This is a genomic window from Ramlibacter pinisoli (assembly GCF_009758015.1).
Classification (GTDB): domain Bacteria; phylum Pseudomonadota; class Gammaproteobacteria; order Burkholderiales; family Burkholderiaceae_C; genus Ramlibacter; species Ramlibacter pinisoli.
This window is the reverse complement of sequence record NZ_WSEL01000003.1, coordinates 1,832,323-1,887,885: the sequence shown is the minus strand read 5'-3', so window position 1 is coordinate 1,887,885 and position 55,563 is coordinate 1,832,323. Positions and strand designations below refer to the sequence as shown.

General features: G+C 67.8%; 54 protein-coding genes (1 of these 54 only partly in view). 31 read left to right on the top strand and 23 right to left on the bottom strand.

The features are described 5' to 3' along the window. The 3 genes in view from GON04_RS10300 to GON04_RS10290 are tightly spaced (at most 41 nt apart) and all read left to right on the top strand, a layout consistent with a single transcriptional unit that may run on beyond the window. Positions 1 to 209 carry the 3' portion of an ABC transporter permease gene (locus GON04_RS10300; protein ID WP_157397797.1) on the top strand. The gene continues 856 nt to the left of window position 1, outside the view, so the window shows 209 of its 1,065 coding nt (coding positions 857–1,065); its start codon lies off the left edge, out of view; its stop codon occupies positions 207 to 209. 41 nt (positions 210 to 250) lie between these two features. Next, a complete protein-coding gene (locus tag GON04_RS10295; protein ID WP_157397796.1) occupies positions 251 to 1,171 on the top strand; it encodes an ABC transporter permease in 921 nt (306 codons plus the stop codon). Positions 1,172 to 1,209: 38 nt separating this feature from the next. Continuing rightward, positions 1,210 to 2,367 (top strand): BMP family ABC transporter substrate-binding protein, encoded by a 1,158-nt coding sequence (locus GON04_RS10290; protein ID WP_157397795.1) that lies wholly within the window; start codon positions 1,210 to 1,212, stop codon positions 2,365 to 2,367. Between the two features lie 65 nt (positions 2,368 to 2,432). Here GON04_RS10290 and GON04_RS10285 read toward each other — a convergent pair whose 3' ends face one another. The 3 genes from GON04_RS10285 to GON04_RS10275 are packed head-to-tail and all read right to left on the bottom strand — an operon-like array spanning position 2,433 to position 5,464. Then, positions 2,433 to 3,152: a hypothetical protein gene (locus GON04_RS10285; protein ID WP_157397794.1), complete on the bottom strand. Its 720-nt coding sequence runs from the start codon at positions 3,150 to 3,152 to the stop codon at positions 2,433 to 2,435. Between the two features lie 22 nt (positions 3,153 to 3,174). Next, entirely contained in the window at positions 3,175 to 3,558 is a 384-nt protein-coding gene (locus tag GON04_RS10280; RefSeq protein WP_157397793.1) for a surface-adhesin E family protein, read from the bottom strand. 13 nt (positions 3,559 to 3,571) lie between these two features. After that, positions 3,572 to 5,464 carry a type IV pilus assembly protein FimV gene (locus tag GON04_RS10275; RefSeq protein WP_157397792.1) on the bottom strand — a complete coding sequence of 631 codons (1,893 nt, stop codon included), beginning with the start codon at positions 5,462 to 5,464 and terminating at the stop codon, positions 3,572 to 3,574. A gap of 212 nt (positions 5,465 to 5,676) precedes the next feature. Between GON04_RS10275 and GON04_RS10270 the strand changes: the two genes are divergently transcribed. After that, positions 5,677 to 6,717 (top strand): adenosine deaminase, encoded by a 1,041-nt coding sequence (locus GON04_RS10270; RefSeq protein ID WP_157397791.1) that lies wholly within the window; start codon positions 5,677 to 5,679, stop codon positions 6,715 to 6,717. A gap of 12 nt (positions 6,718 to 6,729) precedes the next feature. Here GON04_RS10270 and GON04_RS10265 read toward each other — a convergent pair whose 3' ends face one another. Further along, positions 6,730 to 7,821, bottom strand: a complete 1,092-nt coding sequence (locus GON04_RS10265; RefSeq protein ID WP_181653984.1) for a M14 family metallopeptidase — start codon at positions 7,819 to 7,821, stop codon at positions 6,730 to 6,732. Further along, positions 7,821 to 9,014 (bottom strand): M20 aminoacylase family protein, encoded by a 1,194-nt coding sequence (locus GON04_RS10260; protein ID WP_157397790.1) that lies wholly within the window; start codon positions 9,012 to 9,014, stop codon positions 7,821 to 7,823. Before GON04_RS10260 ends, GON04_RS10265 begins: the two co-directional genes overlap by 1 nt. A gap of 85 nt (positions 9,015 to 9,099) precedes the next feature. Between GON04_RS10260 and argE the strand changes: the two genes are divergently transcribed. Next, positions 9,100 to 10,275 carry an acetylornithine deacetylase gene (gene argE / locus GON04_RS10255; RefSeq protein ID WP_157397789.1) on the top strand — a complete coding sequence of 392 codons (1,176 nt, stop codon included), beginning with the start codon at positions 9,100 to 9,102 and terminating at the stop codon, positions 10,273 to 10,275. A 15-nt stretch (positions 10,276 to 10,290) separates the two neighbouring features. On the opposite strand, the gene GON04_RS10250 is transcribed toward argE, so the two are convergent. Continuing rightward, the gene (locus GON04_RS10250) at positions 10,291 to 11,379 is read right to left on the bottom strand and encodes an ABC transporter substrate-binding protein (protein WP_232532969.1); all 1,089 of its coding nucleotides are present in this window, start codon (positions 11,377 to 11,379) and stop codon (positions 10,291 to 10,293) included. Between the two features lie 106 nt (positions 11,380 to 11,485). Between GON04_RS10250 and GON04_RS10245 the strand changes: the two genes are divergently transcribed. From GON04_RS10245 to GON04_RS10210, 8 genes are read left to right on the top strand one after another with little or no spacing between them, the layout of a single operon-like run. Continuing rightward, positions 11,486 to 13,552: a molybdopterin-containing oxidoreductase family protein gene (locus tag GON04_RS10245; protein WP_338050960.1), complete on the top strand. Its 2,067-nt coding sequence runs from the start codon at positions 11,486 to 11,488 to the stop codon at positions 13,550 to 13,552. Then, positions 13,549 to 14,652: an aminopeptidase gene (locus tag GON04_RS10240; protein WP_338050928.1), complete on the top strand. Its 1,104-nt coding sequence runs from the start codon at positions 13,549 to 13,551 to the stop codon at positions 14,650 to 14,652. Before GON04_RS10245 ends, GON04_RS10240 begins: the two co-directional genes overlap by 4 nt. Beyond that, entirely contained in the window at positions 14,645 to 15,025 is a 381-nt protein-coding gene (locus GON04_RS10235; protein ID WP_181653982.1) for a polyhydroxyalkanoic acid system family protein, read from the top strand. Before GON04_RS10240 ends, GON04_RS10235 begins: the two co-directional genes overlap by 8 nt. 11 nt (positions 15,026 to 15,036) lie before the next feature. Continuing rightward, entirely contained in the window at positions 15,037 to 15,981 is a 945-nt protein-coding gene (locus GON04_RS10230) for a LysR substrate-binding domain-containing protein (RefSeq protein WP_181653981.1), read from the top strand. A gap of 33 nt (positions 15,982 to 16,014) precedes the next feature. Next, positions 16,015 to 17,229 carry a CaiB/BaiF CoA transferase family protein gene (locus tag GON04_RS10225; protein WP_157397787.1) on the top strand — a complete coding sequence of 405 codons (1,215 nt, stop codon included), beginning with the start codon at positions 16,015 to 16,017 and terminating at the stop codon, positions 17,227 to 17,229. Further along, the gene (locus GON04_RS10220; protein ID WP_157397786.1) at positions 17,226 to 18,164 is read left to right on the top strand and encodes a hydroxymethylglutaryl-CoA lyase; all 939 of its coding nucleotides are present in this window, start codon (positions 17,226 to 17,228) and stop codon (positions 18,162 to 18,164) included. Before GON04_RS10225 ends, GON04_RS10220 begins: the two co-directional genes overlap by 4 nt. Further along, a complete protein-coding gene (locus GON04_RS10215; protein ID WP_181653980.1) occupies positions 18,161 to 18,574 on the top strand; it encodes a VOC family protein in 414 nt (137 codons plus the stop codon). The genes GON04_RS10220 and GON04_RS10215 overlap by 4 nt, the downstream gene beginning before the upstream one ends. Before the next feature lie 36 nt (positions 18,575 to 18,610). After that, positions 18,611 to 19,582, top strand: coding sequence for a Bug family tripartite tricarboxylate transporter substrate binding protein (locus GON04_RS10210; protein ID WP_157397785.1), 972 nt, complete (start codon positions 18,611 to 18,613; stop codon positions 19,580 to 19,582). A gap of 15 nt (positions 19,583 to 19,597) precedes the next feature. Here the strand turns inward: GON04_RS10210 and GON04_RS10205 are convergent, their stop codons facing one another. The 13 genes from GON04_RS10205 to GON04_RS10145 form a co-directional block, all read right to left on the bottom strand. Then, positions 19,598 to 19,849, bottom strand: a complete 252-nt coding sequence (locus GON04_RS10205) for an acyl-CoA-binding protein (RefSeq protein WP_157397784.1) — start codon at positions 19,847 to 19,849, stop codon at positions 19,598 to 19,600. Between the two features lie 86 nt (positions 19,850 to 19,935). Next, positions 19,936 to 20,871 carry a M14 family metallopeptidase gene (locus GON04_RS10200; protein WP_157397783.1) on the bottom strand — a complete coding sequence of 312 codons (936 nt, stop codon included), beginning with the start codon at positions 20,869 to 20,871 and terminating at the stop codon, positions 19,936 to 19,938. A 31-nt stretch (positions 20,872 to 20,902) separates the two neighbouring features. Beyond that, positions 20,903 to 21,055 carry a hypothetical protein gene (locus GON04_RS10195; protein ID WP_157397782.1) on the bottom strand — a complete coding sequence of 51 codons (153 nt, stop codon included), beginning with the start codon at positions 21,053 to 21,055 and terminating at the stop codon, positions 20,903 to 20,905. 154 nt (positions 21,056 to 21,209) lie between these two features. After that, positions 21,210 to 21,665: a hemerythrin domain-containing protein gene (locus tag GON04_RS10190; RefSeq protein WP_157397781.1), complete on the bottom strand. Its 456-nt coding sequence runs from the start codon at positions 21,663 to 21,665 to the stop codon at positions 21,210 to 21,212. A 70-nt stretch (positions 21,666 to 21,735) separates the two neighbouring features. After that, entirely contained in the window at positions 21,736 to 22,509 is a 774-nt protein-coding gene (locus tag GON04_RS10185) for a tetratricopeptide repeat protein (RefSeq protein ID WP_181653979.1), read from the bottom strand. Positions 22,510 to 22,531: 22 nt separating this feature from the next. After that, positions 22,532 to 23,194 (bottom strand): TetR/AcrR family transcriptional regulator, encoded by a 663-nt coding sequence (locus GON04_RS10180; protein WP_157397780.1) that lies wholly within the window; start codon positions 23,192 to 23,194, stop codon positions 22,532 to 22,534. Between the two features lie 100 nt (positions 23,195 to 23,294). Beyond that, on the bottom strand, positions 23,295 to 23,810 hold the full coding sequence (locus tag GON04_RS10175; RefSeq protein ID WP_157397779.1) for a phasin family protein: 516 nt from the start codon (positions 23,808 to 23,810) through the stop codon (positions 23,295 to 23,297). Between the two features lie 193 nt (positions 23,811 to 24,003). Then, complete coding sequence (locus GON04_RS10170; protein ID WP_157397778.1) at positions 24,004 to 24,381, bottom strand: GtrA family protein; 378 nt, start codon at positions 24,379 to 24,381, stop codon at positions 24,004 to 24,006. Next, positions 24,374 to 25,276, bottom strand: coding sequence for a class I SAM-dependent methyltransferase (locus tag GON04_RS10165; protein WP_157397777.1), 903 nt, complete (start codon positions 25,274 to 25,276; stop codon positions 24,374 to 24,376). Before GON04_RS10165 ends, GON04_RS10170 begins: the two co-directional genes overlap by 8 nt. A gap of 26 nt (positions 25,277 to 25,302) precedes the next feature. Beyond that, positions 25,303 to 26,052 carry a class I SAM-dependent methyltransferase gene (locus GON04_RS10160; RefSeq protein ID WP_157397776.1) on the bottom strand — a complete coding sequence of 250 codons (750 nt, stop codon included), beginning with the start codon at positions 26,050 to 26,052 and terminating at the stop codon, positions 25,303 to 25,305. A 3-nt stretch (positions 26,053 to 26,055) separates the two neighbouring features. After that, positions 26,056 to 28,023 (bottom strand): NAD-dependent epimerase/dehydratase family protein, encoded by a 1,968-nt coding sequence (locus tag GON04_RS10155; protein ID WP_157397775.1) that lies wholly within the window; start codon positions 28,021 to 28,023, stop codon positions 26,056 to 26,058. Position 28,024: 1 nt separating this feature from the next. After that, positions 28,025 to 28,933, bottom strand: a complete 909-nt coding sequence (locus GON04_RS10150; RefSeq protein WP_157397774.1) for a transketolase family protein — start codon at positions 28,931 to 28,933, stop codon at positions 28,025 to 28,027. Then, the gene (locus GON04_RS10145; protein WP_157397773.1) at positions 28,930 to 29,712 is read right to left on the bottom strand and encodes a transketolase; all 783 of its coding nucleotides are present in this window, start codon (positions 29,710 to 29,712) and stop codon (positions 28,930 to 28,932) included. Before GON04_RS10145 ends, GON04_RS10150 begins: the two co-directional genes overlap by 4 nt. 266 nt (positions 29,713 to 29,978) lie before the next feature. Between GON04_RS10145 and rfbB the strand changes: the two genes are divergently transcribed. The 12 genes from rfbB (at position 29,979) to GON04_RS10085 (ending at position 44,150) form a co-directional block, all read left to right on the top strand. Further along, positions 29,979 to 31,034 (top strand): dTDP-glucose 4,6-dehydratase, encoded by a 1,056-nt coding sequence (rfbB, locus tag GON04_RS10140; RefSeq protein WP_157397772.1) that lies wholly within the window; start codon positions 29,979 to 29,981, stop codon positions 31,032 to 31,034. 10 nt (positions 31,035 to 31,044) lie between these two features. After that, positions 31,045 to 31,959, top strand: a complete 915-nt coding sequence (gene rfbD / locus GON04_RS10135) for a dTDP-4-dehydrorhamnose reductase (RefSeq protein ID WP_157397771.1) — start codon at positions 31,045 to 31,047, stop codon at positions 31,957 to 31,959. Then, positions 31,956 to 32,843, top strand: coding sequence for a glucose-1-phosphate thymidylyltransferase RfbA (rfbA, locus tag GON04_RS10130; protein ID WP_181653978.1), 888 nt, complete (start codon positions 31,956 to 31,958; stop codon positions 32,841 to 32,843). Before rfbD ends, rfbA begins: the two co-directional genes overlap by 4 nt. After that, complete coding sequence (gene rfbC, locus GON04_RS10125) at positions 32,840 to 33,385, top strand: dTDP-4-dehydrorhamnose 3,5-epimerase (RefSeq protein WP_157397770.1); 546 nt, start codon at positions 32,840 to 32,842, stop codon at positions 33,383 to 33,385. Before rfbA ends, rfbC begins: the two co-directional genes overlap by 4 nt. A 64-nt stretch (positions 33,386 to 33,449) precedes the next feature. Continuing rightward, complete coding sequence (locus tag GON04_RS10120; RefSeq protein ID WP_157397769.1) at positions 33,450 to 34,232, top strand: ABC transporter permease; 783 nt, start codon at positions 33,450 to 33,452, stop codon at positions 34,230 to 34,232. Then, on the top strand, positions 34,229 to 34,969 hold the full coding sequence (locus GON04_RS10115) for an ABC transporter ATP-binding protein (protein ID WP_157397768.1): 741 nt from the start codon (positions 34,229 to 34,231) through the stop codon (positions 34,967 to 34,969). The genes GON04_RS10120 and GON04_RS10115 overlap by 4 nt, the downstream gene beginning before the upstream one ends. Positions 34,970 to 34,982: 13 nt before the next feature. Further along, on the top strand, positions 34,983 to 36,116 hold the full coding sequence (locus GON04_RS10110) for a DegT/DnrJ/EryC1/StrS family aminotransferase (protein ID WP_157397767.1): 1,134 nt from the start codon (positions 34,983 to 34,985) through the stop codon (positions 36,114 to 36,116). Positions 36,117 to 36,170: 54 nt separating this feature from the next. Beyond that, positions 36,171 to 37,712, top strand: a complete 1,542-nt coding sequence (locus GON04_RS10105) for a glycosyltransferase (protein ID WP_157397766.1) — start codon at positions 36,171 to 36,173, stop codon at positions 37,710 to 37,712. 107 nt (positions 37,713 to 37,819) lie between these two features. Further along, on the top strand, positions 37,820 to 38,395 hold the full coding sequence (gene pseH, locus GON04_RS10100; protein WP_157397765.1) for a UDP-4-amino-4,6-dideoxy-N-acetyl-beta-L-altrosamine N-acetyltransferase: 576 nt from the start codon (positions 37,820 to 37,822) through the stop codon (positions 38,393 to 38,395). Positions 38,396 to 38,453: 58 nt separating this feature from the next. After that, on the top strand, positions 38,454 to 40,274 hold the full coding sequence (locus GON04_RS10095) for a glycosyltransferase family 2 protein (RefSeq protein WP_157397764.1): 1,821 nt from the start codon (positions 38,454 to 38,456) through the stop codon (positions 40,272 to 40,274). Continuing rightward, positions 40,271 to 43,231, top strand: coding sequence for a hypothetical protein (locus GON04_RS10090; RefSeq protein ID WP_157397763.1), 2,961 nt, complete (start codon positions 40,271 to 40,273; stop codon positions 43,229 to 43,231). Before GON04_RS10095 ends, GON04_RS10090 begins: the two co-directional genes overlap by 4 nt. After that, positions 43,221 to 44,150 (top strand): glycosyltransferase family 2 protein, encoded by a 930-nt coding sequence (locus GON04_RS10085; RefSeq protein WP_157397762.1) that lies wholly within the window; start codon positions 43,221 to 43,223, stop codon positions 44,148 to 44,150. The genes GON04_RS10090 and GON04_RS10085 overlap by 11 nt, the downstream gene beginning before the upstream one ends. On the opposite strand, the gene GON04_RS10080 is transcribed toward GON04_RS10085, so the two are convergent. Continuing rightward, a complete protein-coding gene (locus GON04_RS10080) occupies positions 44,145 to 44,912 on the bottom strand; it encodes a glycosyltransferase (protein ID WP_157397761.1) in 768 nt (255 codons plus the stop codon). The two genes, GON04_RS10085 and GON04_RS10080, sit on opposite strands and share 6 nt — an antisense overlap. A gap of 84 nt (positions 44,913 to 44,996) precedes the next feature. On the opposite strand from GON04_RS10080, the gene GON04_RS10075 reads away from it, so the two are divergent. Both GON04_RS10075 and GON04_RS10070 read left to right on the top strand, forming a co-directional pair. Next, on the top strand, positions 44,997 to 46,115 hold the full coding sequence (locus GON04_RS10075; protein WP_157397760.1) for a glycosyltransferase family 4 protein: 1,119 nt from the start codon (positions 44,997 to 44,999) through the stop codon (positions 46,113 to 46,115). Beyond that, entirely contained in the window at positions 46,112 to 47,161 is a 1,050-nt protein-coding gene (locus tag GON04_RS10070; protein ID WP_157397759.1) for an acyltransferase family protein, read from the top strand. The genes GON04_RS10075 and GON04_RS10070 overlap by 4 nt, the downstream gene beginning before the upstream one ends. On the opposite strand, the gene fcl is transcribed toward GON04_RS10070, so the two are convergent. Further along, positions 47,122 to 48,102 (bottom strand): GDP-L-fucose synthase, encoded by a 981-nt coding sequence (fcl, locus tag GON04_RS10065; protein WP_157397758.1) that lies wholly within the window; start codon positions 48,100 to 48,102, stop codon positions 47,122 to 47,124. The two genes, GON04_RS10070 and fcl, sit on opposite strands and share 40 nt — an antisense overlap. Positions 48,103 to 48,208: 106 nt before the next feature. On the opposite strand from fcl, the gene GON04_RS10060 reads away from it, so the two are divergent. The 3 genes from GON04_RS10060 (at position 48,209) to GON04_RS10050 (ending at position 51,308) form a co-directional block, all read left to right on the top strand. Then, positions 48,209 to 49,645, top strand: coding sequence for a mannose-1-phosphate guanylyltransferase/mannose-6-phosphate isomerase (locus GON04_RS10060; RefSeq protein WP_157397757.1), 1,437 nt, complete (start codon positions 48,209 to 48,211; stop codon positions 49,643 to 49,645). A gap of 45 nt (positions 49,646 to 49,690) precedes the next feature. Further along, on the top strand, positions 49,691 to 50,821 hold the full coding sequence (gene gmd / locus GON04_RS10055) for a GDP-mannose 4,6-dehydratase (protein WP_157397756.1): 1,131 nt from the start codon (positions 49,691 to 49,693) through the stop codon (positions 50,819 to 50,821). Positions 50,822 to 50,993: 172 nt separating this feature from the next. Beyond that, positions 50,994 to 51,308, top strand: coding sequence for an H-NS histone family protein (locus GON04_RS10050; RefSeq protein ID WP_157397755.1), 315 nt, complete (start codon positions 50,994 to 50,996; stop codon positions 51,306 to 51,308). Between the two features lie 66 nt (positions 51,309 to 51,374). Here the strand turns inward: GON04_RS10050 and GON04_RS10045 are convergent, their stop codons facing one another. After that, complete coding sequence (locus GON04_RS10045; RefSeq protein ID WP_157397754.1) at positions 51,375 to 52,541, bottom strand: nucleotide sugar dehydrogenase; 1,167 nt, start codon at positions 52,539 to 52,541, stop codon at positions 51,375 to 51,377. A gap of 133 nt (positions 52,542 to 52,674) precedes the next feature. Continuing rightward, positions 52,675 to 53,682: a S1C family serine protease gene (locus GON04_RS10040; RefSeq protein WP_157397753.1), complete on the bottom strand. Its 1,008-nt coding sequence runs from the start codon at positions 53,680 to 53,682 to the stop codon at positions 52,675 to 52,677. Positions 53,683 to 54,005: 323 nt separating this feature from the next. On the opposite strand from GON04_RS10040, the gene GON04_RS10035 reads away from it, so the two are divergent. Further along, positions 54,006 to 55,439, top strand: coding sequence for a mannose-1-phosphate guanylyltransferase/mannose-6-phosphate isomerase (locus GON04_RS10035; protein WP_157397752.1), 1,434 nt, complete (start codon positions 54,006 to 54,008; stop codon positions 55,437 to 55,439). Positions 55,440 to 55,563: the final 124 nt, after the last annotated feature.

The following is a 55,563-nucleotide window of genomic DNA, read 5'->3' as shown; positions in this document are numbered from 1 at the left end:
TCGCCTTCGTCGGCCGCCTGCACCCGCTCGGCATGGTGTTCTCGGCCGTCCTCATGAGCATGTTCTACATCGGCGGCGAACTCGCGCAGTCGCGCCTGGGCCTGCCCAAGTCCCTCACCGGCGTGTTCCAGGGCCTGCTGCTGTTCACCCTGCTGGCCTGCGACACCCTGATCGCCTACCGGGTGCGGTTGTCCAGGAGGCCGGCATGAACCGCGGCTACGTGAGCCCGCTCCCTTCGGAGGTCCGGTAAATGGAAAGCTACGCACTCCTGGCCGCCGCGACGCTGAACGCCGGCACCGTGCTGGCGCTGGCCGCGCTCGGGCTGCTGGTCAACGAGAAGGCCGGCATCGTGAACCTGGGCGCCGAGGGGCTGATGCTGTGCGCCGCGCTGGCCGCCTTCGTGACCGTGGTCCACACCGGCAGCGACCTGCTCGGCTTCCTGGCCGGCATGGGCGCGGCGGCGCTGCTGGCGGCGGTGTTCGGCGTGCTGGTCATCTGGCTCAACACCAACCAGTACGCCACCGGGCTGGCGCTGAGCCTGTTCGGGGCCGGCTTCTCCGCCTTCGCCGGCATCAAGTACGTGCAGGAGAAGCTGCCCGAGCGGCCGCAGTTCGCCATCCCCGGGCTGGCCGACATCCCGGTGCTGGGGCCGGCGCTGTTCCGCCAGCACCCGGTGGCCTACCTGGCCGTCGCGCTGGTGCTGTTCCTGGTCTGGTTCCTGTACCGCTCGCGGGCCGGCCTGGTGCTGCGCTCGGTCGGTGAATCGCCGGAGTCAGCCCACGCGCTCGGCTACCCGGTGCGGCGCATCCGCCTGGCCGCCGTGGTGGCCGGCGGCGCGCTGTGCGGCCTGGCCGGCGCCTACCTGGTGACCATCTACACGCCGCTGTGGGTGGAGGGCATGGTGGCCGGCCGCGGCTGGATCGCGCTGGCGCTCACCACCTTCGCCACCTGGCGCCCGGCCCGCGTGCTGCTGGGCGCCTACCTCTTCGGAGGCGTGACGATGCTGCAGTTCCACCTGCAGGGCACCGGGGTGGAGGTTCCCAGCCAGTTCCTCACCATGCTGCCCTACCTGGCCACCATCGTGGTGCTGGCCCTGATCTCGCGCAACCCGGCCTGGATCCGGATCAACATGCCGGCCTCGCTTGGAAAGCCGTTCTACCCCGGCTCATAATTTGCCGTTTTCCCGTGCATTCCCGACCCAGAGGACCTATGACTGACCTGAACAAACGCTCGCTGCTGCAAGTGGCGGCCCTGTCGGCGCTGGCCGCCGCCACCCTGGCCGGCTGCGGCAAGAAGGAAGAACCGGCGCCGGCCCCGGCGCCCGCTGCCGCCGCGCCGGCAGCGGCCCCCAAGGCCGAGCCGCTGAAGATCGCCTTCGCCTACGTCGGCCCGGTGGGCGACGGCGGCTGGACCTTCGCCCACGACAACGGCCGCAAGGCGGTCGAGAAGGAATTCGGCGACAAGATCGTCACCACCTTCGTCGAGAAGGTGCCCGAGTCGGCCGACGCCGAGCGCGTGATGCGCGACATGGTGGGCCAGGGCAACAAGCTGATCTTCGGCACCACCTTCGGCTACATGGAGCCGATGCTCAAGGTGGCCGCCGACAGCAAGGACGTGAAGTTCGAGCACGCCACCGGCTACAAGACGGCCGAGAATCTGCGCACCTACGACAGCCGCACCTACGAAGGCGCGTACATGGCCGGCGTCATCGCCGGCAGCATGACCAAGTCGAACACCCTGGGCGTGGTGGGCTCGGTGCCCATCCCCGAGGTCATCCGCAACATCAACAGCTTCACCCTGGGCGCCCAGTCGGTGAACCCCCAGGTCAAGACGCGCGTGGTCTGGGTCGGCGAGTGGTTCAACCCGCCCAAGGAGACCGAGGCGGCCACCTCGCTGATCAACGGCGGCGCCGACGTGCTGATGCAGAACACCGACTCGTCGGCCGTGCTGCAGACGGCCGAGAAGATGAACAAGCGCGCCTTCGGCTGGGACAGCGACATGACCGCCTACGGCCCCAAGGCCCACCTGGGCTCGGCGGTCATCAACTGGGCCCCGTACTACACCAAGGCCGTGCGCGACGCGCTCGAGGGCAAGTGGTCCACCGGCCAGAGCTGGTGGGGCGTCAAGGAAGGCGCGATCGACTTCGTCTCGGTGGCCGCCGACGTGCCGGACGCCGCCAAGAAGAAGCTCGACGAGGTCAAGGCCGGCCTGAAGGACGGCAGCTTCGCGATCTGGAAGGGCCCGCTGGCCGACAACACCGGCAAGGAAGTGCTGGCCAAGGACGCCGTCGCCGACGACAAGTTCCTGGGCGGCGTCAACTTCTACGTCAAGGGCGTGGAAGGCAAGGTTCCGGGCGAGAAGAAGTAAGCCCGCAGCGGGCGCTGCGCGCCCGTCGATCCCAAGGCCGCCTGCGGGCGGCCTTTTTCATGGGCTCAGGGCGCCCGGCCCAGCAGCATGCGGCGATGCGAGACATAGCTGGACGCCAGTTCGAGCGCGACCCGCTCGGCGGGTGCCAGCTGGGCGAGGAAGGCCACCATCTGGCGGCTGGCGAGCAGGCGGTCGTAGCCGCTGCCCTGCGGGTGCTGGACGACCGCCTGCCGGTCGCGCACGACCAGCAGGCCGTGCGCGAGGCTGTACGCGATGGCCGCCCAGTCGATGCCCCAGCCCAGCGGGATGGGCGAGAAGTCGAGATGGCGCAGGCGCGCCATCACCGGCGCCGACACGCTCCAGACGACGGAATCGGTCTGTGCCACGGGCACCAGGTCGTGATCGCCTTCGGCGCCGATGCGCACCTCGTCGAAGTGGAACGGCGTGAATTCGGTGTTGGCGCCCCAGACGCCCAGGGTGGGCACCTGCAGGTAGGCCTGGCGGCAGCGCCGCACCAGCGCCGCCCAGTCGGCGCACCGGGTGTCCGCATGGATGTGCAGCATGACCTCGCCCTGGTTCAGCGCCAGCGAGCGACGGTACTTCTCGCCGTAGAAATGGGCGTCCGGCAATTGCACCCAGTCGGGCCGGTCCGGCAGCGGGAGGTCGTCGCGGCAGGAATGGATCACCGTCACGTGCTCGGCGGCAATGCGGGCCTGCTGCGCGATGCCGGCGGCGTTGTCCTCCTGGCCGGGCCAGGAGATCACGAAGGCGTGCAGCGTGGGCATGGGCCGGCGCCGTCGTCGCGGCTCAACAGACCGACCGGGCCAGGACGCCGATCGTGCTGCCGGGGGCGATCGGCTCGGCGGGCTGTTCCTTGGCCCCGCCCAGGTAGCGGCCGCGGCCCTGCCTGTCGGCGTAGTACAGCGTGCGCAGGTAGCGGTAGGTGCCGTCCTTGCAGCTGAACTCGATCAGCGCCTTGCCCGACTGCACGCCGTCGGCGCCGGCCTGCTTCAGCTCGAACAGCCGCCAGACGCGGCGGCGGTCGCCGTCGGTCTGCAGCGTGCTGCGATCCCAGTAGTAGCTGCCGGTCTCGCTCTCGCCGTAGCTGTCCCAGCCGGCCAGGGCCGGGCCGAGCTGGCAGGCGCAGGCCAGGAGGAGGGCGAAGGGACGCAGCGGCGGGAGGCGGAGCATGGCGGCGGCCCTGTCAGCGGAAGCGTCCCGGCACCAGCGCGTCGAGATCGAGGTCGAGCGACGGCAGCGGCGGCGCGGCGGAAGCCGCGGCAGGTGGGGGCGACTCCAGGGCGGTGAAATCGACGTCGAGGTCCAGCCCGTGCGCCACGACGGTCTCGGGCTCGTTCAGGTCGAGGTCGATCAGCGGCACCGGCTGCGTGGCCAGCGTCTCCTCGTCCGGCGGCACTTCGCCCACGCCCGGCAGGGACAGCGAGGCGTCCGCTTCCACCACCTCGCTGGCAATGCTGTAGAGCAGCAGCAGTTCGCGCGAGGCCTCCAGGTCGAACTGGATCGCGCCGTCGGCGGGCGCCGCGAACAGCGACTTCTCGATCTCCTGCAGCACCTTCTGGGTGGGCCACAGCAACGCGATGCGCGAGAGCGCGCGCGGGTAGCGCTCCAGGCCCTCGGAGTGCTCCGGCGGCGCCTCGAAGGCCGGCAGCCGGGCGGCGAACGCCCGCTGGAATCGCCGGCGCACGCGCTCGTAGTCGTCCGGCCGGTCCAGCGTGCGGCACAGGTCCAGCAGGTCCAGCCAGAGGAAGGGGCTGGTGCCGTAGTGCTCCAGCAGCCGCGTCTCCAGCAGCTCGATGGCCTGGTCGTGCTGGTTGATCGCCATGAAGAAGTTGGCGCGCTCCTGCACGTCCAGCAGTTCCTCCGCGCTGGGCAGGCGGCCGCGTCCCAGCACGCTGTCGCCGAAGCCGGCCGCGGGGGCGGCCACCGGTGCCGTGGTCGGGTCCGGCAACGTCGCCAGGCCCACGCGCAGGGTGGCCGGCTGCGAGGAGACCTGCGACGCTCCCATCTCGCTCCAGCCGCTGTCGACGTCCTCCGGCGGCGGCGCCGGCGCAGGCGGGGGAGGGGCCGCGCGCAGCGGTTGGCGGTCGCGTTCCTGCTCGTCGTCCCACCAGGCCGCCTGGCGCGTCTCGCGCGCGCGGCGCCAGAGCAGCACGCCCAGGCCGAGCGCGATGGCGCCGGCCAGGGCCGCCACGATGTCGCGGATGAGGTCGCGTTCGTGCTCCAGCTTGTTCAGCTGGTCGGACTGGCGCTGCGCCAGCCCGCGCAGTTGCCGCAACTCGGCCTCGTTGGCCGCCTGCAGCGCCTGGGCCACCTCGGGCGTCGGCGGCGTGCGCAGCGCCTGCCAGGCCGCGGCCGCTTCGGCGCGCGGCAGTGCGCCGGGCTGGCCGGGGGCCGCCAGGGTGCCGGACGGCTTGAGCGGGGCCGCCTGGTCGATCGCGACGTCCAGCAGTTCCAGGCTCAGGCGGGGACGGCCGGCGGCCGGGCCGCTGCGGGCCGGCGCCTGCGGGTGGGCAGCCGGGCGGGCCGTCTTGCGGGTGGCGGGCGGCAGCGCCGGGGCCACTGCGGCCCGCGAGGATTGGCCCAGGTCGGCCTCGAAGTTCCAGCCATCGACCTTGCGCACCGGCGCGGCCGGCGGGACCGGCCGCGCCGGCAGGGGGAACGACTCGCGCGTGGCCGCCGGCGGATCGGCCAGCAGCACGAAGCCGCGCGCCAGCGTCTGGGCGCACCCCAGGGTCAGGTTGACGGTGAGCACGGGCTCGGCCACCGGCTGCGGGGAGTCCAGGCGCAGCAGGCGGCGCTCGTCGTCCAGGAAGTCGATGCGCCAGTCGAGACGGCTGGCGGGCCCGTCGCCCTGCTGCAGGTCGGCGCGCACGCAGGGCGCCTCTTCGCCTGCCGCGATCGTGAAGGGGATGGTCAGCTGCAGCCGCTGGCCGATGGTGGGCGCGCCTTGCAGGCGTCCCAGCGACAGGGCGGCCGCGTCGCCGGCGTGCAGCAGGCCGAACGCGACGGCGCAGCCGGCCACCGCCGCCCGAAGGCTTTCCGCGCCCTGCCATGCCTTGCAGCCGATCGTCCCCACGTCCTGCCTTTGTCCGATGCCGCTGGCCGAGTGACCGGCCGGTTCTGTAATGTAACTCTGGCTTACAACTTGTCACGGGGAGGGTTTGCCCGCGACCGGCTGGTCGTCGCCAAACGGCCACAGGGATGTCGGATCCGGCACGCGAAGGGCGTGCGGGCGGCAGCGGTCAGGCCGAAGCGGCGGGCTGCCCTCCCGGCGGCATACTTGCCGCGATGACACCCGTCCCGCCGATTGCCGCCGAGCGCCTGCCCGAGCTGCTGCGCCGCATGCCCAAGGCCGAACTGCACATCCACATCGAGGGCTCGCTCGAGCCCGAGCTGATCTTCGAGATGGCCCGGCGCAACCGGGTGGCCCTCCCGTACGCCAGCGTCGAGGAGCTGCGGCGCGCCTACGCCTTCACCAATCTCCAGAGCTTCCTGGACATCTACTACGCCGGCGCCAGCGTGCTGATCACCGAGCGCGACTTCCACGACATGGCCTGGGCCTACCTGCAGAAGGCCCGCGCCGACAACGTGCTGCACGCCGAGATCTTCTTCGACCCCCAGACCCATACGGCGCGCGGCGTGGCCATGGAGACCGTCCTCAACGGCCTGCACCAGGCCTGCGTGCGGGCCCAGGCGGATCTCGGCCTGAGCGCCTCGCTGATCCTGTGCTTCCTGCGCCACCTGTCCGAGGCCGAGGCGTTCGAGACCCTGGAGGCGGCGCTGCCCCTGCGCGACAAGTTCATCGGCGTCGGGCTCGACTCCAGCGAGGTGGGCCATCCGCCGGAGAAGTTCGCCCGCGTGTTCGCCCGCTGCCGCGAGCTCGGCCTGCACCTGGTGGCGCATGCCGGCGAGGAGGGCCCGCCGGCCTACGTGTGGACCGCGCTCGACCTGCTGAAGGTGGAGCGCATCGACCATGGCGTGCAGTCGACCAAAGACGCGCAGCTGATGCGCCGGCTGGCGCAGGACCGCATCCCGCTGACCGTGTGCCCGCTGTCCAACCTGAAGCTGTGCGTGTTCCCCGCGCTCGGGCAGCACAACCTGCGCGAACTGCTCGATGCGGGGCTGGTGGCCACGGTCAACTCGGACGACCCGGCCTACTTCGGCGGCTACCTGAACGACAACTTCACCCAGACCTTCGCCGCCACCGGGCTGTCGGCGCAGCAGGCCTGGCAGCTGGCCGCCAACAGCTTCGAGGCCAGCTTCATCGGCGCCGACGCCAAGCGCCGCTACCGCGACCAGCTGGACGCCGCGTTCGCCGCCTTCGCCTGAGCGCGCCGGCGGTCAGCCGGCCAGGCCGTCGACCGCCTGCACCATCGCCTCGCGCGCCTGCTCCAGGATGCGCTGCCGCCACTCGGGCGTGTCGGTGTAGAACGCCTCCAGCAGCTGCTGCCGGATGGCGGCGGCCTGCGCCGGCGGCGCTTCCGGGTGCAGGTGCAGCCAGTGCTCGGCGCGCAGCGCCTGCAGCACCTGCAGCAGCGGCTGGGTGCCGTATTCCAGCGCGATGCCGCTGTACTCGGCCTGCGGGCACTCGTCGGCCACGCACGACCACATCATCCCGGTGAGCTTGGCGGAGGTCGACGAGCCGTCGTAGATCGAGGTCACGGGCGTCTTGCCGCCACCGTCCCACCAGCTGCGCACGCGCGCCACCTGGGCGGCATCGTCCGGGCCGGCGTAGATGCGCTCGCCCAGGCCGCTGGGGCCCAGGCCGGTGTGGAAGTCGATCCAGGCGATGCGTGCCGCCCGCCGCCCGTGCGCGCGCAGCGCCTCGCGCAGCGTCAGGTTGCTCCAGGTGGGCGCGGTGCCGCCGAAGTACATGCCCTGCGGGAACTCGTACTGGCCGCTGGAGATGGCGGCCTGGAACGCTGCCTGGCCGTGCTGCTGCATCCAGGCCATCAGGCGCTGCTCGGTGGCCGGCGCCGGCGGCCACTGGTCCGGCAGCAGCAGCGGGTGCAGCTCGCGATAGGCCGGGTTGGCCGGCAGCGGACGGCTGAAATCGTGGAAGTTGCGGTTCAGGTCGACGTTCTCGTGCGTCGTGCGCCGGGTGTGAGAGAAGCCGTACGGGTTGAGCGCATGCACGTAGAGCACGGCGACGCCGCGACTGCGCGCGTACTCGCGCCACGCCGCATCGCGCAGGGCCGTCACCTGCACCCCGCTGCCGCAGTAGCCCTCGACGCCGTGGCAGCCGCTGGACAGCACCAGCACACGCTCCGCGCCGGGCTCGCCGTCGCGGGCGACGTCCATGGCGAGCTCTTCGCCATCGCGGCCGCGCTCGGGGTGGCGCTTGCCCTCCACCGGCAGGCCGGCCTGCTGCGCCGCCTCCAGGAACCGCTGGCGGGCCTGCGCGTAGCTGGTCGAGAAGGCCGCCGGGTCCATCAGCGCTCCTGCGCCAGCCAGGCCTCGGCCAGCCGGACCCAGTAGGTGGCGCCCAGCGGGATGAGCTCGTCGTTGAAGTCGTAGCTCGGGTTGTGGATGACGCAGGGGCCGCCGCCATGGCCGATGTCGCGGTGGCTGCCGTCGCCGTTGCCGATGAAGCAGTACGCCCCCGGCTTGGCCTGCAGCATGTAGGCGAAGTCCTCGGCGCCCATGGTGGGTTCCTGCACCAGCACGTTCTGCTCGCCGACCAGGGACACCATGACCTGGCGGGCGAACTCGGCCTCGGCCGCCGAGTTGACGGTGGGCGGGTAGTTGCGCACGAACTCGAACTCGCACTGCGCGTCGTGGGCGGCGCACAGGTGCTCGGCGATCTGCTGCATGCGCCGCTCGATCAGGTCGAGCACCTCGAGGGTGAAGGTGCGCACCGTGCCCTGCAGCTCGCAGGCGTCGGGGATGACGTTGGTGGCCTCGCCGGCGTGGATCATGGTGACCGAGATCACCCCCGCGTCGACCGGCTTCTTGTTGCGGCTGATGATGGTCTGGAACGCCTGCACCATCTGGCAGGCGATCGGCACCGGGTCGGTGCCGGTGTGGGGCAGGGCGGCGTGACCGCCCTTGCCGCGGATGGTGATCCTGAACTCGTTGGACGAGGCCATGACCGGTCCGGCGCTGACGGCGAAGGTGCCGACCTGGGGGAAGGCCCAGTTGTGCATGCCGAACACGGCCTCCATCGGGAACTTCTCGAACAGGCCGTCCTTGATCATCTCGCGCGCACCGCCGCCGCCTTCCTCGGCCGGCTGGAAGATCAGGTAGACGGTGCCGTCGAAGTTGCGGTGCTGCGCGAAGTGCTGGGCCGCGGCCAGCAGCATGGCGGTGTGGCCGTCGTGGCCGCAGGCGTGCATCTTGCCGGGGTGCTGGCTGGCGTGGGCGAAGGTGTTGAACTCCTGCATCGGCAGGGCGTCCATGTCGGCGCGCAGGCCGACGGCGCGCGCGCTGTTGCCGTTCTTCACGATGCCCACCACGCCGGTGGTGCCCATGCCGCGGTGCACCGGGATGCCCCATTCGGTGAGCTTGGCGGCCACGAGGTCGGCGGTACGGTTCTCCTCGAAGCACAGTTCGGGGTGGGCGTGGATGTCACGGCGCACGGCGGCGATGCTGGCCGCCTGGGTGACGATGGAGTCGAGGACTTTCATGGGAGATCTGGTCGGGGATCGAAACGGTCAGTCTAGCCGGGGGGCGTGGCCCTGGGCATGCGGGGTTATCCGCGAAAATCGTCCCATGCCGTCTTCCCTCCCGCCGCTGTCAGCCCGCGCGCTGGCGCTCGCGCAATCGTTCGTGCGCATGAACACCGTCAGCGCCAACAGCAACCTCGAACTCATCCATGTGGTGCGCGACGAGCTCCAGAAGCTGGGCGTGCGCTCCCGCCTCACCTACAACGCCGACAAGACCAAGGCCAACCTGTTCGCCACCCTGGGCGAGGGCAAGCCGGCCGGCGTCATCCTCTCGGGCCACACCGACACCGTGCCCTGGGACGGGCAGGCCTGGTCGGTCGATCCGCTGTCGGGCGAGGTGCGCGACGGCAAGCTCTATGGGCGGGGATCGGCCGACATGAAGAGCTTCATCGCGGTCGCGCTGGCGCAGGCCGAGGCCTTCCTGGCCAGCTCCGCGCCGTTCGCCATCCACTACGCGTTCAGCTACGAGGAGGAGATCGGCTGCTTCGGCGTGCGCGAGCTCATCGCCGACCTGCGCGATGCCGGCATCCGCCCGCTGGCCTGCATCGTCGGCGAGCCCACCAGCATGGTCCCGGCCATCGCCCACAAGGGCGTGTACCGCTACCGCTGCTGCGTGCGCGGCAAGGAAGCGCATTCCTCGCTCACCCCGCAGTCGGTCAACGCGATCGAGATGGCGGCCCGCCTGGTCGGCAAGCTGCGCGACATGGCCGAGGGATTCGAGCGCGAGGAGCCGCGCTATGCCGGCTTCGACGTGCCGTTCTCCACCGCCAGCGTCGGCCAGTTCCACGGCGGCATCGCCGACAACGTGGTGCCGCGCGACGCCGAGTTCCGCTACGAGTTCCGCGACCTGCCCACGGCCGACGCCCAGGCCATGCAGCAGCAGGTGCTGGCGCATGCGCGCACGCTGGAGCCGGCGATGCAGGCGGTGGCGCCGGGCACCGGGTTCAGCTTCGAGACCATCTGCGAGATCCCCAGCTTCCTGGGCTCCGAGCAGGACCCCGTCACCCGGCTGGCCCAGCGGCTGGCGGGCGAGCCGCGCACGACGCTGGTGGCCTTCGGCACCGAGGCCGGGCTGTTCAAGAACGCCGGCATCCCCACCGTGGTGTGCGGGCCCGGCAGCATCGTGCAGGCGCACCAGCCGGACGAGTACGTCAGCCTGGACCAGCTCGCGCGCTGCCAGGCCTTCATGGCCGGCCTGGCCGCCAGCCGCGAGATCGGCTGAGGCCGTGCGGCAGCTCTACTCGCGCACGCGGCCCTGCGAATCGATGAGGCTCAGCTCCACCAGGCGCGAGCCGGCCCGGTTGTCGGTGTAGCTCACCCGGAAGCCGCCCACGTCCAGGTCGTCCATGCCTTCCAGTGCCTTGCGCAGCTTGGCGCGGGACGGATCACCCTTGGCCATGCGGCGCAGCGCCTCGGTGTACACGCGCGCGGCCAGGTAGCCCTCCAGCATGTAGACGTTGGGCTTGCCGAGCTTGGCCGCCTGGGCATCGGCAAGGAGCTCGCGCACCACCGGGACCTTGGTGCTGTCGCTCTTGGGCACCACCCGCACCACCACCACGCCGGTGCCGGCCGTCCCGAGTTCCTGCGCCAGCAGGCTCTCGCCGGAGCTGGAGAAGGCATAGACGGTGCCGCGGAAGCCCTTGGCGCGCAGCTCGCGCACCGCGCCGGCGGCCTGGGTCGCGTCGCCCACCACCAGCACCGATTCGGGCTTGCTCGCCAGCGTCTTGTCGACCGCGCCGGCCGCCAGCCCCTGCTTGGCCACCAGGTTGGCGCCCAGGTGGGGCATGGTGCGCTCGGCGGCATCGAGGGCGGCCAGCGACTCGCCGTCGGTGCCGTACAGGATGGCTAGCTTGCGCGCGCCCAGCGTCTCGGCATGGCGGGTGATGGCGACGGCCTCCTCGGCGTAGCCGGGCCGCACCGACCAGACGTTGCCGTAGGCCGCGCCGCGGAACTCGTCGGCGGCGGCCATGGGCGCGAACAGCACCACGTCGCCGTCCTTGACCAGCGGGTAGGCGGCGGTGACCTGGGGCGAGCCGAAGTAGCCGAACAGCGAGAGCACGCCCTGGTCCAGCAGCTTCTTCGTGTTCGCCGCCGTGGTGGCCGGCGCACCCTTGTCGTCCAGCGTGACGAGCTCGATGCGCCGCCCGCCGATGCCGCCGGCGGCGTTGACACGCTCGAACCACAGGCGGGCGCCCTGCTGGAACGGGACGGCCAGCGCCGAGCCCGGGCCGGTGAGCGCGACCGACTGGCCCAGCACGATGGCTTTGCCGGCGCCATCCTCGGCCGCCCCGGCCGTCAGGCTGAGGACGGCGAGGAGGGCTACCATGGCGGCTCGCGCCCGGCGCGGGAAGGAATGCATGTGTCGTTACTCCTGCGGCCCTACGGATGAGCCGGCGCCAGCATAGGACCCGCCCGTGACCGTCGCCATCGGCATTGCCCCTGAGTTCACACCCGCCCGAGCACCGGCCGACAGCCGGCGCGTCCTCGGCGCCTGCCCGCACGACTGCCCCGACACCTGCTCGCTCGTCACCACCGTGGAAGACGGAGTGGCGGTCAAGGTCCAGGGCAATCCGGACCACCGGCCGACCGACGGCGTGCTGTGCGCCAAGGTGTCGCGCTACACCGAGCGCACCTACCACCCCGAACGCCTGCTGCAACCGCTGCGGCGCGTCGGCCCCAAGGGCAGCGGCCGCTTCGAGCCGGCCAGCTGGGACGAGGCGCTGGATGCCATTGCCCGGCGCCTGGGCGCCATCGCGGCGCGCGACCCGCAGGCCATCCTGCCCTACAGCTACTGCGGCACCATGGGGCTGGTGCAGGGCGAGGGCATGGCGGCGCGCTTCTTCCACAGGCTGGGTGCGTCGCTGCTGGAGCGCACCATCTGCGCCAGCGCCGGCGCCGCCGGCCTTACCCACACCCTGGGCGGCAAGGTCGGCATGCGGGTCGAGTTCTTCGCCGAGTCGAAGCTCATCATCCTGTGGGGCAGCAACTCCATCACCAGCAACCTGCATTTCTGGCGGCTGGCGCAGGAGGCCAAGCGGCAGGGCGCGCGGCTGGTGTGCATCGACCCGCGCCGCACCGAGACCGCCGAGAAGTGCCACGAGCACCTGCAGATCCTGCCCGGCACCGACGCCGCCCTGGCGTTCGCCCTGATGCACGAGCTGGTCGTGCACGACTGGCTCGACCACGACTACCTGGCCCGCTACACCGCCGGCTGGGAGGCGCTGCGCGAGCGCGCCCTGCGCTGGTCGCCGGAGCGGGCGGCGCAGGTGTGCGGCATCCCGGCGCCGCAGATCCGGGAGCTGGCGCAGGCCTACGGCACCACCCGTCCGGCCGCCATCCGCCTGAACTACGGCATGCAGCGGGTGCGCGGCGGCGGCAACGCCGCCCGCGCGGTGGCTTGCCTGCCGGCACTCACCGGCGCCTGGCGGCATCGGGCCGGCGGGGTGCTGCTGTCCAGCAGCGGCTGGTACCCGGTGGACCGGGCCGCGTTGCAGCGGCCCGACCTGCTGGCCGGCCGCACGCCGCGCACCATCAACATGAGCACCATCGGCGACGACCTGCTGCGGCCGGCCTCGCCCGCGTTCGGCCCGGCGGTCGAGGCGGTGGTGGTCTACAACAGCAACCCGTTGGCGGTGGCGCCCGAATCGGCCAAGGTGGCGGCCGGCTTCGCGCGCGAGGACCTGTTCACCGTGGTCCTGGAGCAGTTCCAGACCGACACCGCCGACCACGCCGACTGGATCCTGCCGGCGACCACCCAGCTGGAGCACTGGGACCTGCACACCGCCTACGGCCACACCGACGTGCTGCTGAACCGGCCGGCCATCGCGCCGGTGGGCGGCGCGAGGCCGAATTCGCAGATCTTCCGCGAGCTGGCGGTCCGGCTGGGATTCGACGAGCCCTGCTTCCAGGAGTCCGACGAGCAGCTGTGCCGGCAGGCGTTCGGCGACCGCATCGACTGGGACCAGCTGCTGGCCCGGGGCTACGCCTCGCTCCAGGTGCCGGAGGCGCCGTTCGCGCAGGGGCGCTTTCCCACCGCCTCGGGCCGCTGCGAATTCTTCAGCGCCGAACTGGCGCGGCGCGGCCTGGACGGCCTGCCCGACCACCTGCCCAACTACGAACCGGCCGGCGCCAGCGCGCGCCACCCGCTGGCCATGATCTCGCCGCCGGCGCGCAACTTCCTGAACTCGACGTTCGTCAACCTGCGCAGCCTGCGGGCGATCGAGCGCGAGCCGGTGCTGGAGATCCATCCGGGCGACGCGCAGCCGCGCGGCATCGCCAGCGGCCAGGTGGTGCGGGTGTTCAACGACCGCGGCAGCTACCGCTGCAAGGCCGAGGTCACCGAGCGGGCCCGGCCCGGCGTGGTGGTCGGCCTGGGCATCTGGTGGCGCAAGATGGGCCTGGACGGCACCAACGTCAACCAGCTCACCAGCCAGCGGCTCACCGACCTGGGCAACGGGCCGGTGTTCTACGACTGCGCGGTCGACGTGCAGGCACAGTGACGGGACGCTGGCTGGTGGCATCGGGCCTGGGCGCGATCACGCTGGCGGCGGCCGCCGCGCTGTGCCTGTCCGGCTGCGCCAACCTCGGCTACTACTGGCAGTCGGCCACCGGCCACCTGCGCGTGATGGGCGCCGCCAGGCCGGTGCAGGCCTGGATCGACGACAGCGCGACGCCGCAGCGGCTGAAGGAGCAGCTTGCGCTGAGCCAGCGCATCCGCGCCTTCGCCTCGCGCGAACTGCAGCTGCCCGACAACGCCAGCTACACGCGCTACGCCGACCTGCACCGCAGCGCGGTGATCTGGAACGTGGTGGCGGCGCCGCCGTACTCGCTGACGCTCAAGACCTGGTGCTTCCCGGTCACCGGCTGCATCGGCTACCGCGGCTACTACGACGAGGCCCAGGCCCGCGCCCTGGCCGCCCAGTTGCGCGAGGAGGGCCTGGAGTCGGATGCCTATCCGGTGCCGGCCTATTCGACGCTGGGCTGGATGAACTGGGCCGGCGGCGACCCGCTGCTCAACACCTTCATCGGCTACCCGGAAGGCGAGCTGGCCCGCACCATCTTCCACGAGCTGGCGCACCAAGTCGTCTACGCCAAGGACGACACCATGTTCAACGAGTCGTTCGCCACCGCGGTCGAGCGGCTGGGCGTGCAGCGCTGGCTCGACCAGGCCGGTCCGGCGGCGCGCGCGGACTACGAGCGCTACGACGAGCGCCGGCGGCAGTTCCGCGCCCTCACGCTGGGCACGCGCAAGGCGCTGGAAGCGGCGTACGACACCAAGGTGCCGCTGCCGCAGGAGGAGCGGGCGCGCCGCAAGGCGGAGACCATGGCCCGCTTCCGGGACGACTACGCCCGGCTGCGCGCCAGCTGGAACGTCGATCCCGCGCGGCTGCGCCTGCTCGACCAGTGGGTGGCCCAGGCCAACAACGCGGCCTTCGGCGCCCAGGCGGCCTACGACGAGCTGGTGCCCGGCTTCGAGGGCCTGTTCACCTCGCTCGGCGGTGACTGGCGCCATTTCTATGATGAAGCCCGGCGCCTGGCCACCGTGCCCAAGGACGAGCGCCACCAGGCGTTGAAGAACAAGGATTCCCCCCGTGCCTGACATCCACATCGAGCGCGAGCATGCCCTGGGCCTGCCCACGGCCCGGCAGCTGGCGTTCCAATGGGCCCAGCAGGCGGAGCACAAGCTCGCCATGGCGTGCACCTACGAGGAGGGCAAGACGTCCGACCTGGTGAGCTTCACGCGCTCGGGTGTCAACGGCGAACTGCGCGTCACCCACGACCGCTTCGAGCTGCGCGCCCGGCTGGGTTTCCTGCTGGGCGCCTTCAAGGACCGCATCGAGGCCGAGATCGTGAAGAACCTCGATGCGCTGCTGCGGCACCAGGATCCGGTGCAGGCGTTCCAGCAGGGCGTCGCCGAGCACGCGCCGCGCGCCGCCGCCGGCAGGCACGCCCCGCGCCCGCGCAAGGCCTGAGCGGCCGGGCCGTGGCCGCGCAGCCCTACAACCTGGCGCGCTTCGACCTGGTGTCGATCCGGCTGGCCGTCGCCTGCGCCCGGCACGGCAGCCTGACCCAGGCGGCCCAGGAAGCGCACCTCGCGCTGGCCGCCGCCAGCCGGCGCATCCGCGACCTGGAGTCGGCCATCGGCGAGCCGCTGTTCGAGCGCCATGCGCGCGGCGTGCGCACCACCGCGGCCGGCCGCGTGTTCGCCAAGCACGGCCTGGCGCTGCTGCAGGCACTCGAGCAGATGGGCGGCGAACTGGCCGACCTGCGCCAGGGCGTGGCGCGCCACCTGCGGCTGTGCGCCAGCACGGCGTCCATCAGCCAGTTCCTGCCGCCCCTGCTGGCGGCCTACGCGAAGCAGCAGCCGCAGGTGCGCATCGACCTGGAGGAGCAGGTGTCCGAGCTGGTCGTCGCCACCCTGCGCGAGGGACGCTGCGACCTCGGCGTCTTCGTCGAGGGCCCCGACACGGCGGGGCTGGCGCCGCGGCCGTTCCGGCGCGACGAGCTGGTGGTGGTGCTGCCCAAGGGCCACCGGCTGGCCGGGCGCAAGCCGCTGGCGTTCGAGCAGGCGCTGGACGAGGACTGGATCAGCCTCAATACCGGCGCGGCGATGCTGCAGCAGCAACAGCAGGCCGCGCTGGCCGCCAACCGGCCGCTGCGCCTGCGCATGCAGGTCCGCAGCTTCGACGCCGTGTGCCACCTGGTCGCCTCCGGCCTGGGCGTCGCGGTGCTGCCCAAGGGCGCGGCGCTGCCCATCATCCGCGCCATGGGCCTGGACTGGCGCCCGCTGGCCGACGCCTGGGCGCAGCGCCAGCTGCTGGTGGCCGCCGCGTCGGGCAGCCAGGGCGATCCGGCCGTCGAGGCTCTGGTCGCCTTCCTGGCCGAGCCTTCGCAGACTGCGAAGGCTCGCCGGCGCAAGCAGGAATAGACGCCCGCCGGCCGGAGCGCGAGACTGCGGCCCATGGAGACATCTACACAGGGGCCGCTGGCCGGCCTGAAGGTCCTGGAAATGGGCCAGCTCATCGCGGGGCCGTTCGCTGCCAAGACGCTCGCCGACTTCGGCGCCGACGTCGTCAAGGTCGAACCGCCCGCCGCCGGCGACCCGCTGCGCAAGTGGCGGCTGCTCAAGGACGGCACCTCGGTCTGGTGGCAGGTGCAGTCGCGCAACAAGCGCTCGGTCGCGCTCGACCTCAAGGACCCGGCGGCGCAGGACATCGTCCGGCGGCTCGCCACCGAGGCCGACGTGCTGATCGAGAACTTCCGCCCCGGTGCGCTGGAAGGCTGGGGGCTGGACCCCGAGGCCTTGCTGGCGCTCAACCCCCGGCTGATCGTGCTGCGCATCAGCGGCTACGGCCAGACCGGCCCGTACCGCGACCGGCCCGGCTTCGGCGTCGTGGCCGAGGCCATGGGCGGGCTGCGCCACCTCACGGCCGAGCCCGGCCGGGTGCCGGTGCGCGTCGGGGTGTCGATCGGCGACACGCTGGCGGCGCTGCACGGCGTCATCGGCATCCTGCTGGCGCTGCAGCACCGGCACGCGTCCGGGCGCGGCCAGGTGATCGACGTCGCGTTGTACGAGGCGGTGTTCAACTGCATGGAGAGCCTGCTGCCCGAATACAGCGCGTTCGGCGCGGTGCGCGAGGCGGCCGGCAGTGCCCTGCCCGGCATCGCCCCGACCAACGCCTACCTGTGCAGCGACGGCGGCTATGCGCTGGTGGCCGGCAACGGCGACAGCATCTTCCGCCGCCTGATGGGCGTGGTCGGGCGGCCCGACCTGGCGGCCGACCCGGCGCTGGCCGGCAACGACGGCCGGGTGGCGCGCGTGCAGGAACTGGACGCCGCCATCGGCGAATGGACCCGTCGCCACACCGTGACCGAGGTGCTGGCGGCGCTGGACGAGGTCAAGGTGCCGGCCGGCCGCATCTACACCGTGGCCGACATCGCGGCCGACCCGCACTACCGGGCGCGCGGCATGGTGGACGAGGTGCAGATGGACGACGGCAGCACGCTGGCCGTGCCGGGCATCGTGCCCAAGCTGTCGCTCACGCCCGGCGGGCACCGCCGCAACGCCCCGTCGCTGGGGCAGGACACCGATGCCGTGCTGCGCGAGGTCGGCCTGACCGACGCGCAGATCGCGGCCCTGAAGCAACGGGGCGTCGTCGCCGGGGGACAGGCATGACACGGATCTTCTTCAACGAGGTCGTCACCCGCGACGGCTTCCAGATCGAGCCGGGCTTCGTGCCCACCGACGACAAGGTGGCGCTGGTCGACGCGCTGTCCGATTGCGGCTTCGCCAAGATCGAGGTCACCTCGTTCACGTCGCCCAAGGCGATCCCGATGCTGCGCGACGCCGAGGAGGTGATGGGCCGCATCCGCCGCGTGCCCGGCGTCGAGTACACGGTGCTGGTGCCCAACGTGCGCGGCGCCGAGCGGGCGCTGGAGTCGCGCGCCGACGAGCTGAACATCGTGATGTCGACCTCGGAGACGCACAACCTGGCCAACCTGCGCATGCCGCGCGAGCGCAGCTTCGCCGGCCTGCGCGACGTGATCGCGCTGGCGGCCGGCCGGGTGCCGGTGAACGTCTCGCTGTCGACCTGTTTCGGCTGCCCGATGGAGGGCGACGTGCCGCGGGACGAGGTGCTGCGCTGGGCCGACCGCTTCGCCGCGCTGGGCGTGCGCGGCCTGACCATCTGCGACACCACCGGCATGGCGCACCCGGCGCAGGTGCAGGCCATGGTGCAGGCGCTGCGCGACCGCTTCGCCGGCTTGCAGCTGACGCTGCACTTCCACAACACGCGCGGGATGGGCCTGGCCAACGTGCTGGCGGCGGTGCAGGGCGGCATCGACCGCTTCGACGGTTCGCTCGGCGGCCTGGGCGGCTGCCCCTATGCGCCGGGCGCCAGCGGCAACATCAGCAGCGAGGACGCCATCCACATGCTGGAGGCGATGGGCCACGACACCGGCATCGACCTGCCGCGCCTGCTGGCGGTGGCGCGCAGCCTGCCCGCCCTGCTGGGCCACGACGTGCCCGGCCAGGTGGCCAAGGCCGGCCGCATCACGGACCTGCATCCGGCGCCCGAAGGCGTCGCCGAGCTGCGCCGGAGCCTGGCGTGATCGACCGCATCGACCACATCGTGCTGACCACGGCGCGCGAGGCGGCCTGCATCGACTTCTACACCCGCGTGCTGGGCATGGCGTTGCAGACGTTCACCCCCGCCGGTTCCGGCGCCGCCGCGGCCAGCGGGCCGGCGCCGCGCCAGGCGCTGGTCTTCGGCCGCCAGAAGATCAACCTGCACGTGCAGGGCGCCGAGCACGAGCCCAAGGCGCACCTGCCGGTGCCGGGCTCGCAGGACCTGTGCTTCCTCGCCGCCGTGCCGCTGGCCGAGGTGATCGCCCGGCTCGAGCGCGAGCACTGGCCGGTCGTCGAGGGTCCGGTGCTGCGCACCGGTGCCACCGGCCCGATCCGCTCGGTCTACGTGCGCGACCCCGACCTGAACCTGATCGAGATTTCCGAGCCGGCCTGAGCCGGCCACGCCGTTCCTCTCCTGGAGACAAATCCCATGCAACGACGCCACCTCCTGGCCCTGGGCGCCGCCCTGGCCGCCGCCAGCCCGCGCCTCTTCGCGCAGGGCAAGTACCCGCAGCGGCCGATCACGCTGGTCGTGCCGACCGCCCCCGGCGGCAGCACCGACTTCACCGCCCGCCTGATCAGCGACCAGCTGGCGCGGGCGCTCGGCCAGCCGGTGGTCGTCGACAACAAGCCGGGGGCGTCGGGCAACATCGGCAACCAGATCGTCGCCCGCGCCAAGCCGGACGGCTACACCCTGCTGGTGGCGTACAGCGGCTACCAGGTGGCCAACCCGCACCTGTTCAAGCAGGCCGGCTGGGACCCGATCAAGGATTTCGCGCCGGTGGCCATGATGACGCGCGCCCCGCAGGTCATCGCCGCCCGCGCCAACCTGCCGGCCAACACGCTGGCGGAGCTGATCGCCTACGCCAAGGCCAATCCCGGCAAGCTGAACTTCGCGTCGTCGGGCAACGGCTCCATCCAGCACATCGCGGGCGAACTGTTCAACCAGCTCACCGGGACCTCGCTCACCCACATTCCCTACAAGGGGTCCGGCCCGGCGGTGCAGGACCTGATGGGGGGACAGGTCGACCTCTTCATCACCTCGCCGGCGGGCGTGGTGAGCCAGATCCAGGCCGGCAAGCTCAAGGGCCTGGCGGTCACCAGTCCCAAGCGGCTGGCGGCGCTGCCCAACGTGCCGACCGCCGTCGAGGCCGGGCTCAAGGGCTACGAGCTGGATTCCTGGTTCGGTCTGTACGCGCCGGCCGGCACCCCGGCGGACATCGTGCAGGTGCTCAACACCGAGGTGAACCGCATCCTGCAGACGCCCGAGGCGCGCAAGAAGGCGGAGGACGCGGGCACCGCGGTGGAGACCATGACGCCGCAGCAGTTCGGCGAGTTCACCCGGCGCGAGCTCGACCACTGGGGTCGCGTGATCCGCGGGGCGAAGATCTCGCTGGAGTGAGCGGGGCCGATCGGGTCAGCTGAGCGACTGGATCAGGTCCACGTACTGCTGCATCGCCTCGTCGGCCGAGCGGCCCTTGCAGGCGCTCCAGGCGTCCCACTTGGCGCGCCCCTCCAGGTCGCCGAAGCCGGGCTTCCTGGCGGTGTTGTCGCCCTGGGTGGCCTGCTTGAACAGCCCGTAGATCTTCAACAGCGTGGCGTTGTCGGGACGCTCGCTGAGGTTGCGGGAATTGGCAACGGCGGCGTCGAAGTCATCCTTGAGGGCCATGGGGTCTCCGGTGGGAAAGCGCGGATGGTACGTGCGGCTGCACAACGGACGGGTTCGGCCTGGCCGTGCCCGCCGGCCCCGCCGGCTCAGTCCGGCAGCGCGCGGGCGATGTAGACGCCTTCCTTGCCCACGATGGGCTCGCGCGCCGGCATCAGGATGGTGCAGTCCTCGGGCGCGCGGATCTCCACCTCGCCGTCGGTCGCGATCAGCTCGCCGGCCGCGAAGGTCTCGAAACCCTTCACCGGCCGCGTGAACCGGTAGTCCGGTGTCTGGATCACGTAGGTGCGCAGCAGCTCGAAGCGGCGCTGCGGCTGGCGCACCGGCGGGCGCGGCTCGATCAGCCCGAAGTGCGCCAGCACATCCAGCGTGACGTCGACCGCCAGCTCGCCGGAGGCCCGCTTGAAATGCTGGCCGCATTCGGCCACCAGGGCCGCGCCGGCGGTGCCGCCGTGCTCGCCATGGCGCCCGTGCTGGATGACCGGCGTGCCCGAGCCCAGGCCGCTGGGCATGACCAGGTGCACCGCGGGCCGGCCGATGGCCAGTGCCACCTCGGCGTTGCGGGCATAGCCGGGATAGACCCAGAACGGCTCGACGTCCTCCGAGGTCGAGTGCAGATCGAGGATGTGGTCGGCCGCCGCGACGACGGGGCGCAGGGCGCGCGCGCGGCGCAGCTCGGGGCTGTCCTGGCTGCCGTCCAGCAGCTCGTCCGACCAGACCCGGTTGAGGTTGTGTACCAGCTGCCGGCTGGCGAACGGCCGGTCGGGGTCGAAGGTGGCGTAGGCCTCGACGTTGGCGAAGCTCACCGTCAACGTGCCGATCCGCGGGCGCACCTCGTTGTCCAGCAGGTGGGTGGCGGCCACCATGCCGCAGAACTCGTTGCCATGCGTGAGCGCATTCACGAGCACGTGCGGGCCCGGTCGGCCCGAGGCGAAGCGGTGGACGTAGTCGATGCCGGTGTTGCCGGCACGGTAGGCCGAGAGGTCGCGTGGGCCGAGCTCGATCGGCGGCAGGGGAGCGGTCATGAGGCGATTGTCGCCGCAGGCCGGCTGCGGCTCAGTCGGACCGCTTGAGCATGTAGGCGACCGCCAGCGCGACGCACAACGGCATCGCGACGACCTTGCCTAGCCAGAACCGCAGCGTGCGGGCCGGGCGTTCGGGCAGGGGATCGAAATCCGCAGCGGACAGGTTTAGCGGCTGGCGCGACATGGTGAGGAGGGCGGGGGAAGGCGGATCATGGACCTGGCCTCATCCGCGGGCAAGCTGCGCGCGAGGCAAGGAGCCGCCTCTTCTGTGACAAAGCTTATCCATGGGCGCAGGCCGCTCTGCCGTGGCGGACGGCCGCGGCGACTGCCCCGGCGCGTCAGGGCGCGCTTTCTTCCTTTTCGTACAGGCGCTGGTGCTCCTGCTGGTACAGCGCGCCTAGTTCTTCCAACAGCTCGGGCCGGAGCACTTTGCGCGCCTGCGGGAAGAACTTCTCCTCTTCCTCCTTCAGGTGGTGGTCGACCTTGTGCACCAGCTTGCCCAGCGCCTCCAGCCATTCGGCCGAGCCCTCGCTGGCGTCGCCGATGTCCTCGACCATCTCGTCCATCTCGTGGTGCTCGGCGATGCCGTGCCGGGCCGGGTCGACCGTCTCGTCGATCTCGATCAGGGGCACGTAGAACGCGCGCTCCTCGGCCGTCTCGTGCGCGGCCATCTCGGTCTTGAGGTCCTCGAACGCCTGCCCCCGTTCGCCGGGGTCGCCGATGTCGGCCAGCAGGCGCTTGCAGATGGAGCGCTGGCGCTCATGGCTTTGCAGAAGGGCTTGAAAGATGTCCATCGAGCGAGTCTGGTCACCGTCGGGCCCGGCCGGTGTAGGCGCAGGCCGCGCCAGGCAGCCCAGCCATGGACTACTCCTGCAGTTCCGCCTGCGCCAGCCCGACCTCCAGCCGCGTGGCGGCGTCGATCGGCTCCATGGCCGCCGCCTGCTCGTACAGCCGGGTCGCCTCGGCCAGCATGCCGTCGCCCTCCAGCATGACCAGCCCGTTGGCGTATTCGATCAACCCGATGGCCGATGCGGGATGAAGCCGCAGTCCTTCGCGGAACAGCTCCAGCCCGGTCTCCTTGCGGGCACCGTAGGTCATGCCGCCGATGAGGGGGCCGACCTTGTCGATCACCTCGGCGTGGAAGGCGGCCAGCGCGACGTGCGCCTGGGCATGGCGCGGCTGCAGCTTGATGGCCTTCTCGAGCGATTCCTTGACCTTGCCGCCCAGTCCCTGGGCCAGCGCCTTGGCGACGCTGATGCCCTGGCTGTAGCGGCCCAGTGCATAGCCGTGCAGGTACCAGGCCGACGCGTTGGACGGCTCGCGCGCGGCCTGCGCCTCGGCCCGCTGAGCAGCCTCCAGGAACAGCTCGAGCCGCGCCTTTTCCTTCTTCTCGAGGTAGGTGGCGTGGACGCAGGCGGCGCGGTTGGCGACCGTGATGCCGGCGCCTCCTGCCTTCAGGCCCGCCTCGCAGGCCTGCGCGAACTCGCCGCGGTGGTACAGCGTCCAGGCCTGCAGCACCGCCTCGTCGTGCGGCAACGGCTCGGCGTCGCCGGCATGCAGCCGGGCCCACTGCCGGCGCACCGCGTCGGCGTCCAGCGGGTAGTCGCCCACGTGCGGGAATGCCGCCCACTTGCCCACTGTTGTCTCCTGTGCGTTCTTGTCACGGGCCGTTGCCGTGGTAGGCGCCGGCCAGGCCCAGCAAATGCAGTCGCTGGTGCGCGTCGAGATAGGGTACCAGCAGATGCAGCACGTGGTGTGCGCCGCGCAGCAGCGCGGTCTGCGCGGAGCCCGGTTCGAGCGCATGCCGCGGGTCGCGCACGTACTCGAAGCTCAGCCAATAGGTGAGCAGCACCACCATGCTGGTGGCCATGGCCTCCACCTCGCGCGCGTCGATCGCGAGCGTGCCCGACCGCCCCATGCCGGCGAGCAGCGTGTGCACCGCCTGCGTCTTGTCGACCAGCACCTGCTGGAACTGCAACTCGAGCCGGCGGTTCCTGGACAGCAGGTCGTTGAGGTCGCGGTACAGGAAGCGGTACTGCCAGATCAGCTCGAACAGCGTGTGCAGGAAGAACCAGGCGTCCTCCACGTCGCGCACGCCGTCGCTGGCCTGCAGCAGTTCCGCCAGCGCGCGCTCGTAGCGGTCGAACAGCAGGTTGACCAGGTCGTCCTTCGCCGGGTAGTGGTAGTACAGGTTGCCCGGGCTGATGCGCATCTCGGCCGAGATGCGCGCGGTGGGGACGTTCGGCTCGCCGAAGCGGTTGAAGAGGTCGAGCGCCACCTCCAGGATGCGCTCGGCCGTGCGCCGCGGGGCTTTCTTGGCCATGAGGGGCCGCAGTGTAGGGCGCCGCCTGCGCGCAGACTGCTGCATTGCAGCAAGACGAAGGGCGCCGCAGCGCCCTTGTGGTTCCGTGAGTCGCGCCGCCTCAGGCCGGGGGCTTGGCCGTCTTGCGGACCGGCCGCTTCCTGGCCGTGGACTTGGCGGCGCCGCCGGCCGCCGGCGCGCTCTTGCCGACGGAGCGGGCGCTCAGCCGGTCCACCGTGCGCTGCAACTCGTCGATGCGGGCCTGCAGGGCCTCGACGTCCCTGGCCGACGGCACGCCCAGCCGGTTCAACGACTTGGCGACGCGTTCCTCGAAGATGGTTTCCAGCTTGTCCCACTGGCCGGAGGTCCGGGAGGTGAAGCCGGTCGCCATGCTGGCCATCCGGCTGGTGGCCTCGTTCAGCCGTTCCCCGGCCGCGGCCTGGGTCTTGCGCTGGATCGACAGGCCTTCCTTGACCAGCGTCTCGAACACCTTGCCGCCTTCCTCCTGCGCCTTGGCGAAGGCGCCCAGGCCGGCCAGCCAGATCTTGCTGGCCGAGTCCTTCACCGTGCCGGCGAACTGTGCGCTGCCTGTCGGGTCGGCACTGTCGTCGGTGCCGGATGTCGTCTTCTTGACCATGCTGGATCTCCGGAATGGGTGGTCGGGCCGTGCAATCCGGAGACTGTACGACCGGCGACGGGGGCGGTGTTAGGTCGCGGCGTCTAGACTGGCGAATCCGCGTTCCCCGACCTGCCGCCCACAGCACGCGCCGCCCCATCCCGGGGCCCCGTCAACAGCTGTCGCCTGCGCCCGTGCCGTCAGGCCGCGCTGGTCAACGCCCGGCCCGGTTGCCGCGGAAGACCAGCCCGTTCATGAGCAGGTAGGACAGGACGGCCATCGCCGGCACCAGGAACAGCTGGGTCCAGATCCGGTTGTGGGTCCAGGGCAGCAGCAGGTGCAGCAGGCCCAGGTTCGCGGCATAGACGAAGCCATAGGCGGCAAGGAAGGATGGCAGGCGCGCGATGGTGAGGTCGCGGAACACATAGGCGCCCCAGGTCACGAAGTTGAACGCGATGCCGGCCAGCGTGCCCAGGAGCAGGCACAACCATGTGGCCAGGCCCGTGAGCGCGAGGGCGCCGTAGACGCCGAAGCCGAAGGCCGTGTTGGCGGCGCCGGCCAGCACGAAGCGCAGGGGACGCGACTCAGTCACCCCGGATCCCGTAGGCGATGGTGTTGCCGACATTGACGCTCAGTTTGCGCCGGGCCAGCCCCGTGGCCTCCAGCCCGGACGAGACGGCGCGCTTCATGCCCAGGGGCAGCGGCGCGAGGCGCGTCCAGTAGCGCAGGGCGTACCGGTTGGCGAAGGGGCGGGCATCGAAGCCCTCGAAGCCCGCGTTCGCGAACAGGTGGCGCAGGCTCTCCGGCGAGAACAGCTGCAGGTGCTCGATGTCGATGATGGGCGAACGGCTGCCCAGCACCCGGTTGACGAGGCCGCGCCAGTCGTGGGTGACGGTGACGAACGCGCCACCCGGCCGGACCAGTTCCCGGGCCGATCGGGCCACCGCCAGCGGATCGCGCACATGCTCCATGGTCATGAAGCAGCACACGAGGTCGAAGGACGCCGGCGCGAAGTCCGACTTGTCGAACATGGCCTGGCGGATCCAGTCGCGCCGGTGCGCCGGCGCGGCCGCGATGGCAGCCGGCGACGGCTCCACGCCGACCAGCCTGGCGAAGCCCGCCCGGCCCAGATGCTCCAGGAACACGCCAGTTCCGGTGCCGATTTCCAGCGCGCTGGCCCGTCCGCGAACCTTCTGCAGCAGCGGGCCGATGGCTCTCACGTAGGCTGCCGCGGCGTCGTCGGCTTCCTCCGCGCTGTCGTACTCGGCGGCGTGGTACGCGTGCGCGAGTTCCTCTGCGGCCGGCGGCTCATCGGCGTAGACCAGGTCGCAGTGGGTGCATTGCACCAGCCGGTGCCGCATGAATTCGGGCGTCTTGCGCGACGCGAAGCTGAATCCGGACAGCTTGGAGCGGTCGATGCTCTCGGACAGGAACAGGCGCGCGGACGAGGAGGGGGTGTTGCAGACGGGGCAGGAGCGACTGGCCATGGGGGCGATGGGAAAGTCCGGGGCGTTCACGCCGGCTTGTGGGCGCGCACGAAATACCCGAGCGGATCGAGCTTGGAACCCAGGCCGAACGCCTCGCACAGGTGTGCGCTGGCGACGAACGCCGCGGCGACGAGGCCGGTGGGGATGGCCGCGGGCAGGCGCCACAGCAATCCGACGCCGGGCGACAGCAGCCGGATGGTGAGGACGATGAGCTTGTTGGCGATGGCCGACACGTCGGTGCCCCGCTCGGCGATGTCGACCGAGACGAAGCCGCCCGACTCCACCAGCCTGCGCAGCCGCATGGGGGAGAAGCGGTGGAAGTCGTAGGGCAGGTGGTGCAGCCGGGCCGACCAGGGCACGCTGAGCAGCAGTTCCCCGCCGGGGCGCAGCACGCGCGCCATCTCCGCGACCAGGAGCTCGGGGTCCTCGGCGTGTTCCAGCACTTCGATGCACAACGCGCAGTCGAAGCTGTTGTCCGCGAAGGGCATGACGCGCCCTTCGTAGTACACGATGTCCCGGCCCGGGGCCATCCCGAACTCGGAGGCGGTGCCGATGTCGAGCCCCTGGTAGGTCACGGAGGCCGGCAGCCAGGAACGCCACGGCGACTCGCCGGCGCCGACGTCCAGCAGGCGTCCCCTGACCGTCGCCAGCCGCGGCCGCAGGTGCTTGACGATGCTGCCCAGCTGCAGGTCCACCAGGCAGCGCAGGGCGAACGCCAGGGGCGCATCCGACGGCGGTCGGACGGGAATCGGCTTGAACTCGTCGCGGGCCTGCATCGGTCAGCGGACCTTGCCGTCGGGCAGGAGTTCGGTGGATTCGCCGTGCCGGATCAGGGCCGAGCGGATCAGCCGCGGGCGCGATTTCACCTCGGCCATGATCTTCGCGACGTACTCGCCCACCAGGCCGACGGCGAACAGGTTGAGCGAGCCGAAGATCAGGATCAGGATCAGCAGGGTGGTGATGCCGCGCGGTGCGATGTCGGGGAAGAACAGCCGCAGCAAGGCCACCACCACGGCGACGACGCAGGACAGGGCCAGCAGCACGCTGCCGGCGCTGGTCAGCATGGTCAGCGGCGCGTTGCTGAAGGAGAAGATGCCCTTCTTGGCCCAGTCGATGTTCTTCAGCAGGTTGTTGGTCGAGACGCCGAACATGCGCTCTGGCCGCACGTAGTCGACACCCGTCTGCCGGAAGCCGACGTAGGCACGCAGGCCGCGCAGGAAGAGGTCCCGCTCCGGGCAGTTGAGGAGCCAGCTGACCACCCGCTTGTCCATCAGGCAGAAGTCGCCGGCGTCCAGGGGGATGTTGACGTAGCTGAAGGCTGCGAAGACGCGATAGAAGCCCTTGTACATCATCCCCCAGTACCAGGGCATCTCCCGCTTGATGCGACGTCCGTACACGACGTCAAAGCCGCCTTGCTGCCAGGTCTGGTGGAACTGCTCGATCAGTTCGGGCGGATCCTGCAGGTCGCCGTCGAGCAGCACCACCGCGTCCTTGGTCGACAGTTCCATGCCACTGCGGAACGCCATCTGCGAGCCGAAGTTGCGCGAGTGCGTGATGCCCAGGACGCGCGGGTCGCGCTGGCTGATCGCCCGGATGACCTCGGCGCTGTTGTCCGGGCTGCCGTCGTTGATGAAGATGATCTCGTAGTCGATGCCGATGCGCCGGAAGGTGTCCGTGAGGCGCTCGTGCATGATCGGGATCGCCTGCGCGTCCTTGTAGCAGGCGATGATGGCCGACACGCTGCGGCGCGGCTGGCCCGCGAGCCGCTTGGTGGCACCGGCGAGCTGTTCGGCGCTCAGGGAGCCGATCCAGGCCGCCGTCGAGCGCAGGCCGTCGGCCAGCGGCACGACAGCCTGCCAGCCGAGCAGGGCCTGCGCCTTGCGCGGGTCTGCATACCAGTCGGGAAGGTCCCACTGGCGGCCCTCCATGCTGCCGAACTGCGGCTCCTGCCGGACGGAGAACGTCTCCCGCACGACGGATGCCAGGTCGGCGATGGTCGTGCGCTGCCCGGTCCCGATGTTGAAGTGCTGGCCGTACAGCTCCGGATTCATCTTGGCTGCGGCCAGGATGAAGGCGGCGCAGACATCGTCGACGTGCACGAAGTCGCGCGACGTGCGGGGATCCACCAGCGGCGGCAGTTCGCCGCGCAGCGCGTGGCGGACGATGTTGGGGATCAGGCGGGACGTGTCTTCCAGCGGACCATAGACGGAATACAGCCGCAGGTTCACGCACGGGAACTGCTTCTGGGTGCCGACGAACTCCAGGTAGTGGGCCATCGCCAGCTTGGAGACCGCATAGTGGCTGTTGGGACTGCACACCGCATCCTCGGCGGGGGCGCTGCAGTTCAGGCCGTACTCGGACGAGCTTCCCGCGTGCACGAACGCCGAAAACGGCTGCGCCCGCAGCAACTCCACGAGATGCACCAGGGCCGTGTAGTTGGTCTGGTGGATCAGGCCGGCGTCTTCCTCGAAGGAGTAGGCGCCATAGGCCACGCAGTCGAAGACGGTCTGGGGGCCGACGCTGCGCACCAGGTTGCGGGCCGATGCCTGGTCGTTCAGGTCGCAGGCGATGATGCGGTCGTCGCTGACGTCGTCCAGCCGCCAGTTCTTGCCAGTGCGGACCACGGCAAACACATCGTTGCGGACGGCGGCGATCTGCCGGAACAGGTTGGCACCGACGAAGCCGGAGGCTCCGAGCACCAGGATCGGGCCACGCAGGGCCTGGATGTAGTTTCGCTGGTCTCTCATCTCAGGCGAGGTCCAGGGCTGCCAGCAGGCCGTCCGGATCCAGCCCGGATTGGCGTCGCAACCAGGCCTGCGAGCCATAGCGTTCGTAGTGGTGGGCGCGTGCGTGCAGGTGGGTGAGACCGGCAACGCCCAGGCCTGCACCCGCCAGGGCCAGCAGCAGTTGCGAGGCCACGCCACCCTGGGCCACGTGCTCCTCGGCGATGCAGAGCCGGCGGCCGCCCGCCAGCGCCGAGAGGATGTCCGCGGGAACGCTCGGCAGGGCGACCGGAAGTTCGGCCAGCGCCCAGAGGTCCGGACGCCGCGATTCGTCCAGCGCTTGCAGGGCCGCCACGTAGGTTCCGGCCAGCGGCCCGACCGCGATCACCACGGCGCCGCGCCCTTGCACCAGCCGGCGCCACGGCGCATAGGCCGGCGGCGTCCAGCCCTTGGGCGGCTCGCCGCGGCCGATGCGCAGGTAGCTGGGTCGCTGCTCGTTGCCCACGCGGTCGACGACGGCCGCCAGGTCCTCGTCGAACACCGGGACATAGACGGCCATGCCGGGCAAGGCGAGCAACGTGCCGTAGTCCTCGATGGCATGGTGGGTCGGGCCCATCACGCCGTAGCCATAGCCGCCACCGTTGCCCACCAGCTTGACCGGCAGGCCGTGGAAGCTCACGTCATTGCGGATCTGCTCGAAGGGGCGGGCATAGATGAAGGGGGCGATGCTGTAGGCCCAGGTCTCCAGCCCTTCGCGGGCCAGCGCGGCCGCGACGGAGACCATGTTCTGTTCGGCCACGCCGGCGTTGATGAAGCGCGACCCCAGGGCGGCCTGCAGCGGTTCCAGTGCCATGAAGCCGAGGTCGCCGGTGAGGAACATGAGATCCGGCCGGGCCGCGCGGGCCACCATCGCATCGCAGAACTGCTTTCTCATCTCGCCGACAACTCCTGCAGGGCGCGTTCGTATTGGGGGGCCGACAGCGGCAGGTAGTGCGAGTCCATCCGGCCCTCGAGAAAGCTCACGCCCTTGCCCTTGACCGTCTGCATGGCGACGACACGCAGCCGCCCGGACGGTGCCAGTGCCGCCCGGATGGCGTCGAGGTCGTGCCCGTCGATCACGGACACCTCGGCGTCGAAGCCCCTGAGCTTGTCCCACAGCGGGGCCATCGACGCCACCTCCGCCGTCGACCCGAAACCCTGCAGGCCGTTGTGGTCCACCAGGATCGTCAGGTTGTCCAACCGCTGGTGGCACGCGAAGATGAAGGCTTCCCAGGTGGAGCCTTCCTGCCACTCGCCGTCGGACGTCAGGCAAAGCACACGGCCCGGTGACTGCCTGGCCCGCAGGCCCAGCGCCGTCCCGGCGGCCAGCGACAGTCCGTGTCCCAGGCTGCCGGTGGCGAACAGGATGTCGGCGATGCCGCGGGCGGGAGGGTGACCGGCCAGCAAGGTCGCATCCTGGTGGAAGGTGCGCAGGTCGTCGTCGGACAGCCGCCCGGCGCTCCACAGCGCCGTGTACAAGGCGCCGGCCGAGTGGCCCTTGGACAGCACGAAGCGGTCGGCCGGCCCGAGCGCCTCGTGGAAGGCGACGAGCAGGGCGTCGAGCGACGACAGGTTGCCGCCGATGTGGCCCACACCCGCCTCGTGGTGCATGCGCAGCAGGCGGCGGCGCGCTTCGAGCACCGTCTGCGCGCTGACATTCGCCCCGGACTTCATTCGTGTCACTCCTTCCTGGCTGCGTTGGTACGCAACCGGGCATTGTCGCCGCTTTCGGCCGCGGCCCTCCCCGGGCGCAGACTGGCGGATGCCGCGGTCGGTCGAGCGGCCATGCCGGGGCCGGCTGCACTCCGGCGCGCCGCTCCGACTCACTTCTGGTCACAACGCCGATGGGTGCCGACCCCGTCCGGTCGGCGGATCAGCCCATCTGCAATGGGATAATCACCAGTTGCCCGCGCCCCGCGGGTGTCTTGCATGCGACATCCATGATTCTTGTGACCGGCGGCGCCGGCTTCATCGGCGCCAACTTCGTTCTGGATTGGCTGGCTCTGTCCGACGAGCCGGTCGTCAATCTCGACAAGCTCACTTATGCGGGCAACCGGGAGACCCTGGCCACCCTGGAAGCGGATCGGCGGCACATCTTCGTCCAGGGCGACATCGGTGATGTGGACCTGGTGCAGCGCCTGTTGCTGGAGCACCAGCCCCGCGCCGTGCTGAACTTCGCGGCCGAGTCGCATGTGGACCGCTCCATCCACGGACCCGGGGACTTCATCCAGACCAACGTCCTGGGAACGTTCCGCCTGCTCGAGTGCGTGCGCAAGTACCACGCCGACCTGGCTCCTGCCGCGCAGCAGGCCTTCCGTTTCCTGCACGTGTCGACCGACGAGGTCTACGGCACGCTGGCGCCCGAAGCCGCCGCGTTCACCGAGGAACACCGCTACGAGCCGAACAGCCCCTACTCGGCGAGCAAGGCGGCCAGTGACCACCTGGTGCGCGCCTGGCACCACACCTACGGGCTGCCGGTGCTCACCACCAACTGCTCGAACAACTACGGGCCGTACCACTTTCCCGAGAAGCTGATCCCGCTGATGATCGTCAACGCGCTGGGCGGCAAGCCCCTGCCGGTGTACGGTGACGGCATGCAGGTGCGCGATTGGCTGTACGTGAAGGACCACTGCAGCGCGATCCGCCGGGTGCTGGAAGCCGGCCGCCTGGGCGAGACCTACAACGTGGGCGGCTGGAACGAGAAGCCGAACATCGAGATCGTGCGCACCGTCTGCGCACTGCTCGACGAACTGCAGCCGCGGCCCGACGGCCAGTCGTACGCCGGGCAGATCACGTACGTGAAGGACCGGCCGGGCCATGACCGGCGCTATGCGATCGATGCGCGCAAACTCGAGCGCGAGCTGGGCTGGAAGCCGGCCGAGACGTTCGAGAGCGGAATCCGCAAGACGGTGGCGTGGTACCTGGCCAACGCCACCTGGGTGAAGAACGTCCAGAGCGGTGCCTACCGCGACTGGGTGAGCCGGCACTACCAGTGAGCGCAGCCGGATGAAGATCCTTCTTTTCGGCAAGAACGGCCAGGTGGGCTGGGAACTCCAGCGCAGCCTGGCGCCCTTGGGCGAACTCGTCGCCCTGGGGGCGGACGAGGAAGCGGGGCTCGCCGGTGACTTCCTGCAGCCCGACCGGATTGCCCGCACCGTGCGGACGGTGCGGCCGGATGTCATCGTCAATGCCGCGGCCTACACCGCGGTCGACCGCGCCGAATCCGAACCGGAGGCGGCGCGCCTGGTGAATGCCACCACGCCCGGCGTCCTGGCGCAGGAGGCGCAGGCCTGCGGCGCCCTGCTGGTCCACTATTCGACCGACTACGTCTTCGACGGCAGCGGGACGCAGCCCCGCACCGAGGACGACGCGCCGGCTCCGCTGAGCGTCTATGGCGCGACCAAGTTCGAAGGCGAACAGCTGGTCGCCGCCCGCTGCGCCCGCCACCTGGTCCTGCGCACCAGCTGGGCCTACGGGGCCCGCGGCGGCAACTTCGCCAAGACCATGCTCAAGCTAGCGGCCGAGCGGGACCGCCTCACGGTGGTGGACGACCAGTTCGGTGCCCCGACGGGCGCGGACCTCCTGGCCGACCTCACGGCGCACGCGATCCGCGCGACCCTTGCGCAGCCGGGCCTGGCGGGCCTGTACCACGCGGTGGCAGCTGGCGAGACGACCTGGAACGGCTATGCGCGATTCGTCGTCGAGCAGGCGGCGCAGGCCGGCCTGGCCTTGCGCGTGACCCCGGAGCAGATCGAGCGCGTTCCCAGCAGCAGCTTCCCCTCGGCGGCGAAGCGGCCCAGCAATTCCAGGCTGGACACCTCCAGGCTGCGGCGGTCGTTCGGCTTCACGCTGCCCGCCTGGCAGACCGGCGTGTCGCGCATGCTGCAGGAAATCATCCAGACGGGAGGAGACAACACGTGACGCGTCGCAAGGGAATCATCCTGGCCGGAGGCTCCGGCACCCGGCTGCACCCGGCCACCCTGGCCATCAGCAAGCAATTGCTGCCGATCTACGACAAGCCCATGATCTACTACCCGCTCAGCACGCTGATGCTGGCGGGCATGCGCGACATCCTCATCATCAGCACGCCGCAGGACACGCCCCGCTTCTCGCAGCTGCTGGGGGACGGATCGCAGTGGGGGCTGAACATCCAGTACGCCGTGCAGCCCTCCCCGGACGGGCTGGCCCAGGCCTTCATCATCGGCGACAAGTTCGTCGGCGGTGCCCCGAGTGCGCTGGTGCTGGGCGACAACATCTTTCACGGTCATGACCTCGGCATCCTGCTCGGCCAGGCCGACGCCCAGCGGGAAGGCGCCACCGTCTTCGCCTACCACGTGAACGATCCGGAACGCTACGGCGTCGTGGCGTTCGACCACAACGGCAAGGCCAGCAGCATCGAGGAAAAGCCGGCCCACCCCAAGAGCAACTACGCGGTGACGGGCCTGTACTTCTACGACGGCCAGGTCGTCGACATCGCCAAGGCCGTCAAGCCCAGTGCGCGCGGGGAACTGGAGATCACGTCCGTCAACCAGGCCTACCTGGAACAGGGTTCCCTGAACGTGCAGATCATGAAGCGCGGTTATGCATGGCTGGACACGGGGACGCACGACAGCCTGCTGGAAGCCGGCCAGTTCATCGCCACCCTGGAGCACCGCCAGGGCCTGAAGATCGCCTGCCCCGAGGAGATCGCGTTCCGCAACGGGTTCATCGATGCGCAGCAGCTGCAAAAGCTCGCGGCGCCGCTCATGAAGAACGGGTACGGGCGCTACCTGCAAGGCATCCTGGGGGAGGACGCGCGCGCATGAAAGCCATAGCCACCGCCATCGAAGGCGTGTTCCTGATCGAGCCGAAGGTGTTCGGCGACAGCCGCGGGTTCTTCTTCGAAAGCTTCAACCAGCGCGCGTTCCGCGAAGCCACCGGCACGCAGCACGAGTTCGTGCAGGACAACCATTCGCGCTCCTCGCGCGGCGTCCTGCGCGGCCTGCACTACCAGCTGCAGCAGCCGCAAGGCAAGCTGGTGCGGGTGGTGCGCGGCGCGGTGTTCGACGTCGCCGTCGACATCCGGCGCTCGTCCCCGACCTTCGGCCGCTGGGTGGGCTACGAGCTGAGCGAGGAGAACCAGCGCCAGCTGTGGGTTCCTCCGGGCTTCGCGCACGGCTTCGTCGTGCTCAGCGAGAGCGCCGACTTCCTCTACAAGACGACCGACTACTACGCGCCGCAGCACGAGCGATCTATCCGATGGGATGATCCAAGCATCGGCATCCAATGGCCAGATGCGGGTCCGCTGCTGCTATCGGGCAAAGATCAGGCAGCGCTCTTATTGCAAGACGCGGACGTGTTTACATGAGTGCTGGACCGAGCATAAAATTTTTTTGCGCACTTCATCGCGATCTTCCAGTGGAGCCGTCCAAATGACCGGAGGCGTCTTCACTACACGCCTGTGGGAGTTTCGGCTCGTCTTTTCCCACCTGGTCGCGCAGCACGTCACCCTTAGGTACCGCCGCACAGCACTAGGCTTCCTTTGGACGTTGATCAATCCGCTCCTGACAATGGTGATCACTTCGGTGATTTTCTCGCTCATGATGCGCATGCCGTTGCAAAGTTTCGCTGTATTTCTGTTTGCAGGGCTGATTCCATTTACGTTGTTCTCCCAGTGCATTCTGCAGGGTGGAAATTCGATCCTTGAAAATGAGGGGTTGATCAAGAAGATCTACATTCCGCGGCAGATTTTTGTGTTCGCGCGGTGCACTGGATTGCTGATCGATGCATTTCTGAGTTTCTGTTGCTTGTTTGTGATTGCTGCGGTCATTGGTGCGCATCTTACGGCGTCCCTACTCATCCTCCCACTCGCATTCCTGCTGGTCTTCGTGTTTGGGTTGGGCCTCGCACTGTGCATGTCGATCATGTCCGTTTATTTTCGGGATGCGGCATATATTGTTGGGATCCTCCTTCAAGCTGCTTATTACTTGACTCCGATCATCTATCCGCTATCGATCGTGCCAGAGAAGTACAGGCTGCTGTTTATTGTCAATCCGATGTACTACTTTGTGGAGCTTTTCCGCAAGCCAATTTATGAAGGCGTTTTCCCGGACTTGGCGACTTTGGGGATCGCCATCTCGTGTGCAGTGTTGAGTCTCCTGTTGGGGACGCTGGTGTTTCAGAAATTCGACCGCGACGTGATCTTCCGGCTATGAGTGACTCGACAGAGATCGTTCTCAGCGACGTGTCCTTGCGCTTTCGGCTCTATCAAGAAAAAAACGTTTCCTTGAAAGAGAAATTTGCAGACCTGCTCAAGGGGCGAACGGCCGGACACAGTAAGGAGTTCTGGGCTCTGCAGCAGATCAATCTGCGAATTGCCCACGGGGAACGCGTCGGCATCGTTGGGCACAACGGCGCCGGTAAAAGCACGCTGCTCAAGACCATCTGCCGAATTTACGAGCCTACGAACGGCTCACTTCAGGTTTGCGGAAAAGTCGCTCCGCTGCTTGAGATTGGTGCGGGATTCAATCCTGAACTGAGCGGGCGGGAGAACATCTTCCTCAATGGAGCGATCCTCGGATTTCGGAAATCCGAACTACGAGAGATCGAGGAGGAGGTGGTCGAATTCACGCAGCTTGGCGACTTCATCAATGCTCCTGTCAAGTACTACTCGACGGGCATGTACATGAAGCTGGCTTTCGCCATTGCTACGTCTGTCCATCCGGAAATCTTGATCCTCGACGAGCTATTTGCAGGGGGCGACGCTGAGTTCATCGATCGCGCTCAGGCCAGGATGGCCAAGTTCGTCGACAGTTCCAGTATTCTGGTCTTCGTGTCCCATCAGGAATCCTTGGTGCGGCAGCTGTGCAACCGCGTGATCTGGCTTGATCATGGTCGGGTGGTTGCCGACGGACCTACTTCTGACGTGTTGCATCGGTATCTGAACAAGTGACTAGGAGAGCCTCATGACCACACAACTGTTTGTTCCAGCATTCCGAATCGAGGAGTGCCTGGCTGCGATCCGCGAATGTTTGGAAAAGGGTTGGACCGGGTTGGGATTCAAAACAGTGCAGTTCGAGGCTGAGTGGTCTGCGTACACAGGCTTGCCGCATTCCCACTTCCTCAGCTCGAACACTGTCGGGCTGCACTTGGCCATGCACATGTTCAAGACCGCCGGCGGATGGAGCGATGGTGACGAAGTAATCACCACGCCGTTGACCTTCGTGTCGACCAATCACGCGATTCTTTATTGCAACCTCAAGCCGGTTTTCGCCGACGTCGATGAGAGCTTGTGTCTCGATCCAGAGGACATCCGACGGAAGATCACGCCCCGTACGAAGGCTGTGGTTTTCGTCGGCATCGGCGGCAACATCGGCCAGTACGAGAAGGTGGTTGATCTTTGCCGCGAACACAAGTTGCGTTTGATCCTTGATGCAGCGCATATGTCTGGAACTCGCGTCGCTGGACGTCACGTGGGCGCAGAGGCCGACTGTGCCGTGTTCAGTTTCCAAGCCGTGAAGAACCTTCCGACGGCTGACTCCGGGATGATCTGTTTTCGCGATGCAAGCGACGACGCCCGGGCGCGCAAGCTCACCTGGCTTGGCATCAACAAGGACACGTACGCCAGGACGACCTCTGAGGGCACGTACAAGTGGATGTATGACGTGGAAGAACTTGGATTTAAGTACCACGGCAATTCGATCATGGCGGCCATAGGACTGGTTCAGCTGAGGTACCTCGATCGCGACAACGCGTATCGTCGGCAACTCGCCGCCTGGTACGAACAAGGTCTTGCCGGGGCGCAGGACGTCAAGGTCGTTCCCGTTGCGCCGAGTTGCGAGTCTTCTCGGCATCTGGTGCAGATTCGCGTTCCGCGACGAGACGAATTGATGTTGGCCCTTCATGCCACGGGCATCTATCCAGGTGTGCACTACAGGGATAACACTGACTACGGGCTCTATGCGGAAGGGCGGGGAACGTGTCCGCGCGCACATCAGGCAAGTACCGAGATCCTCTCGCTGCCTATGCATCTTGGCATCACAAAGCATGAAGTCGAAAAGATCTGCACGGTGGTGAAGGCCCACGTGTCGGCACGGTGAGTGCGCGAAACTGTGTCGCTCGATTCTGGCCAACTATTGCGCACTTTGAATCGCTTGCCCGAAAGCGACGCAGCCGCTCTATCGACCAAGCCCTTCGATCTCACTCTCGTTGCAGACGGAGACATAGCCACCGCGCGCATTGTCGAGATGATGTTTCGCGAAGGCGGCGATGCGGGACGTGTTTCTTTGAGGATCGACGGCGTGGCCGCCCTGAAGTGGTCCAGGCCTGCTCGTGGGGGCAAGTTGTTGCTGATCAGGACCGGCGCGGCCGACGGGATTGAACCCCTCTCTCGAATGGTCGCCGCTGGAGTGCCCTACGCCTACTACATCGACGACAACTTCTGGCTGCTGTTGGGTTCTTCGCCGCTGGATCTGTTCTACCAGCACAATTTGGTTCGAAGGGCGCTCGAGATCGCAATCTCAGGCGCAAGAGTTGTCATCTGCCATTCCGAGGCATTCAGGAGTGTTCTGCTCGGCTTCAATCGGAATGTGGTGGTCATTCCCCCCCATTTCGATTTCTCCTTGCTGAGCGACGTACCTGACGACGATCCGGGGGAGCTTCGGATTGGCGTGGTGGGCAACGTGAGTCGGGCGAGCGACATTGCGTTTCTTGTCGATGTCGTCAGACAGGTGCAGGATCGCGCCGAAAAACAGCCAGTGTTCGAGTTTTTTGGGTATACACCGCCCGAGCTTGAAAGGGTCGCCGGCGTGCGGAGTCTGCCTGCCATCCGCGACTACCGAGAGTTCATACGTGAGCAGCAATCAAGACGTTGGCTGCTTGCCTTGGCGCCTCTGGCCGACACGCCGTTCGCTGCCTATAAGACGAACAACAAGTTTCGTGAATTCGGGGCCTGCGGGATCGCTGGAATTTATTCGGACACGCCCGTCTATCGAGCGTCAGTCGAGCACGGTCGCACCGGCTGGGTGCTGCCCCACGATAGCGCGACTTGGGCAGCGCAGATTCTGCAGTCGATCAACGACCCGGCTGCAACTCGGGCGATTGGCGCCGCCGCCGTTGAGGTCGTTCGACGCATTCATGACGCCCCAAACGTGCATGCTGCGTGGAGGAAGACGCTGGTCAGCGCGCTTTCAGAGACCAGCAAGGAAAGGGCAAGGCGCATCTGGCAGACGTGGCGTGTCCGATATTGGGATTGCTTCCCTGTCCGCCAACAGTTGATCTTGACGGCTGCTGGCCCCAATTCGTCGAGCCTGCCTGGTGAGCGGCACGGCTACTGGCGTCGGCCAGTACTTTTTCACGTTCCTGCTGGCAGCTCGATTGAATGCTGGTGGCGACCTCCATGTGCAGGAGATGCTGCGTTCTCCATGGTTGTCGCCACATACACACGAGCGCTGACCGGTCAGCTCGTCCTTGCCATCGAGCAGGATGGAAGTGCAGATCACTGGACTTGTGATCTTCGTGAGATCAAGGATGGCCAAGTTGTGAATGTGCGAACAAAGCCAATCAGCACCGATCCAGCCCGGCTTCGATTGACGAACAAGGGTTCAGGAGACATCGCTTTGTATGCCTGCAGTCGATTGTCCACGACTCTCTATCCGGAGTCGGGCCGCCAGTTCCCGTTTGGCTTCGTTGTCTAGGGCGAGGTCCCGCGGGTCCCATGTTCTGGACTCGATCGTGAACGGAGCAATCTTGATCAAGCCGAGGTAGTGCATCACCCAAACGTCACCAAAAGGAAATCAAGACCATGCTGACATCCAAGCGCATTCGATTGCGAGCGATCGAAGAACAAGATCTCGAGATCATGGCCAAATGGCGAAGCGATCCTTCCGTCTACGAATACTTCTACGAGTACCTACCCATTTCCGTTCGACAGCAGAAGAACTGGTATGAGCGGCAGCTGTCTGACAGTTCGGAGATCAACTTCATCGTCGCTGACAAGGCCAATGAGCCAGTTGGGACCGTGAGCATTTACCACATTGACCGACGCAACCGCAAAGCGGAGTGGGGACGGTTGATCATCGGGGACCCAAAGGCTCGGGCGGGAGGGATCGGCGCTGAGATCGAAGCGTTGGTCCTCGAGTACGCGTTCGAGCACTTGAATATTCACAAGCTGTATTGCGAGGTGCTTGTGGAGAATCGGAGCGTTGTCGAGTTGCACAAGAAGTTCGGATTCAGGCAGGAGGGCGTCTTGTCGGAGCATGCCTTCAAGGCGGGCAAGTATGTCGACGTCGCAGCCCTGGCCATGCTGGATCACGAGTACAAAGTTCAGCGCGAAAGCGGGAGACTAGCTTCCGTCTTTGCGCGCATGAATGCGGATTGACGCGAGCAGCTTCGCGCAAGAGGGACGTTGGTGAGGATGGAATTGTGGAGGGGGAGACTTGCTCGATCGCCTGGATAACGTCGCCCGGTACGTAGCCAGGCTGGGGGTGCGCGGCGCCGTATCAAAAACCTACGGCGCGATGAGGCGGGGCGGTGCATCCGAATTGGCAAGGATCGTCCGCAATGTCTGGACGAGCGCGGTTCCCCGACCCGTTCCGGGGGAGCCTGGTCGAGACAGAAACGAATACGCCGAATGGGTTCGCCGCTACGACACAGTCTCTTCCGAAGACGAGGCGACCATGCGATCAGACATGGCTAGCTGGCTCGACGCGCCGCGGATTTCAATAGTGATGCCCACGTTCAACCCAGACAAGGGTTGGTTGTCGGAAGCGATCGATTCAGTATTGCGTCAAGCCTATCCGAATTGGGAACTTTGCATTGCGGACGACGCGTCGACAAAGCCCCATGTCCGGCAAGTCCTCCAGGAATATGCGGCACGTGACACCCGGATTCGGGTTGCCTTCCGGGACGAGAATGGCCATATCTCAGCCACGAGCAATTCGGCGCTTGCACTGGCGACAGGCCGGTGGCTCGTGCTTCTGGACCACGATGACATCCTGCCCTGCCACGCCTTGTACTGGATAGCGAAGACCGTGGTGGACTCGCCGCGCGTGCGCATGATTTACAGCGACGAGGACAAAATCAACGAGCTGGGCACGCGCTTCGACGCGTACTTCAAGAGCGACTGGAATCCCGATCTGTTTCGGTCGCAGAATATGTTCAGCCACCTTGGGGCGTTCGACATGCAACTGGTCCGGCAGGTTGGCGGGTTCCGCGTCGGCCTGGAGGGCTCCCAAGATTACGACCTGACCTTGCGCTGCATGGAGATGGTTGAGCGTGACCAGGTGGCACACGTGCCGCGTGTGCTCTATCACTGGCGGGTGCATGAAGAGAGCACGGCCCGCTCCAATAGTGCGAAACCGTATGCGCAAGTGGCAGCGGAACGCGCCCTCAACGAACACTTGGAGAGGACCGGACGGCGTGCTTCCGTCAGCGCGACGAAGTCCGGCTACCGGGTCGTGTTCGAACTGCCTAGGCCGGCGCCCCGGGTCGGCATTGTGGTGACTGGGTCGGCATCGCGGCGACGGCGCGACGAGGGCCTGGCGGCCTTGCTCGCCACCGACTATCCCGACCTGCGGATCTATGTCCTCAACCACAGCGTGCCCGCGACCGAGCCGAAGGTGCGCCGCGTGTCGCGGGACGATGACGCGCAGGCCTACCTGGGGGCCATCGAGAAGCTGAGGGCTGATGGCTGTACGGTCATGTGCCTGATCGACGCCGCCGGCGTCCCATCGTCGCGCGACTGGTTGCGCGAGATGGTGAGCCAGTGCCTGCGGCCGGAGATCGGCCTGGTCGGCGCTCGCCTGGTCGATGGGAGGGGCCGTGTCCTGAGCGCCGGCGTGATCCACCTTGGCGGCAGGCTGGTGGACATGCATGCGGGCGTTCCGTCCGATAGCCACGGCTATGGCGGTCGCTGTCAGCTCGTACAACAGGTCCCGTTCGTGCGTTCGTCGTGCGTCGTGATGCGCATTGAGGTGTACGACCAATTGGTGGGCGACACCGAGATTGCCTATGCCGACCGGGGCATGCAGCTTTGCGCGCGAGCCGCGACACGTGGACTCGACGTACTGTGGACACCGTATGCGCAAGTCGAGTTCAAGTCGGCGCTTGCGCCACTGCCGGCACCGGATGATGGTGACAGGCGTCCAGTGGATGGCGCCTATAACCCGAACCTGCATCTGGGCGAGGCCGATTTCTCGCTGGGGTGGCCCCCGCTCGTGACGCGCACCGGCACACGGCCGTCGCGGCCCCTGCCATGAATTTTCCCTACTTCGGAGACGCGAAGTTCTACCTGGAGATGGCGGGCACCTGCGCCCGTTCGATCGAGGGCGGAGATCCGTTCGTGGGCTGCTACAACGGCTTGCGACCGATCGGCAGCTTCGCGTATTTCACGCTGCCGCACCTGTTGTCGCAGGACCCGGTGACGGTGCTCTACATCCAGGTCGGCCTGAACGTCCTGATGTTCCTCCTGCTCCTGTGGGCACTGGCGACGATCCCGCATCCGGAGATCCTGCGGCCGGGCGGGCGAGGTCGCCGGTTGGCCGCTGCAGGGGGGCTGCTGGGTGCCGTTGCCTTGTGCCTGCCGTTCTTTCCGGTGGCCCTGAGCGACCTGCCGTCGGTTGCGGTGTTCATGGCGGGCCTGGCGTTTCTCCTGCGGCCTGCGCCCACGCGCATCGGCGCCGTGGGCGCCGGACTGCTGATGGGCGCGGCCTGCATGCTCAAGCAGAACTTCTACGTGTTCACGGCGATGGCCATCGGCCTTCACGGCGCCGTGCACTGGTGGCGAGGTGACCGCCAGCAGCTGACGCGTGCGTTCCTCGCGTGCGCTGGCGCGGCCATCGCCGTCCTACAGCTGTACTGGGTCTGGCTCCACACCGGACACTTCCGGCCGTACGACCCGACTGGCATCGTCATGGACGAGGTCAACAAGGTGAACGTGATCGAGTTCGTGGCGTACGCGCTGCCGCAGCAGAGCGGCTACTTCACGACTGTGGACAGCACGTCACTCTCGAAGCTGTCGCAGTTCTGCATCAAGCTGCTGCAGGGGTTCTTCGCCTACCGCCCGGCGGCGTACCTGGGCTATGCGCCGGCCGGGAGTCCCGTGACCTTGCCCCTGACCGGGCTGCTGTTGCTCAAGGCCTACCTGGCGACGCTGGTGGTCGTGGCCGGACACGCCTGGGCCGCCTGGGTGGCCCCGCCGCGCTGGCGCGTGGTGGTGCTGCTCGGCCTCGGCACCATCCTGTTCACCACCTGGTACCTGCACGTGGAGAACCGGTACTTCCTGGCCAGCAAGCTTCTGCTGCTCTGGTGGGTGCTCGGCTGGGCGCTCCCGGTGCTGGCGGCGCGACTGGCGGACAGTGCCAGGCAGGTGGGCCTGCTGGCGGGCGCGCCTGCACCAGGGGCTCCCGAGGCAGCGCAGGGCTACGTATCGAAGCTTGCCGTCGCTGCGTATGGCCTGGTGCTGCTCCTGTGCTTCCTGACGTTCCAGCAGGCCGATCTCCTGCACACGGTGGGATCGTCATACGCCTACCTGAAGGGCCATTGGGCCGATTTCTACGACTACAACGCGCCGTATGCGGGCCGCAACGACTACCTGCCCAGCATCTATCTCGTGTTCGCGGCCTGGGCACTTCCACTGCAGTTCGTGGGCGCCATCACGGACATCGCGACGGTTGGCCAGGTCACGCTACTGCGAACAGGGGAGGTCCTCTGGGCGCGCATGCTGCTCGTCGGCCTGTTCTTCGCGACCGCGGCGCTCGTGTGTCGGGTCGCCCTGCATGTCACGCAATCGCGGGCCAGCGCCTGGCGGGCCGCCGCCATCTTTGCGACGTCGCCGATCGCCGTGTTCCCCGTGTTCCTCATGGGGCAGTACGACGTCGTTGCGGTGCTGCTGGTCGTCGCCGGGGTGTGGGCGTACTTCCAGCGGCGGTTCTGGACGTTCGCCCTGCTGTTTGCACTGGCGATCCCGTACAAGTACTTCGCCGTCGCCTACTTCGCTCCGCTGCTGCTGCTGGCGCCGGTGACATGGAAGCGGCGCGCGCAACTGGGGGCGGTCGGACTGGCCTTCACGGCGCTGCAATTCCTGGCGTACTGGCCGAGCACGACGTTCCGGCAGAACATCTTCGTGCTGGTCCTGACCAAGTCAGGAGTCGGGGCGGGCGCGGTCCGCAACATGCCGAGCACCTGGCTCGTCCTCGGGGCCTGCGGATGCCTGCTGGTCTGTGCCGCGTGCGTGTGGTGGCGCTGGAAGACCGACGCCCAGTGGCACAAGGCCAGCATCCTGGCCTGCACGGCCATCTCCGCCTTCATGTTCATGGGGGTGCAGTGGCATCCCCAATGGCTGCTCTTCGCGACCCCTTTCCTCGCGCTGTCGACCCTGTATCTGCGCCGGCCTGCGCGCTGGCTCGCGGTCGAGATCGTGGCGACCATCGCCTTCGGCTGGATCCTGGCGAACAGCTGGCCCGGCAACCTCGATGCGGCGATGGTGCAACAGGGGGTCTTCAAGTCACTGTTTCCCGTTGTCTACCTGCAGAACGCCGATCTCATGAGCGCAGCGCTGCTGCCTGCCATGAAGGTCGTGTTCCACGTCTGCCTGTTCGCGCCCTTGCTCCTGCTGGCCCAGGAGGCGTTCAGCGGCGATGGCCAGCGGCTGGATGCCGACGCCTGGATCTCCGGGCGCTTCTTCGCCTCCATGGCCATCCTGGTCCTGCCGTTCGTCTACTGCGCCTTCGCCACCGAAGCGGACAGTGCCGCAGCCCGCTCCCAGGCGCTCTTTGCCGCGCTGCCGGTGGGCGCCTCCGTCGAGTCCGGCACCCGCCCGGCCGGCGAACTGACGCCGGGACGCCGGGTGGAGCAGTCCTTCGTCTCCGACCGCGACGGGCTCACCGCGGTCGCCGTCCGCTTCGCGACCTACCAGCGAAACAACCGCGGCGAGGTGCGACTCACGTTGAAGGATGACAAGGGCGTGCTGGTCGTCACGCATACCGTGCCGGCCTCGCGCTTGCGCGACAACCACTTCTACGCCTTCAAGTTCCAGCCCTTGCCGCACTCGGCCGGGCGCCGCTACGCGCTGTCGGTCCAGGTGGATGGCGCGGCGCCGGCATCCGCGCCCACGGTCTGGATCGACGACAAGGCGACCATCGCGGGTGGCGCGCTTGCCATCGACGGCAAGCCCGAAGCGGGTACGCTGAACCTGCGGTTGCACTATGCGCCCTAGCGGGGTTGCGGCACCGGGCTGCGCCGCGGTCATCGTTACCTACCACCCGGACCTGCCCACGGTCGAGCGGCTGCTCGGCCTCCTGCGCGACGAGGTGCAGTCGGTCTTCGTCGTCGACAACGGCTCCAGCGAGCAGGTCCTCGAGCGGCTCGATGCGGCGGCGGTGGCGGCCGGCGCCGTGGTGGTGCGACTGGGACGCAACCGCGGAATTGCGGCGGCCCACAACGAGGGCATCGCGTTGGCAAGTAGGGCCGGCCTCGACTATGTCCTGCTGTTCGACCATGACAGCCTGCCGGAGCCCGGCATGGCGGCCGGCCTGCTGGCGGCGCACGAGACGCACAACAAGGAGGGACAGCGCGTGGCGGGCGTGGGCGCCATGTGGGTGGACCAGCGGTCCGGGCGCCGCGGGCGCTTCTACCGGATCCGTCGCGGACGCATCGTGGGGATGGACCTGGCCGACGACGCGCCGGCGGTGGAGGTCGACTTCCTGATCTCCTCCGGCTCGATGCTGTCGCTGGAGGCGGTGCGCGCCATCGGCGCGATGCGCGAGGATTTCTTCATCGACCATGTGGACACCGAGTGGTGCCTGCGGGCGCGCCGTGCCGGCTGGTTGCTGTACGGCGTGCCGGCGGCGCAGATCTCGCATGCCCTGGGAGACAGCACGCGCCGCGTCTGGCTGGGTCGCTGGCGCGAGGTGGCGCTGCACTCGCCGGAGCGCAACTACTACGAGGTGCGCAACACCTTCCTGTTGCTGCGCACGCCGGGCATCGGCGCGAACTGGACGGTCGCGCTGCTCATGCGGGTGGCGCAGCAGCTGGTGTTCTATGGCCTGGGCGTCGCGCCGCAAGGGCGGCGCATCGCCCGGATGGCGCGGGGCATGCGCGACGGCTTGCTGGGCCGCGGCGGTCCGCTGTCATAGCGCCGCATTGCGGTTCTCAACGCGCCGCAGCAGGGCGGCATAGCGCCAGAACGCGAGCGAGCTCCACAGGCGTGCCAGGCTGGCCACGTGCCAGACCAACGGGCGCAGGGAGGACTGACTGGCCCGCTGCGCTTCGTGGCGGACGACCACCGAAGGAATCGATCGCACCTGCCAGCCCGCCAGGCGCAAGCGGGCGCAGAGGTCGACGTCCTCGCAGTACATGTAGTAGCGCTCGTCGAAGCCTTGCACCGCCTCGAAGGCGTCGCGGCGCAGCAGCATGAACATGCCGGCGACCCAGTCGGGCGCGGCGGGAGGGCGGTGGCCGGGCAGCCGGCGCCGCAGCAATTCAGCGGGCGTGGGCAGGGTGCGGTACGGCTCGGCCTCGGCCTTGCCGGGTTCGTGCACCCGGGGGGCCAGCAGGCCGGTGTCGTCGGCGGCGAGCGCCAGGAGCGCGCTGACCGCGTCTACGTCCAGGCGAATGTCCGGATTGAGAACCAGGAACCAAGGCGTGCGGCAGTGCCGGAAGGCCTGGTTGTGGTTCGCGCCGAAGCCCAGGGGCTGGGAGTTGTCGATGCGCACGACCGGCAAGCCGATACCCTCGGTCGAGATGCCGGGCTCCGGCAGGTTGACCGTCAGGACGATCCGGTTCACCACGCCGGGGCACCAGCGATCCAGTTGTTCCAGCAGCGGCCGCACCAGGCTCCATTGCCGGTGCACGACGACCGAGACGGTCACGAGGGGAGGGCGGCCGTCGGCGAGCATGGGGCCGGTATTCTAGGTGGCGGGGTAGATCCAGCCGGGCGCGTGAGAAACTCGAGGGCTGTCGATAGCGGGGAACGGGGGAGGATGCTCTTAATTCTGGTTCTGTGCGGGGTGGTCTCCAGCCTCCTGTGCGCTTTCCTCGTCCGGTCGGGCCGTCGCATCGGCCGCCAGTACCGCCACGACATGCCGCAGCGCTTCCACGCCGGCCACGTCCCCCGCCTGGGTGGTGTGGCGATCATGGCTGCCACGGCGGTCGGATGGACCTGGCTCGTGGTCGCGAACCGGTACCTGGGGGTGCCCAACGGCATCCAGCTGGCGCCGCACGCCGCGCTGGCGTGGGGCGCGGTCGCCCTGGTCGCCACCGCCACCGGCACTGCGGAAGACCTCTCGCACGTCCTGCGTGCGCGCTGGCGCATGCTGTTCACGGGGCTTGCCGCCATCCTGGCCGTGTGGCTCCTTGGCCTGCAGGTAACCCGCCTAGCGTTGCCCTGGATCGACGGGCTCTGGCAGATGACGCCCTGGCCGGGCATCCTGCTGGCTCTGGTGGCCATCGCGGGTCTGCCGCATGCCTTCAACCTGATCGACGGCTACAACGGCCTGGCCGCCACCGTGGCCATCATTTGCTGCCTGGCGCTGGCCTATGTCGCGCTGCAGGTGGGCGACCGGGAAATCGCGGGGCTGGTTCTCGCCACCGCCGGCGCCACGGCCGGGTTCCTGGTGTGGAACTACCCGCGTGGCCTGATCTTCGCCGGCGACGGCGGCGCCTATCTGTGGGGTGTGGTGATCGCCATGGCCAGCGTCCTGCTCGTCCAGCGGCATGCGCAGGTCTCGCCCTGGTTCTCGATGTTGCTGCTGGCGTACCCGGTGCTGGAACTCACGTTCTCCGCCTACCGCAAGGCCGCCCGGGGACAGTCGCCGGGCATGGCCGACGCGCTGCACTTCCACCAGCTGATCTACCGCCGGGTTGTGCGGGAGGTGTTCCATGACGATGAAGCCCGCCGCATGCTGATGCGCAACAACCGGACATCGCCGTACCTGTGGGGGTTTTCCGCGTTCACGGTCGCCCCGGCGGCCCTGTTCTGGGACAACACCCCGGTGCTCATCGGCGTGCTGGTCACCTTCGTGGCGTTCTACGTCTGGGCCTACATTGCCATCGTGCGGTTCAAGGTTCCCCGCTGGCTGCGTCGCGGGCTTCGGCCGTGAGCGAAACGGCCGCAGCGCCGCGCGCCGGACGCCTTGACTCCATCCAGGCGCTGCGAGCCATCGCTGCCGTGCTGGTGCTCGTGCAGCACGCGACGGTATACGTGCTGATGGCCCGGAATATCGACTTCAAGCCCTACCTCCAGATCGACTTCGGGCGCATGGGGGTGCTGCTGTTCTTCGTCATCTCGGGCTTCGTCATGGCGACCTGCCTGGACCAGGGCCGGCGCTTCCTGGCCCTGCGGGCGATGCGCATCTACCCGGCCTTCTGGCTTGCCATCGGCTGCTCGGCCCTGCTCCTGGCCCCGACCGGGCTGCCCTGGCACTACAACTTGTTGTCTGCCTTCCTGATCCCGCATCAGTTTCCCAACACTCCGTATGCCATCCCATACTGGACCCTGGTCTATGAGGCTGTGTTTTACGTCGTCACCTATGGTCTGATCCTGCTGGGCGGGTCCAGAAAGATCGTCACCGCAGGTTTGCTTGGTTGGCTCGCGGTGGTAATCGCAGCGAATCGTTACGCGAACATCCCACTGCTGGTTCCCGGGGCGTGGATCCTGCTGTCGCCGCTGAACGCGTTCTACATCGTCGGCATGCTCGCGTGCCTGCACCGCGAGCCGCTGTTCCGCATCCCGGCAACCGCGCTGGCCGTGTTCGCGGCGGTGGCCTGGACACTCGGTACGTCGCTGCAGGATGCGGCGCCGATGGCCGGGCAGATGGTGCTGGCCTGCGCGTACTGCGCGGTGCTGCTGTTGGCGATCCGCTTCCGATCACCCGCCATCCTGGTGCGTCTGGGGGACTGGTCATATGGCCTCTACCTGCTGCACGTGCCGGTGATCGGCCTGGCGATCTACCTGCTGGGGGCCTGGGCCCCGGGTCTCAGGACGTCATGGACCTGGCTGGCGGTGTTCTCGTCCGCGCTGCTCGCCGGCTTCGCCTTCGGCTGGGCCGAGCACCGGATCCATGGTGTGGCCAAGCGGCTGCTTCGCCGCCGGGCCGTGGCGGACGGTCAGCCGAGCCGGTTGTCGTTACGCAGGAAATCCTGGTAGGCCAGCTGCAGGCCCTCGTCGAGGTCGACGCGGGCCGACCAGCCCAGCGACTGGAGCCGCGAGCTGTCCATCAACTTGCGGGGGGTGCCGTCCGGTTTGGCGGGGTCGGTGTGGATGGTCCCGGCGTATCCCACCGTCCGTGCCACGGCCTGCGCCAGTTCCAGGATGGTCACGTCGTCGCCGTAGCCCACGTTGATGTGGCTCAGCATCGGTTCGGTGTGGCGGTCGTAGGTGGCCTTGTCCAGGTCCATCACGTGCACGCAGGCCGACGCCATGTCGTCCACGTACAGGAACTCGCGCCGAGGCGTACCGCTGCCCCAGATGGTGACGTCGGGGGCGCCGGCCGCCTTGGCTTCGTGGAATCGCCGCAGCAGCGCAGGGATGACGTGCGAGTTCTCGGGGTGGTAGTTGTCCCCCGGGCCGTACAGGTTGGTGGGCATGACGCTGCGGTAGTCGACGCCCTGCGCGCCGTACTGGCGGTTGTAGCTCTCGCACAGCTTGATGCCTGCGATCTTGGCGATGGCGTAGGGCTCGTTGGTGGGCTCCAGCGTGCCGGTGAGCAGCGCCGCTTCCGCCATCGGTTGGGGCGCCAGCTTGGGATAGATGCAGCTCGACCCCAGTAACAGCAGCCGGCGCACCCCTGAGCGGTAGGCCGCATCCACGATGTTGGCCTCCATCATCAGGTTGTCGTAGATGAATTCCGCCGGGTACACGTTGTTGGCGTGGATGCCCCCGACCTTGGCGGCCGCCAGATACACCTGGTCCGGCTTTTCGGCAGCGAAGAAGGCGCGCACGGCGGCCTGGTCGGTCAGGTCCAGTTCCTTGTGGGTGCGGGTGACCAGGCGGTCGGCGGGGTGGCCGTCGGCCAGCAGGCGACGGACGATGGCCGAGCCGACCATGCCCCGGTGGCCGGCGACGTAGATCTTGGGAGCAGTTTGCATGTCGGCGCGAATTATGTCCGTGTGGCCCGAGCCGTCTCAGCAACCCGCGTGCCATGACGCCATGCTCGGTTAGCATTCGCGCGAATTTCCACGCATTTTTCACAGAATGACGACACCCACGATCCAGCCGGTCGTCCTTTGCGGCGGTTCGGGCACGCGGCTTTGGCCGCTGTCACGCAAATCCTTCCCCAAGCAATTCGTGCCCCTGATCGGCGGGCAGAGCTTGCTCGCCCTCACGCTGGCGCGGGTAGCACCCCTGGCGGACGGCCGGGTGACGCTGGTGGCGGCAGAGGAGCACCGCTTCATGCTGCGCGAGGCCCTGCACGGGCAGGGGCTGGACGGGACGATCGTGCTGGAGCCGTGTGCGCGCAACACCGCCGCCGCCATGGCGCTTGCTGCCCTGGGCACGGACGACCCGGCGCAACTGCTGCTGTTCTGCCCGGCCGACCACCACATTCCCGATGGATCTGCGTTCGAGCGCATGGTCCGGGGCGCCGCTGCGACGGCCAACGATGGGGCCATCGTGACCTTCGGCGTCCAGCCCTCCTTTCCCAGCACCGCCTATGGCTACCTGGAAATGGGAACGGCTCGGCCCGGCGGTGGGCACACGGTGGGGCGGTTCCTGGAAAAGCCCGACGCCGGCCGAGCGCAGGAATTGCTGTTGGCCGGCAATGTGCTGTGGAATGCGGGCATCTTCCTGTGCCGCGTCGATGTGCTGCTGGCCGCGCTGGAGCGGCACGCCCCCGACATCCTGGCCAGTTGCCGCGAGGCGATGGCCGGCGCCCGTCCCGACGAGGAATTCCTGCGCCCTGACGGGGCCGCGCTCGAGACCTGCCGCTCCGAGAGCATCGACTACGCCGTGATGGAGCGCCACGACAACCTGGCTGTGTTCCCGTTCACCGGCCAGTGGAGCGACGTGGGCAGCTGGAACGCGGTGGCTCAGCTCACGCCGGCCGACGGCGACGGCAACCGTGTGGTGGGCAATGGCGTGGTGGTCCAGGGAAAGAATACTTTCGTTCAAGCATCCGACCGATGCGTCGTGGCCCTCGGCACCGAGGACCTGCTGGTGATCGACACGCCTGATGCACTGTTGGTCGCGGGAGTGAATGCGGCGGAGCAGGTGAAGACGGTCGTCGCCGAACTGGAGAAGCGCGGGGCCGACGAAATTCGAAGCCACCGGCTGGTGCTGCGGCCGTGGGGTTCTTACGACACCGTTGAACGTGGTGCACGCTTTCAGGTGAAACGCATTCTGGTCAATCCGGGGGCTTCCCTGAGCCTGCAGAAGCACTTCCACCGAGCGGAACACTGGATCGTGGTGAAGGGAACCACCGAAGTCACGCGTGGCAAGGAGGTGTTCCTCCTGACCGAGAATCAGTCGACCTACATCCCCCTGGGCGAAGTGCACCGGCTCCACAACCCGGGCAAGGTGCCGCTGGAGATGATCGAGGTGCAGTCGGGCAGTTATCTCGGCGAAGACGACATCGTGCGGATCGAAGACACCTACGGACGGGTGGTCCCGATTCGCGAGAATCCCGGGCGCTGAGCCCAGAAATTGCATTGAACTCGTTTTTTGTCAGATACCCACCCCATGTCGATCACTAAGAAGAAAGTTGCCCTGATCACGGGCATCACCGGCCAGGATGGCTCCTATCTCGCTGAATTCCTGCTGGAAAAGGGCTACATCGTCCACGGCATCAAGCGGCGCGCGAGCTTGTTCAACACGAGTCGCGTCGACCATATCTACCAGGACCCGCATGTCGACCATCCGGACTTCGTGCTGCACTACGGCGACCTGTCGGACAGCACCAACCTGATTCGCATCGTCCAGCAGACGCAGCCCGACGAGATCTACAACCTGGGCGCGCAGAGCCACGTGGCGGTCAGCTTCGAATCGCCCGAATACACGGCCGATATCGACGGCCTGGGCACGCTGCGGCTGCTGGAAGCGATCCGCATCCTGGGCCTAGAAAAGAAGACTCGCTTCTACCAGGCATCGACCTCGGAGCTGTACGGCCTGGTGCAGGAAATCCCGCAGAAGGAGACCACGCCGTTCTACCCGCGCAGCCCGTATGCCGTGGCCAAGATGTATGCGTACTGGATCACCGTCAACTACCGCGAGGCGTACGGCATGTACGCCTGCAACGGCATCCTGTTCAACCACGAGAGTCCCCGTCGCGGCGAAACGTTTGTCACGCGCAAGGTCACGCGCGGCCTGGCAAACATCTCGCAGGGCCTGGACGAGTGCCTGTACATGGGCAACATCGATTCGCTGCGCGACTGGGGCCATGCGAAGGACTACGTCCGCATGCAATGGCTGATGCTGCAGCAGGACAAGCCGGAGGACTTCGTCATCGCCACCGGCGTGCAGGTCAGCGTGCGTGAATTCATCCTGCGCTCCGCCCGCCGACTGGGCATCGAACTGAAATTCGAAGGTCAGGGCGTCGAGGAGGTCGGCATCGTCGCGTCGGTCAAGGGCTCGCAGGCCCCCGGCGTCAAGCGCGGCGATGTGATCGTGCGAATCGATCCGCGCTACTACCGCCCCGCCGAGGTAGACACCCTGCTGGGCGATCCGACCAAAGCCAAGCAGAAGCTCGGCTGGGTGCCGGAGATCTCGCTCGACGCCCTGATCGACGAGATGGTGGCGAGCGACAGCGACGAAGCCAAGCGCCACGCCCTTCTGAAGCAGCACGGCTTCAAGGTCACGGTCAGCCAGGAATAGCGCGTTTTTCGGGCGCCGCAGGCGCCTGGAATCGCCGGACCGGCGCCGGCAATTCATGGTTTGCGGTTTTCCGGCGCCACAAATCCCGGACGCCGGCAATTGAATTGTGTCGAGTCGGCCAATTCCACCGCTAGAATCACCGCACACCAATTCAACGGAACGGAGATCGCGGATGGCAACCTACCTGGAATTGAAGGAGCAGGCTGAAAAACTGCTGCAGCAGGCCGAGAACATGCGGGCGCAGGAAACCGAGCAGGCCATCGCCGACATCAAGGCGAAGATGCAGGCTTATGGCCTGACCGCCGCCGACCTGGGCTTTGGCGGGGGCACGCGCGGGCCGCGTGCCAAGAAGGCAGCCAAGACGCCGGCGCCGGTGAAATACCGCGGCCCGAATGGCGAAACCTGGGGTGGCGGCCGCGGCCGCAAGCCGCAATGGGTGGTCGAAGCCCTGGCCAAAGGCAAGAAGATCGAGGATTTCGCAGTCTGAACGGCTGCCAGTCCGGCAAATTAGAAAAAGGGTGGCTCGAGCCACCCTTTTACTTGGTGCGCGGACTTAGTCGCTACCGAACAGGTCGCGCGTGAAGACCTTGTGTGCCACATCGGCCAGCACGTCGACATTGCGGTTGGCAATGATGACGTCGGCCCGCTGCTTGAACGCCTCCAGGTCGGTCACGACCTCAGAGCTGAAGAATTCCGCCTCGTGCAGTACCGGCTCGTACACGATGACCTCCACTCCCTTGGCCTTGATACGCTTCATCACGCCCTGGATCGACGAGGCGCGGTAATTGTCCGAGCCCGCTTTCATCACGAGCCGGTAGATGCCCACGACTTTGGGCTTGTGCTTGAGCACGCTCTCGGCGATGAAGTCCTTGCGCGTGGAATTCGAGTCCACGATGGCCCGGATGAGGTTCTGCGGCACCTCGGAATAATTGGCCAGCAATTGCCTCGTGTCTTTCGGCAGGCAATAACCGCCGTACCCGAACGATGGGTTGTTGTAATGGTTGCCGATGCGCGGGTCCAAGCCCACGCCTTCGATCACATTGCGCGCGTCGAGTCCGTGGGTCAGCGCGTACGTGTCGAGTTCATTGAAGTAGGCCACGCGCATGGCCAGGTAGGTGTTGGCGAACAGCTTGATCGCTTCGGCCTCCGTGGAGCTGGTGAACAGAACGGGCACGTCCTTCTTGACGGCGCCGTCGCGCAGCAGTTCTGCAAACAGGCGGGCCCGTTCAGACCGCTCACCCACCACGATGCGCGAGGGATGCAGGTTGTCGTGCAGCGCCTTGCCTTCCCGCAGGAATTCGGGCGAGAAGATCACGTTGTTGCAGCCCAGCTCCGCATTCACCCGCTCGGTGTAGCCCACCGGCACGGTGGATTTGATGACAATCGTGGCCTTCGGGTTGACGCTATTGACCGCCCGGATGACCGATTCGACCGACTGTGTGTTGAACTTGTTGGTCTCGGGGTCGTAGTTGGTGGGGGTGGCCACGATCACGTAGTCCGCTTCACTGTAAGCTGCCCGCCAGTCGAGCGTTGCCTCCAGGCGGCGCTTGCTGGTGGTCAGGTACTGCTCAACGTCGTGGTCCTCGATGGGGCTACGCCTTGCATTGATGGCGGCCACACGCTCGGGCGAGACGTCCACCGCCAACACGTCGTTGTGCGGTGCGAGAAGGCAAGCGTTGGAGATGCCGACATACCCCATTCCGGCGATTGCGATGCGCATCTTGGTTCCTTGCTGAGCTGCCCGGATTCTAGGCAAGCTCAGCAGCAAGATCGATCCCGCTCTGGCGGGTGTGGCGCCGGATGCTCGGCGCCGTGACGCAATGCGGCCCGAACGCAGCGGCCGTGGGACCGGGCTAAATGCCCGCCGGCTTGACCATCGTCGTCATCCGGTCGACAGCCTTCACCGTGATCGTCTTCTGGTCAGCACCCTGCAGCACGGTGAGCTGGACTTCGCCGTCGGGCGACGGCCGGGCCCAGAGCTTCTTGTAGAAATCCTCCAGTGACCCCACCCGGTCGCCGTCGACCGCCAGCACCATGTCGCCGGCGCGCAGTCCCGCGCTGTCCGCCGGGCTGTCCTTGCTCACACGCACCACCTGGACGCGCCCGCCCTGTTCGCTGGACGTCAGGCCCAGCCAGGGACGCCGGCTTTGCCGACTCACGCCGTTCTGTTGCAGTTCGCCGAGGATGGGTTTGAGCAGGTCGACCGGCACGAACATGTTGCCCGGCATGCGGCGGCCTTCGCCACTGGCATCACTCACCACCAGGCTGCCAATGCCCAGCAATTCGCCACGTTGGTTGAACACCGCCGCGCCGCTGTGGTTGTCAATCGGCGGGCTGGTGAAGAGGGCCGACTCGATGAAGTATTCCCAGTAGCCCGAGAACGGCCGCGTGCCCACCACGTGCGTCATGGCCACTTCGCCGTCCTCCCCGCCGGTGGATGCCATCAACGCGTCGCCTGGCTTGAGGTCCTTCACCGAGCCCAGGGGCACGGGCGTCGCGCCGCGAAGCGTCAACAGCGGCCGCAGCAGGCCGAACCCTGTGGCCAGGTCATAGGCCACCGCACGCGCGGGAATCGTGCGGTTGTCCTGGGTCATGATTTGAATGCTTTCTGCCTCCAGCATCAGGTAGCCGATGGTGAGGATCAGTCCGTCGGGCCCGATGACGACGCCGGACCCGGCGCGTTTGGCGCCCAGCGTTTCGGCAGATCGGGCCCCGGCCGCCGCCGTGACCTGGATGCCGACCACGGCCGTATGGGCACGGGTGAGCGCCTGGATGGTGGCCTCTTGCTGCGAGCTGGAGGTTGCGGCGCGCGCAAGCTGGGTGTGCCGGGCGGCACCTGCCAGCAGGAGGGATGCGGCCATCAGGGCCCGTCGACGAATCCCCTGTAAGGGGTGGGATGCGTTCTGGACACAGGTCGGCATGGCAGCTCCTGGACGACGGGGATCCACAGGATGCGCGCACCGCAGGGCGCGTGCAAGCCGCCCCCGCGCTCGCGACGGCCGTCGGGGGTCAGTGACCGAATTGGCAAGTCGGCAGACGAAAACCAACGCGCGTTTGGTCAGCCGTGCCGTGCGCCACGGGCACGTTTGTTCACATGTCAATACGCCGAATAATGGCTCGGAAGCGGCTTCTTCCTGAGCTAGCATCGCACCCCAGCAGTAACAACAAGATACCAAGCACTTCCATGATTCAGCCCGTCATCCTGTGCGGCGGCTCGGGGACCCGTCTGTGGCCCTTGTCTCGCAAGGCGTTGCCCAAGCAGTTTGTACCCCTCATCCAAGGGAAAAGTCTGCTGGCGCTCACGCTCGAGCGCGTCGCGCCGCTGACGGATAGAGCCTCGGGCGTGATGTGTGTGGGTTCGGAAGACCACCGATTCCTGGTGCGCGAAGCAATTGGCGACGCAGGGCTGGTTGGCTCAGTCATTCTGGAGCCGTTCGCCCGCAACACCGCGGCGGCCATGGCCATGGCCGCCCTGAAAGCGCCCTGCGTGGACCAACTCCTTTTGTTCTGCCCGTCGGACCATCACATTCCGGACGTGGCTGCATTCGCGGCCATGGTGCGCGGTGCCATGCCTTGCGCACGTCAGGGAAGAATCGTCACTTTTGGCGTCATGCCAACGTTCCCGAGCACGGGTTACGGCTACATCGACAAAGGTCAAGCACGGGACGATGGTGGCCACGCGGTCGGTCGATTCATCGAAAAGCCCGCCAGCGAGAAGGCACAGCAACTGCTGCTGACCGGCAATGTGCTGTGGAACGCCGGAATCTTCCTGTGCCGGGCGGACAACCTGCTGGCAGCCCTGGCGCAGCACGCCCCCGACATCCTGGCTAGCTGCCGCGAAGCCATGATGGGCGCAGCTATCGATTGCGAATTCGTGCGGCCGGCCGCCGACCCGCTGGAGACGTGCCGCTCCGAAAGCATCGACTACGCCGTGATGGAGCGCCATGGCGACGTCGCCGTGTTCCCGTTCGCCGGCGCATGGAGCGACGTGGGGAGCTGGAACGCAGTGGCCGAGATGTGCCCGCCCGACGAGCAGGGTAACCGGATTGAGGGGCAAGGCGTCGCCATCAACGCGAACAACAACTTCGTGCATGCGCCGAATCGTTGCGTGGTAGCTCTGGGCGTGGATGACCTCGTGATCGTGGATACCCCCGATGCCGTGCTTGTGGCGAGAAGGGAGGGCGCAGAGCAAGTGCAGCTTGTGGTGCCGGAGCTTGAAAAGCGCGGCACACGGCAAGCCGTTCAGCACCGCCTAGTGCTGCGACCTTGGGGCTCATACGACAGCATCGAGAACGGAAGCCGCTTTCAGGTCAAGCGCATCGTGGTGAAGCCGAATGCTTCCCTTAGCCTCCAAAAGCATTACCACCGGGCCGAGCACTGGATCGTGGTGAAAGGGACGGCGGAGGTGACGCGAGGGAAGGAAACATTCCTTTTGAGTGAGAACCAGTCGACATACATCCCACTGGGTGAAGTTCATCGATTACACAACCCAGGAAAGACAGCACTGGAGATGATTGAGGTGCAGTCCGGGGCATATTTAGAAGAAGATGACATTGTCCGCTTGGATGACCAGTACGGACGGATTATTTCGATCGCGATAGCTACAAAGCAAGCCTGAAAAACCAGCACGGACGCCAAGACTGGCCAATGGTTTTCTGTCTATATATGAGTCCAAAATCGGTCAAGGTGCATTGATCTTAATTTGGCTTGCGGCAAATTCTTCGCGTCTGCTTGCTCGCGCA

What these genes read in the sequence shown, in the direction of transcription:
- GON04_RS10295 (WP_157397796.1), top strand. Translation starts at nt 251, where the DNA reads ATGGAAAGCTACGCACTCCTGGCCGCCGCGACGCTGAACGCCGGCACC.
- GON04_RS10290 (WP_157397795.1), top strand. Translation starts at nt 1,210, where the DNA reads ATGACTGACCTGAACAAACGCTCGCTGCTGCAAGTGGCGGCCCTGTCG.
- GON04_RS10285 (WP_157397794.1), bottom strand. Translation starts at nt 3,152, where the DNA reads ATGCCCACGCTGCACGCCTTCGTGATCTCCTGGCCCGGCCAGGAGGAC.
- GON04_RS10280 (WP_157397793.1), bottom strand. Translation starts at nt 3,558, where the DNA reads ATGCTCCGCCTCCCGCCGCTGCGTCCCTTCGCCCTCCTCCTGGCCTGC.
- GON04_RS10270 (WP_157397791.1), top strand. Translation starts at nt 5,677, where the DNA reads ATGACACCCGTCCCGCCGATTGCCGCCGAGCGCCTGCCCGAGCTGCTG.
- GON04_RS10265 (WP_181653984.1), bottom strand. Translation starts at nt 7,821, where the DNA reads ATGGACCCGGCGGCCTTCTCGACCAGCTACGCGCAGGCCCGCCAGCGG.
- GON04_RS10260 (WP_157397790.1), bottom strand. Translation starts at nt 9,014, where the DNA reads ATGAAAGTCCTCGACTCCATCGTCACCCAGGCGGCCAGCATCGCCGCC.
- argE (WP_157397789.1), top strand. Translation starts at nt 9,100, where the DNA reads ATGCCGTCTTCCCTCCCGCCGCTGTCAGCCCGCGCGCTGGCGCTCGCG.
- GON04_RS10250 (WP_232532969.1), bottom strand. Translation starts at nt 11,379, where the DNA reads ATGGTAGCCCTCCTCGCCGTCCTCAGCCTGACGGCCGGGGCGGCCGAG.
- GON04_RS10225 (WP_157397787.1), top strand. Translation starts at nt 16,015, where the DNA reads ATGGAGACATCTACACAGGGGCCGCTGGCCGGCCTGAAGGTCCTGGAA.
- GON04_RS10220 (WP_157397786.1), top strand. Translation starts at nt 17,226, where the DNA reads ATGACACGGATCTTCTTCAACGAGGTCGTCACCCGCGACGGCTTCCAG.
- GON04_RS10210 (WP_157397785.1), top strand. Translation starts at nt 18,611, where the DNA reads ATGCAACGACGCCACCTCCTGGCCCTGGGCGCCGCCCTGGCCGCCGCC.
- GON04_RS10205 (WP_157397784.1), bottom strand. Translation starts at nt 19,849, where the DNA reads ATGGCCCTCAAGGATGACTTCGACGCCGCCGTTGCCAATTCCCGCAAC.
- GON04_RS10200 (WP_157397783.1), bottom strand. Translation starts at nt 20,871, where the DNA reads ATGACCGCTCCCCTGCCGCCGATCGAGCTCGGCCCACGCGACCTCTCG.
- GON04_RS10195 (WP_157397782.1), bottom strand. Translation starts at nt 21,055, where the DNA reads ATGTCGCGCCAGCCGCTAAACCTGTCCGCTGCGGATTTCGATCCCCTG.
- GON04_RS10190 (WP_157397781.1), bottom strand. Translation starts at nt 21,665, where the DNA reads ATGGACATCTTTCAAGCCCTTCTGCAAAGCCATGAGCGCCAGCGCTCC.
- GON04_RS10180 (WP_157397780.1), bottom strand. Translation starts at nt 23,194, where the DNA reads ATGGCCAAGAAAGCCCCGCGGCGCACGGCCGAGCGCATCCTGGAGGTG.
- GON04_RS10175 (WP_157397779.1), bottom strand. Translation starts at nt 23,810, where the DNA reads ATGGTCAAGAAGACGACATCCGGCACCGACGACAGTGCCGACCCGACA.
- GON04_RS10165 (WP_157397777.1), bottom strand. Translation starts at nt 25,276, where the DNA reads ATGGCCAGTCGCTCCTGCCCCGTCTGCAACACCCCCTCCTCGTCCGCG.
- GON04_RS10160 (WP_157397776.1), bottom strand. Translation starts at nt 26,052, where the DNA reads ATGCAGGCCCGCGACGAGTTCAAGCCGATTCCCGTCCGACCGCCGTCG.
- GON04_RS10155 (WP_157397775.1), bottom strand. Translation starts at nt 28,023, where the DNA reads ATGAGAGACCAGCGAAACTACATCCAGGCCCTGCGTGGCCCGATCCTG.
- GON04_RS10150 (WP_157397774.1), bottom strand. Translation starts at nt 28,933, where the DNA reads ATGAGAAAGCAGTTCTGCGATGCGATGGTGGCCCGCGCGGCCCGGCCG.
- GON04_RS10145 (WP_157397773.1), bottom strand. Translation starts at nt 29,712, where the DNA reads ATGAAGTCCGGGGCGAATGTCAGCGCGCAGACGGTGCTCGAAGCGCGC.
- rfbB (WP_157397772.1), top strand. Translation starts at nt 29,979, where the DNA reads ATGATTCTTGTGACCGGCGGCGCCGGCTTCATCGGCGCCAACTTCGTT.
- rfbD (WP_157397771.1), top strand. Translation starts at nt 31,045, where the DNA reads ATGAAGATCCTTCTTTTCGGCAAGAACGGCCAGGTGGGCTGGGAACTC.
- rfbC (WP_157397770.1), top strand. Translation starts at nt 32,840, where the DNA reads ATGAAAGCCATAGCCACCGCCATCGAAGGCGTGTTCCTGATCGAGCCG.
- GON04_RS10120 (WP_157397769.1), top strand. Translation starts at nt 33,450, where the DNA reads ATGACCGGAGGCGTCTTCACTACACGCCTGTGGGAGTTTCGGCTCGTC.
- GON04_RS10115 (WP_157397768.1), top strand. Translation starts at nt 34,229, where the DNA reads ATGAGTGACTCGACAGAGATCGTTCTCAGCGACGTGTCCTTGCGCTTT.
- GON04_RS10110 (WP_157397767.1), top strand. Translation starts at nt 34,983, where the DNA reads ATGACCACACAACTGTTTGTTCCAGCATTCCGAATCGAGGAGTGCCTG.
- pseH (WP_157397765.1), top strand. Translation starts at nt 37,820, where the DNA reads ATGCTGACATCCAAGCGCATTCGATTGCGAGCGATCGAAGAACAAGAT.
- GON04_RS10090 (WP_157397763.1), top strand. Translation starts at nt 40,271, where the DNA reads ATGAATTTTCCCTACTTCGGAGACGCGAAGTTCTACCTGGAGATGGCG.
- GON04_RS10085 (WP_157397762.1), top strand. Translation starts at nt 43,221, where the DNA reads ATGCGCCCTAGCGGGGTTGCGGCACCGGGCTGCGCCGCGGTCATCGTT.
- GON04_RS10080 (WP_157397761.1), bottom strand. Translation starts at nt 44,912, where the DNA reads ATGCTCGCCGACGGCCGCCCTCCCCTCGTGACCGTCTCGGTCGTCGTG.
- GON04_RS10075 (WP_157397760.1), top strand. Translation starts at nt 44,997, where the DNA reads ATGCTCTTAATTCTGGTTCTGTGCGGGGTGGTCTCCAGCCTCCTGTGC.
- fcl (WP_157397758.1), bottom strand. Translation starts at nt 48,102, where the DNA reads ATGCAAACTGCTCCCAAGATCTACGTCGCCGGCCACCGGGGCATGGTC.
- GON04_RS10060 (WP_157397757.1), top strand. Translation starts at nt 48,209, where the DNA reads ATGACGACACCCACGATCCAGCCGGTCGTCCTTTGCGGCGGTTCGGGC.
- gmd (WP_157397756.1), top strand. Translation starts at nt 49,691, where the DNA reads ATGTCGATCACTAAGAAGAAAGTTGCCCTGATCACGGGCATCACCGGC.
- GON04_RS10050 (WP_157397755.1), top strand. Translation starts at nt 50,994, where the DNA reads ATGGCAACCTACCTGGAATTGAAGGAGCAGGCTGAAAAACTGCTGCAG.
- GON04_RS10045 (WP_157397754.1), bottom strand. Translation starts at nt 52,541, where the DNA reads ATGCGCATCGCAATCGCCGGAATGGGGTATGTCGGCATCTCCAACGCT.
- GON04_RS10040 (WP_157397753.1), bottom strand. Translation starts at nt 53,682, where the DNA reads ATGGCCGCATCCCTCCTGCTGGCAGGTGCCGCCCGGCACACCCAGCTT.
- GON04_RS10035 (WP_157397752.1), top strand. Translation starts at nt 54,006, where the DNA reads ATGATTCAGCCCGTCATCCTGTGCGGCGGCTCGGGGACCCGTCTGTGG.